Origin of the sequence: Mesorhizobium sp. M0408, from assembly GCF_040321495.1 — a bacterium.
In the GTDB taxonomy this organism is placed as follows: Bacteria; Pseudomonadota; Alphaproteobacteria; order Rhizobiales; family Rhizobiaceae; genus Mesorhizobium.
In genome coordinates this window covers 1-47,149 of record NZ_JAMYRO010000042.1, presented here as the reverse complement: position 1 = coordinate 47,149, position 47,149 = coordinate 1, and the positions used below count along the sequence as shown (strand labels likewise).

Genomic DNA, 47,149 nt, shown 5'->3' with positions numbered 1-47,149 from the left:
CGGGCGTCGATTGTTCGGTCATCGCCCTATGGCTGGGCCATGAGGCGATGGAAACGACGCTGACCTATCTTCACGCACATCTTGAGCTGAAGGAATCCGCACTTGGCAAGTTGAAGCCATACGAACTCGCAAAGGCCGAACGATTTCGGCCAAACGACCGACTTCTTGAATTCCTGAACGCCCTTTGAGCATGAGAACTATGCCGAATGTCAACGACCGGTTCTCGGTCGAAATGGCGGGCAAAGCGCTTCATACCGCCATGGATCGGAAGAGGCGCTCGGCATAGTTTGGCGGTCGGCATAAACGGCGAAGCTCAACGACGTCGATCCGCAGGCCTGGCTGGCCGACGTCCTCACCCGCGTCGCCGATACGCCGCAGAACCGGCTTCATGAACTGCTTCCGTGGAATTGGCAGCCCCGCCAGATCCTTATGGCCTCGGCCGCGTGAACACGCGCGCGGAACAGTTCCTCCGACCGCTGAAGACCTTCGTCCGTCAGGACCAAGGACTTGGCCTTGTTCGCAGGGTCTGTAATCAGCCCCTTCCGATGCAGCCGATCCGTCACATCCCAATCAAAGCTCTTCCAGGCGCATCGTTCATTGTGCAGCGTCAGCCAAAGCAGCGCCAAGACCGCATCATCGATCTTGTCCGTGTCGATCTCCATCCGCCCAGTCTAGCACAGATCACGCGTCTGCCGCGGCCCAGACCGGATGGTTACCGAAGGGGTGCGCGGCGTGCCGGTGCTCCGGCTGGTCTATCCCGAGCTGATTTACCGGCCATTCACTGCTGGTCTATGTCGCGTCCTGATGATGCCATCTCCCTGATTGGTGCTGTTTAGCACCCGCGTCGGCCTAGGGCTTCGCGCGGTCGACGATAATCCGGCCGCCGTTGACACCACTGGCATTTCGCGACCTGGCTGCGCTATCGTGCGGCATCTTCACCGGCGTTCTGACGGGCATGGCCGGCGCGTAGCTGTCGCTCGCCCAGAATGCCGGCTTGTCGTCAAGGATATGACCGCCAGCAACGCGCTGGCAGCGCTCATCGTCGCCAAGTGGAAACCGGTGCCAGCGAGGTTCGCGTGTCTGGCGTCGAAGGTCGCCATGGCCCGGAGGTGAAGCCGGCGAGGCGCTTGCGCTGACCATGCGTAATCATGCGGAGGATCGCGCCGCGCCGTGCATGCGATTGCATCTCTCGTCCCGCTGCGCTGCTGAGGCCTCTTCTGTCAGGCGGTCTAGGTTTCGCGCTTCGGGCCGAGCAGGAACACTGTCAGGGCGGCGAGGAACGTGGCAACAGCACTGTAGGCAATGGCACTGGCAATCCCAATATTGTCCACCAATAGTCCGCCGAAAATCGCGCCGGCTGCGATTGCCACTTGGAATGCTACGACCATCAGCACACCGGCGCTTTCGGCCTGCTCGGGAACTGCCCGCCGCACCATCCACGTCTGTAATCCCACCGGCACCGCGCCGAAGGCAAAGCCCCACGCTGCAACCGCAATCGCCGAGGCGAAGGCCGATGCTCCCGTCGTCAGCAGCGAAACAGCGGCTATCGCTATGAGCAGCGGTGCAAGGGCCGCGACTGCCTTGAGACTGTACTCGGCTAGAAGCCCGCCGGCCAAATTGCCGAAGAATCCGCCGATGCCAAAAGCAAGCAACACAAGCGAGATCGTCTCGACGTCAAGCGCGGGAATCTTCTCGAGGAAGGCGCGGATATAAGTGATTCCGGCGAAGTGGCCGGAAGCGACCAGCAGGACGACCACAAGCGCGACCTTGACCATCGGAATCTTAGCCACATCCAGCAGGCTGCGGAAGCTAGCCACTCCAATCGGAGGCAGTCTCGGAATGGTTATGAGTTGCACCAGCAGTGTAGCCGCGCCGCCAACTGCGGCGAGCATGAAGGCGCTTCGCCATCCCCAGATATCGCCGACATAAGCGCCGATTGGAGCTGCGCAAACGGTAGCCACGGAAACGCCGGTGAGGATGATCGACATAGCGCGCGGCAGGAGGTGGCTTGGAACGAGCCGCATCGCCAGTGCTGCCGACATCGACCAGAAGCCTCCGAGCGCTATGCCGAGCACGACGCGTGCAGTCAGGAGAACCGCCAGCGACCACGCGCCGGCCGCCAGAACGTCCGACAGGATCAGCAGCAGCGTCATCGCCCACATGACGATCCTGCGGTCCAGGCGCTTTGTGATGATGGCCACCGTCGGCGCCGAGATCGCCCCGACGATAGCGGTCGCCGTCATCGCCTGTCCAGCCGCTCCCTCGGTGATACCGAGATCATGTGCGAGCGGCGTGAGCAGGCTAACAGGCAGAAACTCTGCGGTCACCAGCCCGAAGGTGCCCAAGGAAAGCGAAATGACCGCACCCCATGCGGGACCAGACGGTGGGACGGGCTTTTCTGAGTCGTGCAGAACAGCGTCCACGACGCCTGCCGCGGATTGGGTCATGAACGAAGTCTCCACTTTGATGCAATGCAACCTGATGTTGGCTGCCTTGACCCAAATTTAAAAACACAAGCGCATTTCCCGGCGGCGTTGCACGGAGGAGGGGATGTTCATTGCTTCGCGATATTTTGTGACGGTGCGGCGCGCAACATCGATGCCGGTTTCCTTCAGCCGGGCAGCGATGTCCTCATCGGAAAGCACGTCACCGTGAGATTCTGCGGCAATCATCGCTTTGATCCGATGGCGGACAGCTTCGGCGGAGTGCGCATCGCCGCCTTGGCAGGACGCGATCGCAACGGTGAAAAAATACTTCAGTTCAAAGACTCCGCGCGGGGTAAGCATGTACTTGTTCGAGGTCACCCGGCTTACGGTCGACTCGTGCACGCCGATCGCGTCAGCGACGGTCCTGAGATTGAGAGGCCGCAGATGGGCGACGCCATGTTCAAAAAAGGCATCCTGCTGGCGCACGATTTCAGCCGCAACCTTAACAATCGTCTTGGCGCGTTGATCGAGACTGCGGATCAGCCAGTTTGCGTTTTGCAAGCATTCGTTGAGAAATGCTTGATCTTTCGAATTTTGGACGGTGTGACGCGAGACTTCGGCATAGTAGGCTTGGTTGATCAGCAGCTTGGGCAGTGTGGCCGGATCAAGTTCGATCTGCCATCCGCCTCCCGGCGAGGGCGTGACCCACACGTCGGGTATGATGGATTCCGACGCACCGGACTGGAACCGGTTTCCAGGCTTGGGATCGAGCGCCCGTATCTCATGCATCATGTCGAGAAGGTCTTCTTCATCGACGCCGCAATGCTGCTTCAGTGCCTGAAAATCGCGTCGCGCAAGCATTTCAAGATGGGCAACCAAAGCTGCCATTGCCGGGTCGAGCCGGTTTCGCTGGCGCAACTGGATCTCGAGGCATTCTCTGAGAGTTCGCGCAAAAATTCCCGGTGGATCAAATTGCTGCAAGGTTCCGAGAACCCGTTCCACATCAGCCTCACGGACATTCAGGCTCTCGGCCAGCTCCAAAAGGTTTGCCCGAAGATAGCCAGTGTCTTCCAGATCGGCGGCAAGCTGGCCAGCGATCAGCCGCTCCTGTGGTGTGAACGCAGTGAGGGCGATCTGACGAGCGACATGGTCGTGCAATGTTTCGGCGAGGGTGGCAAACTCGTCGAGGGAAGGGCCATTGCCCGGCGGGTTGTTGGTCGTGTTGCGAAGTGATTTCCATTGCCCGAGCCGTTCAGGCGACCCTGCCCCGGTCGGTCCGTCAACGGCGTTTGCGCCTGGGCCGATAGGCTGATCCGCTCCCGAAATCGAAACATCGTCAAAAGGCCCGCCATCGTTTGACGCAGATTCCAAGATTGGGTTCTTCTCGATTTCCCGCTCCACGAACTGATGCAGTTCAGTATGCGCCAGTTGCAGCAAGCGAATCGACTCAATGAGTTGAGGCGATGCGACCATGGATTGCTTCTGGCGCTGAAGCAGGCTTGCTGAGGATTGCATGGTGAGCGCGATGGTCCTGTCGAGGAGCCTCTTGGGGCGGGCAATGGCACCAGTGAGACGTTTTCTAGGTCATGCGGCGGCTTTCAGCGTTTCGAGAACGTTTTGCGGGGATGAGACGCCATAGGGGTCGGCCTCGCAGTTGTCGGAGAAACCTTCCTCCTCGAACCACTGCTCCACCACGCCATTGTTGATCAGGGCGGCGTAGCGCCAGGACCGCATCCCGAAGCCGAGATTGTCCTTGGCGACCAGCATGCCCATCTTGCGTGTGAACTCGCCTGAGCCATCCGGGATGAGCTCGACCTTCTGCAGGCCCAAGGACTTCCCCCACGCATTCATGACGAAGGCATCGTTGACGGAGACGCAGTAAATCGCGTCAATTCCCTCCTTCTCAAACTCATCATAGAGCTCTTCGAACTTGGGCAGTTGGTAGGTCGAGCAGGTCGGGGTGAAGGCGCCAGGCAGTGAGAACAGGATGACGCGCTTGCCGGCAAAGTAGTCGTCAGATGTCTTTTCTTCCCAGCGATATGGATTTGGCCCCTGGACTGACTCATCGCGAACACGCGTGAGAAAGGTGACGAAGGGAACCTTCTTTTGAACGGTCATCAACTTGCTCCTCAAGAAAAAAACTGGCGCGCTGGATTCTGGCAGAGGCTGGCGCAATACCGAGCAAAGGCTCGTATGCCGGGCACGAAATGACGCCTCGCGGCTCGCACCCTCCTTTTTCCATCCCGATGTATGGGAACGTCTTGGCTGCTGGTCTTCGCCAGCCGAACGCAATCGATCTGAGCGAGCTGGAGGCCGTTGAGCCGCTTGGGCAATCTTTCCACGGCTATGACGCCGGAAGCGGCATCGATCACTCGCGCTCGTGCCCGGGAAAAAGTGATAGCGGCCGGAAGTAGCCAATGTCGGAAGCGTGTGGAGGCCTCAAATGTGACTTCACGCAAGAGACCCGCGTCACTGAACTGGTTGAGCGTATTGTCGTTATTTGCCAGTGACCCGCCGACCTTGGCTTGGGCGACCCTTTGATAGGGCTCTTGGGCACTCACATGCTGATCAGAACCGGTAAACGGCAATTGCGCGAGCGCCATGTATTGGCGTGCCGGCATCGGACCAGCGGTGCGCAAAGCGGCTACCGAGCACGGACCTCCGGAGGAGACTATGTAGCTATGTTCAGCGGGAACGGGCACCGTCTCCTCAGGCCACGGTCTAGAGCTTCGCGTGTCGGGCATGGCGCAAATCGCTTTCCTCGTCATTTGATGGGCTCTAACCCAGGAGCAGCAAGCGGCGTGCCATTTCAAATAGAGATGCTTTTGGACCGCCCTTTTTTTTCGGAGGCCGTGTCTTCGCCAAGATCGGGCGCGCGCTATAATCGCCTCGTAACCACACTCAACAACGGCGCTGTATGGTGCGGATATTCGGCGCTTCCGCCCGGCTGGGCAAAGACGAACCGGAAGCCGAGCCGATGCACTACCTCACACCGGCGGGCACTGCAGCGATTGCGTAGCGTGTGCCGCTAGCGTGTTCTTGCGTGCGGAGGCACGGCTATCGCGAACACGCGCCTGTCGCAGCAACCATGAGCGCGCGCTCTTCGGCAAGCGCCCTGATTCCGTGAGGATCGAATTCTCCAAGCGTGTCCTATTTGCAACCCTCTTATGTTCGAAACTTGACAAGAATGTCGCGGGCCCGACCGAAAGGTCGCAAAGGCGGCCACCGGCTAGCGGGCAAGCGGTGGAATGCAAACGGAGCGGCAAATCCGGCACGCAAGTTGGCGTAAGGGTTTGGTTCGGGCCGTGTAAACCAGCCAGATAGAAGCGATAGCCTCAGGGGAATAGGCTTTGAACTGCATCTGCTCTGGCGCCTAAGGCTCTGGCGCCATTGTCCTGTGGCACGAAACTCGACAATCTCTACAGTGTTTATCATCCGGCAAAGAGCGCGTCAGATTTACTGATCTTGATACGCTGCCATTCGGCCCAGTGCGTACGTCGCTGCGAAAACGGCCAACTGCATTAACAGATGGAGAAACTTCTGCTTCGTGTTGAAGGGAACATACTCGCACGCAAAGATAGCCATCGGAAGGCTAACGTGGGAGCGTGGCGTGCAGCAGAATTGGGATGGCGCGGAACTCGCCAGATGGTGGAGCCTCAACTTTGATGAACTCGCGCTGATCGAGACAAAGCCGTTACGGACCAGGCTTGGTTTTGCTGCGCAGATCGAGATGTACCGCTGGGCGGGAAGATTTATCGATCACGCGAGTGAGATTCCAGCGGAGCCTGTTTCTTATCTGGCCGAGCAGCTTTCGGCCGCGCTGACCGATCTCGATGGCTACGATTGGGCTGGCCGGACCGGCCGCCGCCATCGGGAGGACCGACGCGTCATCCACCCTGAAGACGGCCTTCCGATCGAAGGCGTGGTTCCCGCCCGCTGGCGCGACCTGGTCTTGGAACGGGATGGCGCCGGCTGCTGGCAGATCAAGCGCATCAACTCTGTTACGGGAGCGAATTCGCTGTAAGGAAATCTGGGTGGTGGGGGCTGATCGCTATCGCAACCCAGATGAGGACCTGCCGCAGGATTTTACCGACGACGCGCCGATTACTATCGCGACCTCGGCCATACGATGGATGCGAAGGCCTTCGTATCCAGGTTCAAGGTGGAGATGGCGGCTGCGCTGCATTCGCCTGAACGCCGGACTGCCCGACAACCCGCATGTCCGGCTTCTTTGGCGCGGCCGCAACCGCATCTCGCTCTCGCCGCTGGAACCGTTACCGCCCCCGCCGAACCTCGATGCGGTGAAGGCCGAGATCGAGCGCCGCTGGCCGGGCACAGGCTTGCTGGACGTGCTCAAGGAAGCGGCACTCAGGACCGGATGTCTGGAACAAAAACCTCGGACAACCGCGTCATCCTTGATGCATCCACCTTGCAGAGCCGGCTGCTGCTTTGCCTCTATGGACTCGGCACGAATGCCGGTCTGAAACGCATCAGTGCCGGAACGGAGGGTGTGTCCAATGCGAGCTGCTCCATGTCCGCCGCCGTTTCATTCACGGCTCGTTGACCGAGGCAATTGACACGACGACGCCGGCGGGACGCATGATGATGCAGATGCTCGGCTCGCTCGCCGAATTCGAGCGTGCTATCGTGCGGGAACGCACAATGGCGGGTCTACAGGCAGCCCGCGAACGCGGGCGAAAGGGTGGACGCCGAAACTAACGCCCAATCAGTGCTCCGAAATCATCGGCATGTTAAATGAAGGCCGTCCGGCAGCTGAAATCGCTCGTCTCTTTCGCGTTCATAGGGCCACCGTCGGGCGCATCGGCGCCGAGGTCAAAATAGCCGTTCGCTGAATGTTCTTTCAGTTGGCCGTTTTCGCAGCGACGTACGCACCGGGCTATTATTGAGCTCCTTTCGAGTCCGGCTTGAGCCGTCGTAAAATCTGCCAATCTGTCTGGATTTCGCTCGACATCTGTCGGATTTGTCACGGTCGCGACACGGTAGCGCTCGGCCCGGCGCTTGCCGCACTATCATGGGAGCCCTTGAAGCATAAGCACAACATCTCTTCTGAGGCTCGATCCGCCAAATTGGCACGAGTTTTGAAAGTCCCTGAGTGCACGGCGGCGGCTGCGGCCAACCGGCACGCATGCCGCGGCTCTCGCGACCAATGGAACGAAGAGAGGAAAGCACCATGGCAGGTCTGCGTCAGATCGCCTTCTACGGGAATGGACGCACCGGCAAATCCACCACCTCCCACCGCGTAGCGTTCCATGACCTAAAGAGGATCTGGTAGATGAGAAAAGTCGTAGCCGCCAAGCTTCATGGCATTACCGTCACTGATGCGGATCTGAACTACCACGGTTCGATCACACTGGACCCGGATCACTGCGATGAGGTGGGGATCTTTCCACTGGAATTCGTTGACATCTGGAACAAGGCGTCAGGTGCGCGTATCAGCACGTATGTCATTTATGGTGAAAGGGGTTCCCGTTGCTGTGTGCTGAACGGAGCTGCCGCTCGTACCTGCCAGGTCGGAGACGAGATCATCGTTTGCTCCTCCGCGTACGTTGATAAGGAGCAGATCGCCAAGATCAAGCCGCGAATATTAACGTTCAATCGGGGCAATTCTGTCCGCGATCGCATGTTCTACGATGTCAGCGTCCGGGAGGATGGAGCGATGACGTTCGCGGTCCGCAAGGGCTCAGCGATGGGAAGGTCTTGATCCCGGTCCGAGTCCCTCGCTGATCGGCGAGATCGGCCTAGGCCGCGACATTCCAAACTCAGCAATAAGCCGCCTCGCAACTTAGTCCGAAGAGGAAACGAGCATGCTATTGGCACTCATGTATGGCGGACGGTCCGTTGAACACGACTGGTCGATTGCAATGTACAATCACTTCGCTGACGTCCTTAACAACGCTGTTGATGTGAGTATTTCGCCAGCATTTATTTATTATATCAGCCAATCCGGGGATTTGCTCAGGCTCGCCCTCAACCGGGATCGCCTTCCCAAGCATGATGAGTTTACGACTCGCGCCGAGACCTATCCGCTCACCTCGCTCGCTTATATACTAAAAAATGACAGCATTTTCGTCTTCTCACTTCTTCAGGGCCAAGACGGAGAGGACGGGCAGATCCAGGCTCTTGCCCAATTCTATGATGTCCCGGGCAGCTTTGGTGACAAGACTGCGGCCATGCTCTCCGCGGATAAGTATTTGCAGGGCTTAATCGCCAATCGACTTTGTCCCGATCTGACCTCCATTCCGACGATCCACGTCTCCCAAGGTGATCTCGACGCTGGCATAGCCGAGGCTCTGATGTACCTTGCTGGACCATGTGTTCTCAAGCCGAACACGCTCGGAGGATCCTTCCTCACCGAGTGTGTCGACAATCTGTCGGAGGAGGGCCTTCGTTCCTATTCCGAACGGATCGCTGCGTATGATGCCTCATTCTTGGTCCAGCAACGGATTGTCGGAACAGAGTACACCTGCGGCGTCTTGATTAACCGCCATGAAGTTACAGTACTTCCGGTTGCGCGGATCAATAATCCCTCGGGATTTCTGGGCTATGATCAGAAGACGCAGAAAGGCAGCTACATTGTTGAGTTCCATAAGATTGAGAACAACCTTCAGACCCGCATCTCCTCGATATCAACGAAGATTGCTCGGGAGTTCAGGCTCCACACCTTCGGGCGCCTCGATTTCATCGTCGATGACCATCAACGCGTCTATTTCTTCGAAGTCAATGTGGTCCCGGGTCTGACGGCAGGAAGCATTTTTCCGATGATGCTCGCAAAAGCGGGATTCGATCTGTGCCATGTCATTGGGCTGGCTGCCTCCAATGAGATCTACCAAAGGCATCGCGAAGAGGTTCGCAAGATCGAGACCGGCCGCATCCGTTATGGATTGCGATAACCAATGGCAGCTTCGCTACCATTTCCGCTTCCTAGGAGGTTGCAGGTCACTGCCCAGGGCCAATGCTTCATTGCCATTCACTCGACATAACGGTTGACCTCAACAATCTTGCCTGGAACTACGACGAGTTCCGGGCTCGTTGTCCTGGTGCCACCGTTGCGGCAGTCGTCAAGGCGGACGCCTATGGGGTGGGACTCAGTGCAGTTGCTCGCCGTTTGGCCTCCAACGGTTGCACAACCTTTTTCGTGGCTCATCTCCAGGAGGGGGCTCGGCTTCGCCGGCACAACTCCGCTGGCGAGATCTATGTCCTGAACGGTCTTCTTCCTGGAACCGAACCCGCCTATGAGACGCTCAACCTCAAACCAGTACTCACGTCGGAACTTCAGGTTCGGCTTTGGATCGCGTTCTGCCAACGTGAAGCCTGGACTGGAGGGGCCGCCCTTCATGTCGACACCGGGATCAATCGGCTCGGCTTCCGGGTCGAGGAACTGCCTGCCCTGAAACGTCTGATCGCAGGCCGCACGCAATATTTCGATCTGATCATGAGCCACTTTGCTTGCGCCGACGATCCCTCAGATCCTCGCAACGGGGAGCAGATCGAGACCTTCTGGCAAGTCCGAAGGGAGTTTGCAGAGCTCCGACGGGCCTCGCTCGCGAACTCGGCAGGGTGCTTCCTCGGTTCTAATGCTCACTTCGACCTGGTGCGTTCGGGTATTGGTCTCTATGGCGGTAATCCGTTTGTGACCCGCAGCAACCCCTTTCGACAAATCATTTCAGCCAATGCGAGGCTCCTCCAGGTGAAGACTCATAGACAAGGAGATTATGTAGGCTACGGACGAGCTTTCCGGCTCCAAGGGGACAGCCTGATTGGGGTCATCTCTATGGGTTATGCAGACGGATACCCGCGCTACCCAAGTCTTGGGAATCAGGATGGACTGGAGGTCTATTATAAAGGTCGGTCAGCCCACGTCATCGGTCGCGTTTCCATGGACACATCGATCATTGACCTTAGCTCGGCAGCGGATCTAAAGCCGTCGCTCGGTGATCTGGTCGAGGTCTGTGGCCCGTCGCAATCGCTAGATGAGCTCGCCAAAGCAATAGGTTCTATACCTAACGAGGTCTTGACGACGCTTGGCTCAAGATCCGTTCGATCGTATGTCGGGGATCACGTGCTTTCGGTCGCCGCATCGCTTCATCGGCCAGGCAATCGTCGTGATTGCTGACATATCTCCCAATGTCCATTTGAGCCGCAGCAGCGGCTCGTCACGGGAACGGCTGATGGATGGGGCTGATGCGCAGTAAAGTAGGTGGAGGTAGTCCATTCCTACTGCCGCATCCGAACACCTTCCGAGGACGGACCATGATGCTCTAGAGGACGTCATGCACAACTATGGACGACTGAATAGCACAAGCCGAAAAGATGCGGCGCATCAGGCGCCTGTCGCCTACCCTTTCGTCGAGAAGATCAAGGAGCGGCAGGCGACAATCTCGCGGGCAGAAAGCATCATCGCGGCTTACCTTCTCACCCATCTCCGGGAGATCCCGTTCGAGACGGCGGCCTCGATCTCCCGCAAGCTGAATGTCAGCGCTATGACGGTGGGGCGCTTCCTGCGTTCCCTCGGCTATGAAGGCCTTTCCGCCCTGAAGGAGGAGTTGAGCAGCACCGTTCATCGGATCGACTGGTTCGTGGGCGAGCGCTATGAACATATCATCTCGCCGGATCGTTCCAAGAGCGAGGAGGACGGAGCCGCACCGGACCTTTCGAGGAGTCTCGACTTGGAGCTGAAGGCAATCGTCAGCAACTACGAGTTGGCTCGCACGTCACACTTCAGTCACGTTGTCGCATTGGTCGCCAAAGCGGATCGGGTTTATGTGGCGGGCTTTCAGACCGTGCGCGGCCTAGTTATGGACTTTGCCATGCGTCTCGAATACGCGCGCCCGCATGTCCGCTTCGTGGATGGCGTTAGCGGAACCTACAGCGAACTGTTCGCGGACGAAACTGGAAAGCCACTTCTCATCGTCGTGGATGTCCGGCGCTACGCGAAGCAGGCCGTGCTCTTGGCGCAGCAGGCCTCGCAAGCGAACATTGATCTCGTGATCGTCTCGGATGCGGCTTGCTACTGGGCACAAGATCTCACGGACAATGTTTTCCGGATCGCCACTGATGCTGACATGTTCTGGGAAAGCAACGCGCCGGTGACAAGCTTTCTTAATCTTATCGTAGACGACGTCATCTGCCGTCTTGGCCCTTCGGCCAAAAAACGCATTAAGCAACTGCAGAAGGTGCGATGTCACGTTGTCTGCGTATAAACGCGTTCCGGGATTCACAGTCCCGATCCGCATGAGAGATAGGCTTGAAACTCGTGCGATGGCACCAATGAGCCTCCAGTTGTCCAACTAACATGAATTGCCTGGGAAAGTTTTGGGACCGAGCCGAGCGCAACGTCGGTAAGGCGAGATGGTCCCGCCAGTGCCGTTGCAGCGGAGGGCTCGACGTCAATACCACAGATCGAATGCAGCCGACGAAGCCAGCCAAACGCTTCAGCATCGCCGATGGTGTATATGCCGGCCAAACGGTCGAAGAGCAGAGGCGCGACAAACATCGAAGCCGCTCCCACAGCGAGGCCATCGAGTTCCGTGCGGTTGGTCAGTGCGATGTCATAGACGGAAACCGCCTTGCTAGGCCCGCTTAACATCTGCACCAGCATGCAAGGAGAGTCGGTCGGTTCAGCGAAGAAGCAATGTACCTGCGGACCGAATATCAGCTTTAGCCCATAGGTGATGCCGCCGGGTGCGCCACCAACCCCGCAAGGCAGATAAACGACTAGCGGATGCTCAGAATCCACAAGCACACCCGCGGCAGCAAGTTGATCTGCCAATTCATACGCTGCGCAGGCATAGCCACTGAACAAGTCGGCGGATTTCTCGTCATCGACAAAATATGCGCTTGGATCGCCTAGAGCTATCTCTCGCCCACGTGCGACTGCTTCGCCGTAGTCACCTGCGTGTTCCACAACGGTCGCGCCATGGTCGCGCAGCCGCTGCTTTTTCCACGCCTTGGCATCGGTGGACATGTGCACGACGGCCCTAAACCCAAGAGCCGCGCCGAACAGACCGATGCTAACTCCAAGGTTGCCGGTGCTTCCGACGACGACGGAGTGCTGCGCAAATAAATTTCGCGCTTCGGAAGACGCCAGCGGCAGGAGATCCTGACCCGGCTCGATCAAATCGTTTTGGATTGCCAGTCGTTCGGCGTGCGCGATCACCTCGTGGAAGCCGCCACGCGCCTTTATCGAGCCGGCAATCGGCAAAGCGTGATCAGCCTTGACGAACCACGGTCCTGTCGGTGCGGGCTCGATCCCCGTGATCGGAAGTAGGGGCGAGTAGACGGGTGAGTATCCGGTGTCGGAGAGCTTGAAAAGCGCCCGGATCAACCTTTCAGATCGGCGCAGCCGGTCGCGAGCCTCGGCAACTTGCCGTGTCAACTCGGGCACATCCGCCGGATAAGCCCGCGCCCCAGCATTAAGCCACAGCCACGGGCTGCGATCCTGAAGATGGCTGAGTGCAGCTGAAGGTATGGTTTCGCCCGTCATCATGCTTCCTTCTACAGGGAACCGGTAGACCAGACATCGCGCTCAGGAAGCGAATCCTGAAAACGTGTGTCTGACAATTTTGTTATAATGCTATCGTATTGTAAAGAATATTATTTACCTATCATTTGGCGCGACCGCTCGCTAAAGTACGACGGACTGGAAAATTCAACAGACGAGGATACCAATGAAAACCACTCAGCGCTTGGCATCTGATGCGTCGGCCAAGCCGCGGGCACGCGAACTAGGGCTGCCGTTTTCCGGAAAGACCGGTTTCCATAACGCCGTAACCGATGTTGCCGGCGTAGAGGTGGGCTATTCGACCGTGATCAGCGACGCGCCGCCGTCGGGCAGAGGACCAGCGCGCACCGGTATCACTGCCATCCTTCCGCGAGGCCGCAGCGGTCCTCTTCGGGCGCCTGTGTGGGCGGGATTCCACTCCCTTAACGGCAATGGCGAAATGACTGGAACACACTGGATCAAGGAGGCTGGCTATTTCACGGGACCGATCGCCATCACCAATACCCACAGCCTTGGAACCGTTCATCAGTCGATCCTGGAATGGATGATCGACAAGCCCGACACCGGCGTCGGACCCTATAAGTTCATGCTGCCCGTGGTCGGCGAGACATGCGATGCCTACCTTAACGACATGGACGCCTTTCACGTTACCGCCGCGCATGTGAAGGAGGCTCTGGATGGCGCTTCCAGCGGACCGCTGGCCGAGGGCAATGTCGGCGGCGGGACGGGAATGATCTGCTTCGAGTTCAAGGGCGGCACGGGGACGTCGTCTCGCGTGGTCGACTTGCTCGGTTCCCGCTATACCGTCGGCTGCCTCGTTCAGGCAAACTTTGGAATTCGACCGCTCCTCAGAATTCTCGGCGTTCCTGTCGGCGAACACCTCACATCGAACCGGCTTTGGGCCGGCGAGCAGGGTTCGATCATTGCGGTGGTGGCGACAGACGCGCCTCTCATGCCTACCCAGTTGGAGCGCGTCGCACGGCGGGCGGGCCTCGGCATCGGCCGCACGGGCACGCCGGCAGGAGACGGATCGGGCGACCTTTGCCTTGCCTTCTCGACAGTAAACCTGACCACCAGTGAGTCGGCCACAGCACCCGCTATCGGCGATCTCGCTTTCTTACCGAACAACAGGCTCGACCCCCTGTTTGAGGCCACGGCGCAGGCGGTGGAGGAAGCGATCATCAATGCCATGGTGGCGGCCGAATCGATGGTGGGGCGCGAGCACAGGCTTGTTGCCGCCATCGAGCACGATGCGGTTAAGGAGATTATGCGCAACTATGGACGATTGAACGCATGAGCCGCAAGCAAGCGCCCCAGCCGGAGCCGCCCTCTTTTCCCTTCGTGGAGAAGATTAAGGAACGGCAGGCGACCTTCTCGAAGGCGGAAAGCGCCATCGCCGCCTATCTCGTCACGAATATCCGCGACATACCCTTTGAAACCGCGGCTTCGATCTCGAGCAAGCTCAAACTCAGCCCTATGACCGTCGGGCGCTTCTTGCGTTCACTCGGCTATGAGAATCTCGCTGCACTTAAGGAGGAACTGGGCAGCACAATCCATCAGATTGCCTGGCTTGTCGGAGAACGATATGAGCGCATGACGTCCGCTGAGCGGTCCAGGAAAGAGGCGGATAGTGCCGCGCAGGATCGTGCCGCAAGTCTCGATTTGGAATTGAAGGCTGTCATCAGCGCCTATGAGCAGGCCGGCACAGAACGTTTCGGAGAAGTGGCAGAGATGGTCGCCAACGCCGATCGGGTCTATGTGGCTGGCTTTCAGACTGTGCGCGGCCTGGCCATGGACTTTGCCCTCCGCCTCGAATACGCCCGCCCGAATGTCGGTTTCATGGACGGCGCCAGCGGCACATACAGCGAGTTGTTCGCAGACGAAACCGGAAGGCCGCTCCTCATTGTTGTAGACGTCCGGCGCTACGCAAAGCAGGCCATGCTCTTGGCCCGGCAGGCCTCGCAGGCGAACATCAATCTTGTCATAATCACGGACTCCGTGTGCTACTGGGCGCAGGAACTCACCGACGACGTGTTCCGAATTGCCACCGACGTCGATATGTTCTGGGAAAGTAACGCGCCAATGACAACCTTCCTCGGTCTTCTTGTGGATGAGGTGATCCACCGTCTTGGCCCATCGGTCAAGAAACGCAGCGAGCGGCTGCAAAAGCTGCAGGACAATTTCGGAAGTTTTGCCGATTAGCAGTCAGAATGCGGGCGAGCGTCCCATCGCCTCGTCAAGCCGTCCGCTCACGAACGCAAGGGCATCTACTCCAGCCGTTTGGCCAAGCCCTTGATGTCAGCCAGTTGACCACTTCGCGCTTGATCATTCGCGCGTCTGATGGTGGGACGCGACCAGGCTCCGAGATCGATAGAATCCTTCTCGGTCGCAAGTCGCGAACTACTCTCAGGCGAGGCTGCAAGCGCCAGCCTAAAAACTGTCAAAGCACTTGTGGTCCAGCGGCCGCCGGCGGGGCCACGCCGAGCAGGACGTAGTTGAGAATAAGAGCGTCCGGGACTTGAGCGTACGATGATTGGACGGATGGCATCATGTCGTCAGTCGGATGCGAACCTGAGCCGCCGAGCAGATGGGGCCTTGAGCCGTGCCGGCCCACGAAGGCATCAAAGCGGCGGTCTCCAAGGTGCTCAACGCCACCTGGCAACTGTCGAGTTCATTTCGCCCGCAACGTGCTGGCGCATGCCGGCAAGAGCGGCCGCCGCGTCGTCTTGGCCTTCATCGCCACCGCCTTCGCCCAGGAGACGGCGGAAGCCGCAAACGTGCAGTGGCATGCCGTTGCCGACCAGATCCGGCCCAAGGCGCCGAAGCTCGCCGCCATCATGGACGATGCCGAACACGACGTGCTCGCCTACATGAGCTTCCCCAGGGAGCATCGGACCAAGTTGCACAGCACAAACCCGATCGAACGCCTCAATGGCGAGATCAAGCGGCGCACCGAGGTCGTCGGCATCTTCCCCAACGACGACGCCATCGTCCGACTTGTCGGCGCATTGCTCCTAGAACAGAACGATGAATGGGCTGTGCAGCGGGCGCGCTACATGACTCTTGACCATTAACCAGATGGGCGATGATCCGCTCATCAGCCTGCCGGCAGTGGCGCGCTGATCATTCCGGCCCTTGCCGGAGAGCGCGGCGACCAATGCCGTCAGCTACACCACTCCCAGAGACACGATCTGCGGTCAGGTGGCCTGCCATCATTCCAGGACAGGACAACTGATAAAGAAGGTGTCGCCGGTTTGTCTGACGACTATCCGACACTGTTCTGTCGCCTTTGTTGGTCCGCGACACCGGCCTATATCGCCGAGCTCTTGTCTGGCCTCAGGCTAATCCGCCGAAAAGCAAGCACAATTTTTTTCTTCTGCTGGGTCGCCAAATTGGCACGAGTTTTGAAGGTCCCTCGTTGCGAGCCGGGAGCCCCGACCGATTCATTTCGTGGATGACACCGCGATCGATGGAACGAAGAAAGAAAAGCAAATGCCAAATCCGCATCGGATAGCATTCTATGGGAAGGGGCGCTCGGCGAAACCGCCCCCTACCAAACAGGCTCGCCGCCTTGGTCGAACCCTTGCGCAGGAAATCTTGATGGCCGGCTGCGACTCAAAGGCCCGCCACACTCGCCTTATCCTGAACTCGAAGGCGCAGGATAACGTTCTGCATCTCGCCGCGCCGTATGCCTAGGCAGTTAGACGTTGGCCGATCTTGATAATCGAGTCGGGCTACGCCGCGGAGGACGTCGTCTACATGCCGTCTTACGTCATTCGATGCCCGTAGCGCCTGCCGGTCACCTTCCGCCCTTCCATCGCTTAGAGAGTGAAGTGCCACCATGTCCGAACAACCCTTGCCGACGCTGCCGATGTGGCGCGTCGATCACATCGAGGCCTCGCCCGAGATGTTGGCGCTAGGCGCCAACGGTCCGATCCACCGCGTGCGCTTCCCGTCCGGGCACGAAGGCTGGTGGGTGACTGGCTACGATGAAGCCAAGGCGGTGCTGTCCGACGCGGCGTTCCGGCCCTCGGGAATGCCGCCGGCGGCATTCACCCCGGATTCGGTGATTCTCGGATCGCCGGGGTGGTTGGTCTCGCACGAGGGGGGCGAGCATGCCCGGTTACGCACGATCGTGGCGCCGGCCTTCAGCAACCGCAGGGTGAAGCTGCTCGAGCAGCAGGTCGAGGCGATCGCCGCGCAGTTGTTCGAGACACTGGCGGCCCAGCCCCAGCCCGCCGACCTGCGGCGCCACCTCTCCTTTCCGCTTCCGGCCATGGTGATCAGCGCGCTGATGGGCGTGCTCTACGAGGATCACGCCTTTTTCGCCGGGCTGTCCGACGAGGTGATGACGCACCAGCATGAAAGCGGCCCGCGCAGCGCGTCGCGCCTGGCCTGGGAAGAACTGCGCGCCTACATTCGCGGCAAGATGCGGGACAAGCGCCAGGATCCGGGCGACAACCTGCTGACGGATCTGCTCGCGGCGGTCGACCAGGGCAAGGCGACCGAGGAAGAGGCGATCGGCTTGGCGGCGGGAATGCTGGTGGCGGGGCACGAGAGCACCGTCGCGCAGATCGAATTCGGCCTGCTGGCCATGTTCCGCCATCCGCAACAGCGCGAACGCCTGGTCGGCGATCCATCTCTGGTGGATAAGGCGGTGGAGGAAATCCTGCGCATGTACCCGCCGGGCGCGGGTTGGGACGGCATCATGCGCTATCCGAGCACCGACGTGACCATCGCGGGCGTGCATATTCCCGCGGAGAGCAAGGTGCTGGTCGGCCTGCCGGCAACGTCGTTCGATGCGCGCCATTTCGACGACCCGGAAATCTTCGACATCGGACGCGACGAAAACCCGCACCTGGCGTTCTCCTACGGGCCGCACTACTGCATCGGCGCGGCGCTGGCCAGGCTGGAACTCAAGGTGGTGTTCGGTTCGATCTTCCAGCGCTTTCCCGCGCTGCGCCTGGCCGTGGCGCCCGAAGAACTGAAGTTGCGCAAGGAGATCATCACTGGCGGGTTCGAGGAGTTCCCGGTGCTCTGGTGATGCGCGGACGCCGCCGAGGATCGCGATCTTCTCCGCAATTGCCGGCGCGCCTGGCGCGCGCCGGTCAGATCAGCCAGCCAACAGGTAACCAAGATGGACGTGCAAGAAACCACGGCAGCATGCCGGGACGCCTTCGCCGAACTGGCGTCGCCAGCGTGCATCCATGACCCGTATCCGTTCATGCGGTGGTTGCGCGAGCACGATCCGGTGCATCGCGCGGCGTCGGGCCTCTTTCTGTTGAGCCGCCACGCCGACATCTACTGGGCGCTCAAGGCCACGGGCGATGCTTTTCGGGGACCGGCGCCGGGCGAACTGGCGCGCTATTTCCCGCGTGCGGCGACCAGCCTGTCACTCAATCTGCTGGCGTCCACGCTAGCGATGAAGGAACCACCGACGCATACGCGTCTGCGCCGGTTGATCTCGCGCGATTTCACCATCGGCCAGATCGACAACCTGAGGCCGACCATCGCTCGCATTGTGGCAGCGCGCCTGGACGGCATGGCGCCCGCACTGGAGCGCGGGGAGGCAGTGGACCTGCATCAGGAATTCGCGCTGGCCTTGCCCATGCTGGTTTTCGGCGAACTGTTCGGCATGCCCCAGGACGACATGTTCGGGCTCGTCGCCGGCATCAGCGCCATTGTGGAAGGCCTGAGCCCGCACGCCAGCGATCCCCAGCTCGCCGCGGCGGACGCGGCCAGCGCCAGGGTGCAGGCCTACTTCGGCGACCTCATACAGCGCAAGCGCACCGATTCCCGCCACGACATCGTGTCAATGCTGGTCGGCGCACACGACGACGATGCCGACACGCTGTCGGATGCGGAGTTGATCAGCATGCTGTGGGGCATGCTGCTGGGCGGCTTCGCCACCACTGCTGCGGCAATCGACCATGCGGTCCTGGCGATGCTGGCGTATCCCGAACAGCGGCACTGGCTGCAGGGAGATGCCGTGGGGGTGAAGGCATTCGTCGAAGAAGTCCTGCGCTGCGACGCGCCCGCCATGTTCAGCTCCATTCCGCGTATCGCCCAGCGCGACATCGAACTGGGCGGCGTGGTGATCCCGAAGAACGCGGACGTGCGCGTGCTGATCGCGGCCGGCAATCGCGACCCGGACGCCTTCGCCGATCCCGACCGCTTCGATCCCGCGCGGTTCTACGGCACCAGTCCTGGCATGTCGATCGACGGGAAGATCATGCTGAGCTTCGGCCACGGCATCCACTTCTGCCTCGGTGCGCAACTGGCCCGGGTGCAGTTGGCCGAGAGCCTGCCGCGGATCCAGGCGCGCTTCCCCACGCTGGCATTGGCCGAGCAGCCGACCCGGGAGCCCTCCGCGTTCCTTAGGACGTTCCGCGCGCTGCCGGTGCGGCTGCATGCGCAGGGGGGCTGAGATGCGCGTCGTGGTCGACCAGGATCTGTGCGGAACCACCGGGCAGTGCGTGCTGACGCTGCCGGGCACCTTTCGCCAGCGCGAACCGGACGGCGTGGCCGAAGTGTGCGTGGCGACGGTCCCGCAGGCGCTGCACGCCGCCGTGCGGCTCGCGGCCAGCCAGTGCCCGGTCGCCGCCATTCGGGTCATCGAAAGCGACGCTGGCGATGGCGAGCGCGCCAGCGCCGACCCTGCGCCTTCTCCGGCGGAGGCCGAGCGGCATGCCGCGAAAGACCAACGCAATCCAGGAGGACACGATGGACGGTTTGAAGGCAAGGTGGCCGTGGTGACCGGCGCCGGCGCCGGCATCGGCAAGGCATGCGCCCTCGCCATCGCGCGCGGGGGCGGCAGAGTGGTGGTGGCCGACATTGATGGCTCGGCGGCCATCGCCTGTACCGCGCAGATCGCGGCCGAAGCAGGCCACGCGCTGCCCCTGGCCATGGATATCGCCGATGCGCAGGCGGTGGCAGCGCTGTTCGAGACGGCGGAGCGGCACTTCGGTGGGGTCGACCTGCTAGTGAACAATGCGAGCGCCATGCATCTGACCTCACGCGACCGCGCGATCCTAGACCTGGACCTGGCGGTCTGGGATCAGACCATGGCGACCAATCTGCGCGGCACGCTGCTCTGCTGCCGGCAGGCCATCCCACGGATGATCGCCCGCGGCGGTGGCGCGATCGTCAACATGTCGTCGTGCCAGGGGCTCAGCGGTGACACCGCGCAGACGTCCTACGCCGCGTCGAAGGCGGCGATGAACATGCTCTCGGCCTCGCTCGCCACCCAGTACGGTCATGCGCAGATCCGCTGCAACGCCGTTGCGCCGGGTCTCGTCATGACCGAGCGTCTCCTCGCCAAGCTGGACGAGTGCATGCAACGGCATCTGCGCCGGCACCAGCTCCTGCAGCGCGTCGGCCGCCCCGAGGACGTGGCCGCGCTCGTGGCGTTCCTGCTCTCCGACGATGCTGCGTTCATCACAGGCCAGGTCGTGTGCATCGACGGCGGCATGCTGGCGCATGTGCCGACGTACGCCGACGGTGGCAACAGCTGCGCCGCGCGGCCTGCCGGCGACACCGCCGAAGCGGCCGCGGCGGCGCGCTGCTGATGGACATGCTGCTCAACCCGCTCAACCGTCGGCACCGGCTGCGATACGACATCCCGGTCATGCCCGGCGCTTTCCCCCTGGTCGGGCATCTTCCCGCCATCGTCTGCGACCTGCCGCGCCTGCTGCGGCGCGCGGAACGGACGCTGGGCAGCCACTTCTGGCTGGATTTCGGCCCTGCCGGACACCTGATGACCTGCGTGGATCCGGATGCGTTCGCACTGCTCCGGCACAAGGACGTGTCCTCGGCGCTGATCGAAGAGATCGCGCCCGAATTGCTTGGCGGAACGTTGGTTGCCCAGGACGGCGGCGCGCACCGGCAGGCGCGCGATGCGATCAAGGCGGCGTTCCTGCCCAAGGGGCTGACCCAGGCCGGCATCGGCGACCTGTTCGCGCCCGTCATCTGGGCGCGGGTGCAGGCGTGGCGCGACCGCGGCGAGGTAACCATCCTGCGCGAAACCGGCGACCTGATGCTCAAGCTCATCTTCAGCCTCATGGGAATCCCCGCGCAGGACCTGCCGGGATGGCATCGCAAGTACCGGCAACTGCTGCAGTTGATCGTCGCGCCCCCGGTCGACCTGCCCGGACTGCCCTTGCGGCGCGGCCGCGCCGCCCGCGACTGGATCGACGCGCAGTTGCGCCAATTCGTCCGCGACGCGCGCGCGCATGCCGCGCGCACCGGGTTGATCAACGACATGGTGAGCGCCTTCGACCGCAGCGACGATGCGCTCTCCGATGACGTCCTGGTGGCCAATATCCGCTTGCTGCTGCTTGCCGGTCACGACACCACTGCCTCGACGATGGCCTGGATGGTGATCGAGCTGGCGCGGCAGCCTGTGCTGTGGGACGCCGTCGTCGAGGAGGCTCAACGCGTGGGCGCGGTGCCGACCCGGCACGCGGACCTGGCGGAGTGTCCGGTCGCCGAGGCGCTGTTCCGGGAGACGCTGCGCCTGCATCCGGCGACCACGCTCCTGCCGCGCCGCGCCCTGCAGGAATTGCAACTCGGCCAACGGCGCATTCCCGCGGGCACCCATCTGTGCATCCCGCTGCTGCATTTCTCGACCTCGGCGCTGCTGCACGAGGCGCCTGATCAGTTCCGCCTGGCGCGGTGGCTGCAACGCACGGAGCCGATCCGGCCGGTGGACATGCTGCAGTTCGGTACCGGCCCACACGTCTGCATCGGCTACCACCTGGTATGGCTGGAAATGGTGCAGTTTTGCATCGCCTTGGCGCTGACCATGCACAAGGTCGGGGTGCGGCCGCGGTTGCTGAGCGGCGTCGAAAAAGGCCGGCGCTATTACCCGACTGCACATCCGTCCATGGCAATCCGCATAGGCTTCTCATGAGCTGGCATCGTATGCCCCGTGTGGCGAGGCAGCGGCGCCGGCCACGCGCGGCATTGCTGCACTCGGCGCGCGCTCGGTGCGACGCCGGCAACACCGCGGCGGCTCGGCGCTCGCCGTGACCGTGTCAGGTACAAGGACATAAGCCACATGCAGATAGGTTCCAGGCTACACGACGACCGAACTGGCGTTCCCGGGCTCGGCGGGTTGGGCGCGCAGGCGCGCGCCGCATCCGGCAGGCTGCTGCCGGAGATCTGGATGCAGGACGGCGCAAAGCGGGTCGAACAGGCGCTGGCGCGTCTTCTCTGCGCCGAAGACGACGGTGAGACCGAGCTGATGGCGGCGATGCGGTACGCCACCTTGCATGGCGGGAAGCGCACCCGCGCCTTGCTGTGTCTGGCGGCCGGCGCACTGGCCGACACGCCAGCGCACATGCTCGACGACGTCGGCGCCGCCATCGAGATGATGCACGCCTGTACCCTGGTTCACGACGACCTGCCCGCGATGGACGACGACGTGCTTCGCCGCGGCCTTCCGACCGTGCACGTAAAGTTCGGCGAAGCCACTGCGATCCTGGTCGGCGATGCGCTGCAGGCGCACGCCTTCCTGACCCTGGCGAGCCTGGATGCGCCGGGCGACAACCGAATCGCGCTCGTGCGCGAACTGGCGCAGGCAGTGTCCGCCGAGGGTGCCGCAGGCGGGCAGGCCATGGATCTGTCGCTGGTCGGAAAGCACGCCGAGCTGGACAGGATCGTGGCGATGCACCGGAAGAAGAGCGGAGCGCTAGTGCGCGCGTCCGTTCGCATGGGCGCGCTATACTCCATCGCGGACGATGCCGCGCACGCTGCGCTGTACTGTGCGCTCGATCGCTACACCGCCTGTTTCGGCCTAGCGTTGCAGGTGGTCGACGACATTCTCGACGCGACAGCGGATACCGCGACGCTGGGCAAGACCCCCGGTAAGGACGCGGCGGCGCAGAAGCCGACCTGCGCGTCGATCATGGGGCTGCAGGCAGCGCGCCAGTTCGCGCTGGATTTGTTGCGCGACGCCGGGGAGGCCATCGTCCCGCTGGGGCCGCGTGCGGAACAGTTGGCGCAGATGCTGCAGCGGGCCAACGTGTATCTGTCCGCGCCATACGCATGAGCGCGTCCGTCCGCATGGACTCGCCCCTGTGCTGCTGCGATCGGCCGGCGGGCGGTGCATGCCTGCACTGTGTCCGAACCGGCGGCGACGTGCGCGGCGTCTGCCCGATCCTGGTTCTCGTTAGCCCTCTGCAGAAGGAACATCCCGGGTGAACGCGCTGTCCGAACAAATCCTTTCCGAATTGCGCCACCTGCTGAGCGAGATGAGCGACGGCGGCAGCGTCGGTCCGTCCGTCTACGACACGGCGCGAGCTCTGCAGTTCCACGGCAACGTCACCGGTCGGCAGGACGCATACGCGTGGCTCATCGCGCAGCAACAGGCCGATGGCGGATGGGGAAGCGCGGACTTCCCGCTGTTCCGCCATGCGCCCACGTGGGCGGCGTTGCTGGCATTGCAGTGTGCCGATCCTCTTCCCGGCGCTGCCGACGCAGTCCAGGCTGGAACCCGGTTCCTCGAGCGCCAGCCCGATCCCTACGCGCATGCGGTGCCGGAAGACGCGCCGCTCGGCGCGGAGCTGATCCTGCCGCAGTTGTGCAGCGAGGCCGCATCCTTGCTGGGCGGCGTGGCGTTTCCGCGCCACCCGGCGCTGTTGCCGTTGCGGCAAGCGTGCCTGGCCAAGCTGGGGGCGGTGGGGACGTTGCCGAGCGGCCATCCGTTGCTGCACTCCTGGGAAGCCTGGGGGAGGTCGCCGACCACCGCATGCCCGGATGATGACGGCAGCATCGGCATCAGTCCGGCGGCCACCGCCGCGTGGCGTGCGCACGCCGTGACACAGGGGAACACGCCGCAGGTCGGGCACGCCGACGCGTATCTGCACGCGGCATCGCGGGCGACGCGCAGCGGCATCGAAGGAGTCGTTCCCAACGTCTGGCCGATCAATGTGTTCGAGCCATGCTGGTCGCTGTACACCCTGCATCTGGCCGGTCTGTTCGCGCATCCCGCGCTCGCCGAGGCGGTGCAAGTGATCGTCGCGCAGCTCGACGCCCGCCTGGGCGTGCGCGGTCTGGGCCCGGCCTTGCACTTCGCGGCCGATGCGGACGATACCGCCGTTGCGATGTGCGTCCTGCGCCTTGCAGGCCGCGACCCGGCGGTCGATGCGTTGCGCCATTTCGAAATCGGCGAGCTGTTCGTCACCTTCCCCGGCGAGCGCAATGCCTCGGTGTCGACCAACATCCATGCCCTGCATGCATTGCGAATGTTGGGGAAGCCCGCCGCCGGCACCAGCGCCTACGTCGAGGCCAATCGCAACCCGCACGGTCTATGGGACAACGAAAAATGGCACGTTTCGTGGCTGTATCCCACCGCGCATGCGGTCGCTGCGCTGGCGCAAGGCAAGCCCCAGTGGCGCCACGAGCGCGCGCTGGCGGCGCTGCTGCAGGCGCAGCGCGACGACGGCGGCTGGGGCGCCGGTCGCGCGTCCACGTTCGAGGAAACCGCCTATGCGCTGTTCGCGTTGCACGTGATGGACGGGAGCGAAGAGCCGACAGGGCGCCGGCGCATCGCGCAGGCGGTGGCGCGTGCGCTGGAGTGGATGCTCGCCCGCCATGCGGCGCATGCATTGCCGCAGACGCCGCTGTGGATCGGCAAGGAACTGTATTGCCCCACCCGGGTGGTGCGCGTGGCCGAACTCGCGGGGTTGTGGCTGGCGCTTCGTTGGGGGCGGCGCGTCCTGGCCGAGGTAGCAGGGGCGGCGCCATGATCCAGACCGAACGCGCGCTGCAGCAGGTGCTGGAGTGGGGGCGTTCCCTGACCGGGTTCGCCGACGAGCATGCCGTGGAAGCGGTCAGGGGCGGCCAGTACATCCTGCAGCGCATCCACCCGAGCCTGCGCGACACCAGCGTCCGCACCGGCCGCGATCCGCAGGACGAAACGCTGATCGTGGCCTTCTATCGCGAACTGGCGCTGCTGTTCTGGCTCGACGATTGCAACGACCTTGGCCTGATCGCGCCGGAGCAGCTCGCCGCAGTGGAGCAGGCGCTGAGGCAGGGCGTGCCGTGCGCGCTCCCCGGATTCGAGGGCTGCGCTGTGCTGCGCGCTTCGCTGGCCGCGCTCGCCTACGATCGTCGCGACTATGCTCACCTTCTCGACGATACCCGGTGCTACTGCGCGGCGCTGCGCACCGGACACGCGCAGGCGGCAGGGGCGGAACGCTGGTCCTACGCCGAGTACCTGCACAACGGCATCGATTCGATAGCCTACACGAACGTGTTCTGTTGCCTGTCGTTGCTGTGGGGGCTGGACATGGCGATCTTGCGCGCGCGTCCGGCGTTTCGCCAGGTCCTGCGGCTCATCTCCGCGATAGGGCGCCTGCAGAACGATCTGCATGGACGCGACAAGGACAGGTCGGCCGGCGAGGCCGACAACGCGGCGATCCTGCTGCTGCAGCGCTATCCGGCTATGCCTGTGGTGGAGTTCCTCAACGACGAGCTGGCCGGCCATACGCGCATGCTGCACCGGGTGATGGCGGAAGAACGCTTTCCCGCGCCATGGGGACCGTTGATCGAGGCCATGGCGGCCATCCGCGCGCAGTACTACCAGACCTCGACCAGCCGCTACGGCAGCGACGCTGCGGGGGGAGGCCAGCGTGCGCCGGCCTGAACGCGCGGGAGGCGGCGGCGTGCGCGCGCTGCCGTCGGTCCGATCCAACGCGACGCCGCCGCCCGATGCGACGGATGGAGCGAGCATGAGCGACACCGCCCTGAGCCGGCGCAAGGAGGACCATCTGGACATCGTGCTGGATCGGCGAACGGCGCCGGCCACGGTCGCCGCCGGCTGGGAGTACATCCGTTTCGAACACTGCGCATTGCCCGAGTTGGACCTGACGCAGATCGACCTGCGCGCCTCTCTGCTGGGCAAGACCATGCGCGCGCCGCTGCTGATCAGCTCCATGACCGGCGGTATGCCACGTGCCGAGGCCATCAACCGGCATCTGAGCGAGGCAGCGCAAGCCTTGGGGATCGCCATGTGCGTCGGTTCGCAGCGCGTGAGCCTGCAATCCCGGAACTCCCAGGGGCTGACGCGCGCGCTGCGCCGCCTGGCCCCAGACATTCCCTTGCTGGCCAATGTCGGCGCCGCGCAACTGCGCGAGGCCGACGGCCTGGACTTGGCGCGCCGGGCGGTGGATGCGCTGGAAGCCGATGGACTCATCGTCCATCTCAATCCGCTGCAGGAAGCGGTACAGCCGGAGGGCGACCGCGACTGGCGCGGCGTCCTGGCGCAGATCGCTCGCGCCGCGCGCAGCGTGGGCGTGCCGATCGTGGCCAAGGAAGTGGGGTCGGGCCTGTCCGCCTCGGTGGCCTGTGCGCTAGTCGAGGCGGGCGTGGCGGTGATCGATGTCGCCGGCGGCGGCGGCACCAGTTGGGCCGCGGTGGAGGGCGAGCGCGCCCGCGATGCCGCCGACCGTGCAGTGGCGATGGCGTTCGCCGATTGGGGGATTCCGACCCCCGCCAGCGTGCAGGCGGTACGCCGGGCGCTGCCAGCGGTGAAGCTGATCGCGTCGGGCGGGATCCGCGACGGCGTCGACGTGGCCAAGGCCATCCGCCTGGGCGCGGACATCGCCGGGCAGGCGGCCGGCGTGCTGCGCGCGGCTACGGTATCCACCGAGGCGGTTGTCGCGCATTTCGAGATCGTCATCCGCCAGTTGGCCGTCGCCTGCTTCTGCACCGGCTCGGCTGATCTGCCGTCGTTGCGTCAGGCGCGCTTGTTGCCCTCGGCACATCTGCCCGCCGGTTGATGCCGGCATCGCCCCCACGTGGTGGCGGGCGCCTAGAACTGGAGAAGCGAAAAGGTGCATTACGACATCGTCATCATCGGTGGAGCCATCGTCGGCTCGTCGGTTGCCTATTACCTGCGCGAGGAAGGGTTTTCGGGCTCGATTGCACTTGTCGAGCGCGACCCGCAATTTTCTCATGCGGCGACCACACTGTCCTGCGCCTCCATCCGCCAGCAGTTTTCGATCCCGGAAAACATCCGTCTGTCGCAATTCACGCTGAAACTGTTCCGGCGGTTGAAGGAAGAATTCGGGGCGGACGCCGATATCGGCTTTCGCGAAGGCGGCTATCTGATCCTTGCCGGCGAAAACGGGCTGCCTATCCTGCAGGCCAACCACGAGGCGCAGATGGCCGAGGGCGCCGACATCGTGCTCGAGGATGCCGAGGCGCTTGTTCGTCGGTTTCCGTGGCTATCGGCCGAGGGTATCACTGCCGGGGCCTACGGCCGCAGCGGCGAGGGCTGGTTCGACGCGCATGCGATGCTGATGCTGTTCCGCAAGGCGCTGCGGACGAAGGATATCGACTTCATCACGGCGTCGGTGACCGGCATCGAGCGGCAAGGCGGCCGCGTCACCGGTGTGACCCTCGAAAATGGCGAGCGGCTTGAGGCCGGCATCGTCGTCAATGCTGCCGGGCCGAATGCCGGCAAGGTGGCGGCAATGGCCGGGCTGGCGCTGCCGGTGGAGCCGCGCAAGCGCAACGTCTTCGTCTTCGAGGCGCGCGAGAAATATGACGACATGCCGCTGCTGGTCGACCCGAGCGGCATCTATGTCCGGCCGGAGGGCTCGGTCTACATCACCGGCGGCGCCGAGCCGGAAGAGGGCGAAGGACCAGCCGATCCCGCCGACGTCGACCCCGACTGGCCGCTGTTCGAAGAGGTGATCTGGCCGGTGCTGGCGACCCGCATTCCAGCCTTCGAGGCGATCAAGCCGACGCGCGCCTGGGTCGGCCGTTACGCCTACAACACGCTCGACCAGAATGCGGTGATCGGCCCGCATCCCGAGGTCGGTAATTTCCTCTTCGCCAACGGGTTTTCCGGTCACGGCTTGCAGCAGGCTCCAGCGGTCGGCAAGGCGCTGGCCGAACTGATCGTGCATGGCGGCTATCGCACGGTGGATTGCTCGGCGTTCGGGTATAGCCGGATCGCCGATGGGCGGCCGTTTCGGGAATTGAATGTGATTTGAGCAGGAAGGGCGGGTGCGCCGCGACGGCCCTTTTGATGCTGGAGGGACAGAGGGGCAGGAACGCGACAGGCGGTCGATGGCCCAAAGCTGGCGAAAACAGCCGGCCAGGGCCTGCCGCGAACGGAATGATTTTGTGATGATCGCGGCGCTCGATGCGCCGCATTTCCGGACGGTCAGCGACTTCCGCAAGCGGTATTTGAAGGCGCTCGAGGCGCTGTTCGTGCAGGTTCTGAAGCTGTGTGAGACGGCAGGATTGGTCAAACTCGGCCATGTCGCGCTGGATGCAAGAAGATCAAGGCTAACGCGTCGAGACACAAGGCGAACGCATGAAGAAGCGCGAGCTGGAATTGAAAGCCGAGGTCGCTCGCATGCTGACGGCGGCCGAGGCCGCGGATGCCGAGGACGACGTGACTTTCGGCAAGGACAAGCGCGGCGACGAGATGCCGGATTGGGCCGGCGACAAGCAGAACCGGCTGGCCAAGATCCAGCAGGCGATGGCGTCGCTGGAAGCCGAGGCCAAGCTGGCGGCGCAAGAAGAGCGCGCCAGATCGAGGCCGAAAAAGAAGAGCAGCGCCAAGCCGCAGGCCGCAAGAAGCCTGGCAAACCGGCGCGGCCCCATCAGAGGAGCCCGGTGGCCATAGCAGCTGTTCTCGGAGGAACGCCGTTCGCTTGTGCGGCGCCAAGCTTGGGAGATTCTCGAATGAAGAATTGATCCCTTTGCGAGGCTGGCCGCTGCCATGACGCAGGAGCAGGTGGCTGATTTGGCGGGTATATCCCGCCCCCGCTATCGCGACATCGAAAAGGGGGCCGCAGCGGCGCGTGCGACGACGCTCATGAATATCGCTCGCGCGCTCGGTCTGGAAATGATGCTGGTTCCGCAAGTCATGGTGCCGGCTGTCGAGGCTCTATTGCGTCCGCATGATGATGACGATCGACCCGCCTTTGTTTCTCAACCTGACGATGACGATCATGGCTCCAGTCTTTCGCGCACCTAAGACGATCCCGTCGCTGGACGTGCTCTTGAACGCACTGAAGATCGGCACAATCGTTAGGACGCCGGGCGATTTCAATGCATTCAACTTCGATGAGGCTTACCGCGCGACGGGCGGCTTTCCGGTTTTCAGCCTGTCGTTCCGGGCAGCGACGGGAGGATTGCGGAAAGATCCGAAGCCTCTGGCGGGCGCCTTGCCCGCTTTCTTCGCGAACCTCCTACCCGAGGAGAAATTGGCGCGAGGGGATGGAAAAGCACCACAAAGGCAATGTGCGGCCAGGCAATGATTTCGATCTTTTAGCGGCGCTGGGCGCCGATCTGCCGGGAGCGGTACGGGCGTTGCCCAGTGACGGGGCGATAGCGGTTTCGCAGGATGCTTCAAAGGATAAGCCCAAGGCACGGTTCTCACTTGCCGGCGTGCAGATGAAGCTGTCGGTCATGAAGAACACTGGAAAAGGCGGCGGCCTAACCTTGCCGATGGACGGCGAGCAAGGCCGATACATCGCCAAGTTCCCTTCGACGGCGTTTCCAGGCGTTTCCGAAAATGAATTCGCCAACCTGGCGTTGGCTGCAGCGATCGGCATGGAGGTGCCTGAATGCGAACTGGTCGAGAAGTCCGATTTTGAGGGCGTTCCCGAAGAATTCAACACGCTGTGGGAGGGCAAGGTCCTTCTCGTCAAACGCTTCGATCGCGGCGCCGATGGCGAGAGGATACACATCGAGGATTTCGCTCAGGTCTTCGGTGTCTATCCCTCGCGCAAATATGAGGGGGCCGCTTATCACGACATAGCCTTGGCCATTGGCGTGGCCGTCTCGCCTACGGCGGCTCTCGAATTCGTCCGCCGCCTGGTGCTGACGGTCATCACCGGCAATCGCGACATGCACCTGAAGAACTGGTCTTTGATTTATCCCGGCAACGGCGACAAGCCGGTGCTTGCACCAATCTACGACGTTCTGTCGACCGTGCCATATATTCCCGCCGACGCCATGGCGCTTTCGCTTGGAGGGGAGCGCTCGTTCAAGGCGCTAGCAGCACCGCGATGGAAAGCATTCGCGAACCGTGCAAGGCTTCCGGAGCCGGCAGTCCTGAAGGCAGTGGTCGAGACCGTCGAACTCGTCAACGAACACTGGTGGCATCTGCCTGAGCGCGACGTTGTCGCGGCGAAAGTGCTCGAGCGGATCGACGCACATGTGAAGGCGATGACGCCGATACTGAACTCCTGCGCCGATAAGTGAGCCGGCCCCTTGGGTTGGTGATATGGCGGAATTATCGCCCGTGGCCCCGAATGGATGGCCGTGGATCGAAGGTATGCCAGCGTGGCGCAAGATTCCGCGCAGCGTCGATGAGGACACGCGAGACCAAGCACGTCAGCTCGCCGGAACAGAAGAGTTCGCAGCATCCCGCCAATTAACGCAAGTGGGTCGAGATGCTGTTCGCCCACCTCAACACAACGATGCGGTTCGAACAATGCGTGACTGAGGATCGCGATCCGACGCTTTGTGTCGCCATTGTCGGGTCCGCTACACGGCTTGTTCCGACGATCTTTTCTTTGGCCTCAAGCTAAATGCCTGAGAAGCAACCATAAAATTATTCTTCGGTTCGACCAGCCAAATTGGCACGAGTCTTGAAAACCCTTGGGTGCGAGGCGGCGACAGCTGCCCGACCGGCATTCATGTCGCGGCAGCCGCGATGAATGGAACGAAGGAAGGAAAGCTACATGTCAGGTCTGCGACAGATCGCCTTTTACGGCAAGGGCGGCATCGGCAAGTCCACCACCTCCCAAAATACGCTCGCCGCCCTTGTCGACCTCGGGCAGAGAATCCTCATCGTCGGCTGCGACCCCAAAGCCGACTCCACCCGCCTGATCCTGAACGCGAAGGCGCAGGATACGGTCCTGCACCTCGCGGCTCAGGAAGGTTCAGTGGAAGACCTCGAACTCCAGGATGTACTCAAGGTCGGCTACAAAGGCATCAAATGCGTGGAGTCGGGCGGCCCCGAGCCGGGTGTCGGCTGCGCCGGTCGCGGCGTGATCACCTCGATCAACTTCCTCGAGGAGAACGGCGCCTATGACGATGTCGACTATGTCTCCTACGACGTGCTCGGGGATGTAGTGTGCGGCGGTTTCGCGATGCCGATCCGCGAGAACAAGGCCCAGGAAATCTACATCGTCATGTCCGGCGAGATGATGGCGCTCTATGCCGCCAACAACATCGCCAAGGGTATTCTGAAATACGCCCATTCGGGTGGCGTGCGGCTCGGCGGCCTGATCTGCAACGAGCGCCAAACCGACCGCGAGCTCGACCTCGCCGAAGCGCTGGCTTCCAGGCTCAATTCCAAGCTCATCCACTTCGTGCCGCGCGACAACATCGTCCAGCACGCCGAGCTCAGGAAGATGTCTGTGATCCAGTATGCGCCGGACTCCAAGCAGGCCGGGGAATACAGGGCGCTGGCCGAGAAGATCCATAACAATTCGGGCCAGGGCACCATCCCCACCCCGATCACCATGGAGGAGCTCGAGGACATGCTGCTCGACTTCGGCATCATGAAGACGGATGAGCAGATGCTTGCCGAGCTTCAGGTCAAGGAAGCGGCGAAGGCAGCCGCACAGTAACGACCGCTACTGACTGGGGGCGCGGCCTGACGCGGCGCGCCTTTCAAAGACGGCGCCTCGTTGGTGAGGCGTCACCCTGAACCTTGAAAGGGGTCCCATGAGCCTGGAATACGAGAATGACGGCGCCCTCCATGCGAAGCTTATCGAGGAGGTGCTGTCGCAATATCCTGACAAGGCGGCGAAGCGCCGCAAAAAGCACCTCAGCGTCGCCAAGAGCGGCGACGAGGCTGGCGAGGAAAGCGAGGTCCTTTCCGAATGCGAGGTCAAATCGAACATCAAGTCCATCCCCGGAGTGATGACGATTCGCGGCTGCGCCTATGCCGGCTCGAAAGGCGTGGTCTGGGGTCCAGTCAAGGATATGGTCCATATCTCGCACGGCCCGGTCGGCTGCGGGCAATATTCCTGGTCGCAACGCCGCAACTACTACGTCGGCACGACCGGCATCGACACGTTCGTCACGATGCAGTTCACCTCCGATTTCCAGGAGAAAGACATTGTTTTCGGCGGCGACAAGAAGCTGGAACGGATCATCGACGAGATCGAGAAACTGTTTCCGCTGAACAAGGGCATGAGTGTGCAATCCGAATGCCCGATCGGCCTGATTGGCGACGACACCGAAGCTGTGTCCCGCAACAAGGCCAAGGAGCACGAAAAGACGATCGTGCCGGTGCGCTGCGAGGGCTTCCGCGGCGTCTCGCAATCGCTCGGCCACCACATCGCCAATGACGCGATCCGCGACTGGGTGTTCGAGAAGAAGGACGTCGAGTTCGAGGCCGGCCCGTACGATGTTAATGTGATCGGCGATTACAATATCGGCGGCGACGCCTGGGCTTCGCGCATCCTGCTCGAGGAGATGGGCCTGCGGGTGGTCGGCAACTGGTCGGGCGACGCTACGCTGGCCGAAATAGAGCGAGCGCCAAAGGCCAAGCTCAATCTCATCCACTGCTACAGGTCGATGAACTACATCTGCCGGCATATGGAGGAAAAGTATGGCATCGCCTGGATGGAGTACAATTTCTTCGGCCCCTCCCAGACTGAAGCCTCTCTGCGCAAGATAGCCAAGCATTTCGGGCCGGAAATCGAGGCCAAGGCCGAGGCGGTCATCGCCAAATACCGGCCCCTGGTCGATGCCGTCATCGCCAAGTACCGGCCGCGCCTCGAAGGCAGGACGGTGATGCTCTATGTCGGCGGGCTGCGCCCCCGTCACGTCGTCACGGCATATGAGGACCTGGGCATGGTTATCGTCGGCACTGGCTACGAATTTGGCCACAACGACGATTATCAGCGCACCGGCCATTACGTGAAGAAGGGCACGCTGATCTATGACGACGTGACTGGTTACGAGCTGGAGAAGTTCATCGAGGGGATCCGTCCTGATCTCGTTGGCTCCGGCATCAAAGAGAAGTACCCGGTCCAGAAGATGGGCATACCGTTCCGTCAAATGCATTCCTGGGATTATTCCGGCCCGTATCACGGCTACGACGGCTTCGCCATCTTCGCCCGCGACATGGATCTGGCCATCAACAACCCAGTCTGGGGCCTCTACGACGCTCCCTGGAAGAAAAAAGCCGAGCCGTCGGCGGCGATCGCTGCGGAATGAAAAACCTGGCCTCCCGGAAGCCGGGAAGGCCGATGAACGCCTGCGGCCCTTTGTCCGCGGGAGACCTGAAACGTTTCGACGTCCCTGTGCCGCCGTATGGCGCGGCCAGATGGAGAAGAGGTAACCACCCATGCCGCAGTCGGCTGAAAAAGTTCTCGACCACGCGCCCCTGTTCCGCGAGCCGGAATACAGGCAGATGCTCGCCGAGAAGAGGCTGAATTTCGAGTGTCCGCACCCGGACCAGGTCGTTACCGACCAACGCGAATTCACCAAAACGTGGGAATACCGCGAAAAGAACCTCGCTCGCGAAGCGCTTGTCGTGAACCCCGCCAAAGCCTGCCAGCCGCTCGGCGCGGTGTTCGCGGCCGCCGGTTTCGAGCGAACCATGTCCTTCGTCCACGGCAGCCAGGGCTGCGTGGCCTACTACCGCTCGCACCTGTCGCGCCATTTCAAGGAGCCTGCTTCGGCAGTTTCCTCCTCGATGACCGAGGACGCGGCAGTGTTCGGTGGCCTGAAGAATATGGTCGACGGGCTCGCCAACACGTACCAACTCTACGACCCGAAGATGATCGCCGTCTCGACCACTTGTATGGCGGAGGTCATTGGCGACGACCTGCACAGCTTTATCGAGAACGCCAAGGACGAAGGCTCGGTCCCGCGCGACTTCGACGTACCCTTCGCCCACACGCCGGCCTTCGTCGGCAGCCATGTCGACGGCTATGACGTCGCGGTCAAGGGCATTTTGGAGCATTTCTGGAAAGGCGAGGAGCGAACGGAAGCCGAGGGAACCATCAACATCATTCCGGGCTTCGACGGCTTCTGTGTCGGCAACAACCGGGAACTCAAGCGCCTGCTCGATCTGATAGGCGTGTCCTATACCTTCATCCAAGACGCCTCTGACCAGTTCGACACGCCATCGGACGGCGAATACCGCATGTATGACGGCGGCACGAAGATCGAAGACGTGAGGAAGGCACTCAACGCCCACGCGACACTTTCGCTACAGCATTACAACACCCGAAAAACACTGGAGTATTGCGAGGGGGTAGGGCAGGCGACGGCCTCGTTTCATTATCCGCTCGGAGTCCAGGCGACCGACGACTTCCTGATGGAGGTCTCCGCGATTTCCGGCAAGCAAATCCCCGAGGCAATCCGCCTGGAGCGCGGCCGACTTGTTGACGCCATGGCGGACAGCCAATCCTGGCTGCACGGTAAGAAATACGCCATCTACGGTGATCCGGACTTTGTCTACGCCATGGCCCGCTTCATCATGGAGACGGGCGGCGAGCCGACCCATTGCCTCGCCACCAACGGCACCTCGGCATGGGAAGCGGAGTTGAAGGAACTGCTTGCATCATCGCCCTTCGGCAAGGATGCTCAAGTCTGGGCGGGCAAGGACCTCTGGGCGATGCGCTCCCTGCTCTTCACCGAGCCGGTGGACCTGCTGATCGGCAACTCCTATGGCAAGTATCTGGAGCGCGACACCGGCACGCCGCTGATCCGGCTGACGTTTCCGATCTTCGACCGCCACCATCACCATCGGTTTGCGCTTATGGGCTACCAAGGCGGGTTGCGCGTCCTGACGACGATCCTCGACAAGATCTTCGACAAGCTCGATCGCGAGACGGGCGTGACGGACTATTCGTATGACCTCACCCGCTAAGCGTGGCGGCCGGCTCTTCAGTGAGGCCGTTCGTCTTCCCGAGGGACTTTGGAGACCGACGCAATGTCCTCGCTCAGAGCCAAAATCCAGGATGTCTTCAACGAGCCCGCCTGCGAGCAGAACCGCGGCAAGGATGCCAAGGCGCGCAAAAAGGGCTGTTCGAAGCCACTGACCCCCGGGGCGGCGGCCGGCGGCTGTGCCTTCGATGGCGCCAAGATCGTGCTGCAGCCGATCACCGACGTTGCGCATTTGATCCATGCGCCGCTCGCCTGCGAGGGCAATTCCTGGGACAACCGCGGTGCGGCTTCGTCCGGGCCAACGCTGTGGCGCACGAGCTTCACGACCGACCTCACCGAACTCGACGTTGTGATGGGGCAGGGCGAGCGGAAGCTCTTCAAAGCGATCCGCGAGATCCAGGAAGCGTATGGGCCGCCGGCTATCTTCGTGTATCCGACCTGCGTGACGGCGCTGATCGGCGACGACATCGAGGCCGTCTGCAAGCGCGCGGCGGAAAAGTTCGGTTTGCCGGTGGTGCCGGTCAATGCGCCGGGCTTTGTCGGCTCCAAGAATCTTGGCAACAAGCTTGCCGGCGAGGCGTTGCTCGAGCATGTCATCGGCACGGTGGAGCCCGACGATGCCGGCCCCTACGACATCAATATCCTTGGCGAATTCAACCTCTCGGGCGAATTTTGGCTGGTGAAGCCGCTGCTGGATCGGCTCGGCATCCGGGTGCGCGCCTGCATTCCGGGCGACGCGCGTTACTTCGACATTGCCTGCGCGCACCGCGCCCGGGCGGCTATGATGGTGTGCTCGACCGCGCTCATCAATCTCGCCCGCAAGATGGAACAGCGCTGGGACATCCCGTTTTTCGAGGGCTCCTTCTACGGCATCACCGACACCTCGGAAGCGCTCCGACAGATATCTCAGCTGCTCGTGAAGAAGGGTGCCGATCCGGAGATCCTCGGCCGCACCGAGGCATTGATTGCAGAGGAGGAGGCGATCGCCTGGAAGAAGCTTGCGGCCTACCGGCCGAGGCTCGAAGGCAAGCGCGTCCTGCTCAACACCGGCGGTGTGAAGTCCTGGTCGGTCGTCCATGCGCTGATGGAGGTCGGCATCGAGATGGTTGGCACCTCGGTCAAGAAGTCGACCGTCGAAGACAAGGAGCGCATCAAGCAGATCCTCAAGGACGACAACCACATGTTCGAGCAAATGACGCCGCGCGACCTTTACGCCATGCTCTCAGAACACAAGGCCGATATCATGCTGTCGGGCGGGCGCACGCAGTTCATCGCGCTGAAGGCCAAGACACCCTGGCTCGATATCAATCAGGAGCGCCAACACCCTTACGCCGGCTATGACGGCATGGTGGAACTCGTACGCCAAATCGACCTCGCCATTCATAACCCGATCTGGCGGCAGGTGCGGGAGCCGGCACCATGGGACTGCCAGCCTGCGGTGAGGGAGGAACTGCCGTGCACGAAAAGCGACACCGCGACCTTGCATGCTGTCCAGGAATTCGCCGGCACGACGGCCGACGATTTCGGCGAGAATTGAGGAAGCGATGGTCCGCATCCTTCCCCAGACCAAAGCGGCGGCGGTCAATCCGCTGAAGTCATCGCAGCCGTTGGGTGCCGCCTTGGCCTTTCTTGGCGTCGACGGCGCGATGCCGTTGTTCCACGGCAGCCAGGGGTGCACCAGCTTTGCGCTCGTGCTGTTCGTGCGGCATTTCAAGGAAGCCATCCCCTTGCAGACGACAGCGATGGACGAGGTGGCGACGATCCTCGGCGGGGCAGACCATCTGGAAGAGGCGATCCTCAATCTCAAGGCCCGCACAAAGCCAACGCTGATCGGGGTCTGCACCACGGCGCTGGTGGAAACCCGCGGCGAAGACTGCGCAGGGGATATCGCCAATATCAGGCTGAAGCGCAGGGAAGAACTCGCGGGTACGGAGGTGGTGCTAGCCAACACACCGGATTTCGACGGCGCGATCGAAGAGGGCTGGGCCAAGGCTGTCACCGCGATGATCGAAAGGATTACGCGTCCCGGCGAGCAGGCGCGCCAGTCGAAGAAGATCGTGATCCTGCCTGGCTGGAACCTCACTGTGGCTGATATCGAGCATTTGCGTGAGATAGTTGAGAGCTTTGGACTCAAGCCGGTGATTCTGCCGGACGTCTCCGGCTCGCTCGACGGTAGGGTGCCCGACCGCTGGGTCACGACCACCTATGGCGGCACCAGTGTCGAGGATATCCGTGAGCTTGGCACGGCCGGGCAATGCATCGTCATCGGTGAGCATATGCGCCGCCCGGCCGAGCTGCTGCAGAGGTTGACCGGCGTGCCTTACGTGCTGTTCCGGTCGCTGACTGGATTGAAGGACGCCGACCGGTTCGTCTCGCTCCTGTCCGCGGTTTCGGGCGCGGCGGCACCGGCTGGGGTGCGCCGTCGCCGGGCGCAGTTGCAGGACGCGTTGCTCGACGGACATTTCCACTTTGGAGGCAAGAAAATTGCGATCGCTGCTGAACCAGACCAACTCTACCAACTCGCGAGCTTCTTCATCGGCATGGGCTCCGAAATCGCGGCGGCGGTCACCACGACCGACATGTCGAAAATTTTGGAGGAAGTACCGGCGCAGTCGGTTCAAATCGGGGATCTCGGCGATTTGGAAGCTCTTGGCGCCGGCGCTGATCTTCTCGTCACCCATTCCCATGGCCGCCAGGCGGCGCAGCGCCTCGGCATTCCGCTCATGCGGGTCGGCTTCCCGATCTTCGACCGGCTCGGCAGCCAGCACAAGCTCACAATCCTCTATCAGGGGACCCGCGACCTGATCTTCGAGGTTGCCAACATCTTTGAAGCCAACCGGCACGCGCCGACGCCTGAGGCGCTTGATCCACTCCGTACGCGAGAAATGCCAGATGAGCTCCGTTCGTCGCCTCTCGCTCGTCACTGACGAGGTTCACGCACCGACGCCAGAACGCCAAGCCGGCGCATTGCGCGTGGCGATCGCCACGCAAGACATGAAGGAACTCAATGCCCATTTCGGGTCGGCCAGGCGCTTTGCTGTCTACGACGTGATGCGCGAGGAGTGGAATCTCGTGGAAGCCTTAGCCTTCGATGACGTTTCCGACGAGAGCGGGGAGCACCGAACTGAGGGCGATGACCGCATCACCCCGAAGGTGGAGGCGCTGAAGGGCTGTCATCTGCTGTTTTGTCTGGCGATCGGCGGACCTTCGGCAGCCAAGGTTGTTTCGGCAAAAATTCATCCGATCAAAGTGCCGCACCCCCAAAGCTTCCAAGAGGTGCTGTTGCGCACGCAGATGATGCTCAGGACGTGTCCTCCACCTTGGCTGCGCAAGGTGCTGGCGCAGGCAGGTGTCGCCGAACAGAAACCGTCCTTCGAGGACGAGGACTGAAATGAGGAGTGGGCGAAATGTCTGACGTCGTGGTTAGCCCTGCTGTCGCCGAAGACGAGGCGGCCCTTGCCACCCCGTTCGTCAAATGCCTCGTGCGGCTGGTCCGGGCTCATGATTCCCACGGGTCGTGGGAAGGCAAATCGGACGCCGAGCTGCTGGGCGACTTCATCATTACTAGGGAACAGCGCCGTGCGATCCCGATCATCAGCGATCCCGATCCGGATGTGCTGTGGAGGCTCGAGATGTTTTACACCGCCGTCGGGCTTGCGATCGAGGAGCGCTCCGGCCTGATGGCATCGCCGATGATGGAGATGAGCCATGAGGGCTTCGGGCGCGTGCTTCTCACGGCCGGGCGGTTGGTCGTTGTGTCGAAGACTCTGCGCGACGTGCACCGGTTCGGTTTCGAGACGTTCTGGAAACTCGCCGCGGCGGGCACGCAACTGGCCGGCGATGCGATCACAGCCATTGAAGCCTATCCCGAGGTGGCGCGAGCATGATGGAACCGGGTCTTCGAGCCCGGGGATCATGCCAAGCCTTGAGGACAGGCCATGCTCAACCCACTCAGCCAAGGCGGTCGCTGCCGATTTGGTTCTTGGGGTAGCTCTGATGAAGCCATTGGTCCTGATCTGTTCGCAAGATGCTGAGTTGTATCTGTTCCTCAGCCACATTCTGGGAGTGGACGGCTTCACGAGTGAGCCGGCAGACGGCGTGAAGGAAGCACTTGCATTGGCTGATGAACGGGAGCTCCAGGCGGTAGTGCTGGACTGCGGGCCAGCAAGCGCGACAGGCTCCACAATCTGCGCCCGGTTCAAGGGCGAGCCCCGGACCGGCGGCCTGCCCGTAATTGCGCTGATCGCGCCCGGCGCCGAGAACCAGCACCTCGATCTCTTGAAGGCAGGTATTGACGAGAGCTTTGTGCGGCCCTTCGCGCCGGCCAAGCTGCTCGACTGTCTACGGACGAAGCTGGCGCTGCCGAAGCCGGGTTCAAACGGGATCGAAAACGGCAGCTGGCTCTGCTGCGGCAGCCTTGAGATGAAGCTCGATGCCCACCGAGTTCGCGGCAATGGCCACGACATCCATCTCGGACCGATCGAATTCAACCTGCTGCGGCATTTGCTTGAGAATCCCGGCAAGGTCTTCAGCCGGGACGAGCTGATCGGCGCGGCCTGGCCGGACAATATCCATATCGGTGCACGCACCGTCGACGTCCATATCAGCCGGATCAGAAAGGCGCTGAAGACGGCCTCGCCCGGCAGCGTCATTCGTACCGTCAGGTCGGCCGGCTACTCGCTCGAGAAGCCGGACGACTGAATAGCGAACGGATGTAATGCCACTCTCGTCTCCGTCGTGCTGAGGGCAAGTCTTGCGGCTTCGAACAACTGCTGAGAGACACGTGGGGGTGCTATGATGTCGATACCGAACACTGCGACAAGGCTGGCGTCGGTGACGCGGTGCGATAGCGGGCGCTCTGCACCGACCTGACAATCATCGGCCCCGCACTTCTCAACGACACTAGTCTCGGACCTCTTGTTATCAACGGCAGCTTGTTCGATACCGAAAGCCGGTGCTTGTCGTGCCGGAGGGCGCTGAGGCGACTCTGTCGCCACGGCGCGTGCTGGTCGGCTGGGATTCGCGCGTCGAGGCGTCCCGCTCGGTTCGGGAAGCGCTGGATCTGCTAGCCGGTGCTGAGGAAGTTCGTGTCGCACTTAGTCGATCCGGAGGCGACCTGCACCGGAAACGGCGCCGAGCCGGGGGCTGACATCGCTGCTTATCTCACTCGGCACGGTGCTCGGGCGTCGGTCGACTGGCTGGCGAGCGGCGGGAAACCAGTGGCCACAGTGCTCGCGCAGCACGCAATCGACACGTCTGCCGACGTGATAGTCATGGGCGCTTATGGCAGCCGCCGGCTGCGCGAGCGGCTCTTCGGTGGCGTGACAAGATGGATAGTTGGGAAGCCGCCTTTGCCGCTGTTTTTGGCTCGCTGACTGGTTCTAAAGTTGCACCAATGCTGTTCGAAGTTCCGCAGGGTCACCTTTCCTGATGCCAAGTCGGAGAAAGGTCGCGGCAAACGCGCAATTTCGCGAAGCTCCTCGGAGCCAATTTGCAAGCGCCGTCGCCGAGAACATCCCGGACGTCTCTAGCACGCTCTCGGGGGTTCTGCTCGCCCGAGATGATCCGTAACGCGGAGCCCAACGGCCGGGCAGAGGCCCAGGCGTCCTCAATGCGCTCAAAACACCGATACTCGGTTCGGCGTCAGGTCGAGAAAGAGAGTCGTTTCAGCGCGGCAGGCCGCGTTCGGACCGTAGCCTCGTCGTATTGGCGTTATCACGATTTCCCTCACCACTGGCCGGGAGCTGAACACCGCAACGACCGTGCAGCGGCCAAGGCACCGACCTTCGAGTCGGACGGGCGGGCTCTTGCCGGCCTCGGCGCGAACGATGGCATCAATCACGTTGTCATCGCCTGGGATGGTACTGGGTCAGCGGCGAGGGCGGCCGCATCTTCAGCGTTTTCAGTCTGTCCGGCCCGGCCGGCGTGGCAACCGAGCGGTCTTTGGGGCTGTCCGACAACGCTCACATTCGCACCAGGCGGTCCCTGTAGCGCCTGAGCACAGGGAACACAGAAAATATCGGCACAAAGCAGGAACCCCGGAGAGCTCACCAGCCGCACATGCCGGCACTCATCCTGACCTTTTTCGCCACGATCATAATCGTCGAGCTGACGACGGCGGTATTGGCGAGCCGAAGCTGGACCGGCTCCGTCGTGAAAATTTCCCAGCCGGCCAGGAATTCAATCGCAAGGCGGGCGAGGGGGCACAGGCCGCGCCCGGATGGAGCAGCCCTTCGCAATCGCAAATGGTAAGATCCGCTGCCGCCTGAGGTACCGGAACGGCAAGACGCTCAAGCCAGTGGCGTGAAGCGGACGATGATGACGGGCCTGGCGGCAGCCAACGCAGTCATGATCCCATCTGCTCGGTCCCTCAGCCCGAATACATGTGGAGTCGTCCGTGGCCAGGCTTTCGTGCCGGCCCGAAGCGCCAAAGGCATGTCCAAAACCGGACAGCGGCAGGAAAACATGTCGACTTCAATACAAACGGCCAACTTGGCTTGGAGCTTTTCTAAGCCATTAATGCGCTTACTGCCCGCTGAGCGTGCTGGCACGGCCTTTGCGAAGTGTGATGCGGCAACACTGAGTGAAGGCTGGCTGCACGCAGACGCGCGTGACTCTCCTTTGCTTGAACCCGTGTGCCCCTCCCTAAGGGGGAAACAAGCTCGCGCATAAAGTCGCGCAGCCTTGGCAATAGCTTTGGAGAGCAACATGACATTGCAGATGGAGTCGCCGGCTCCTTCGATCCAAGTGGAGAACTGGCTGCGTGGCGAGCCCCTCACGAACTTCCAGCCCGGCAAAGTGTATATCGTCGAATTTTGGGCAACTTGGTGCGCACCATGTGTGACGGCGATGCCCCATCTGGTGCAGCTCCAGGAGAAATACAAGGACAGCGGGCTTGAGGTCGTCGGAGTCGCCGCCGATGAAGACGCTCCAACGGCCGTCGAGGCCCAAACTAGATTGGACGCGTGGTTGACCGAAAAGTGCTCGAACCTGAACTTTCGGATCGCGTTCGACTCCACAGGCGAAATGAACAGGCTTTGGATGGAACCCAGCTTTTCTCTTGGGATTCCGAGATCGTTCGTGGTCGACCGAGACGGCCACATCGCTTTTATCGGTCATCCGATGCACCTTGATCAGATTTTGCCGAAAATGCTTAACGGCAGCTGGCGCACCAGCGATGAAGCGAAAGCTGCTGATAAGAAGCGTATTGCCGGTGGCCAACGCGAAGCGCGCGAACGAACGCTCACCAAGCCGATATCCGCCAAACTTCGGCCGGCGATGGAGGCCGAGGATTGGATGGCGGCGCTCTCGGCGATCGAAGAGGGCATTGCCTTGTTGCCGGACAATATGGAGTTCCGGTGCATTCATGCGAATCTACTGCTTCACAAGCTGCGCGACATGCGGGCCGGCTTGCCAGTCCTGCAACAGTTGGTCGAGGACGCGATCGACAAGAAGTTCGAGGCCGTGGCTTGGATGGGCATGGTCCTGAACGAACTCTTCGATCCCAAAATGGACAACTCCCATCTCCCCCATGCTCAGCGCTTTGCGATGGGCGACAAGCTCTCGGAACAGATCCTGACACTCAATCCTCCACAAGGGGACGGCCCCCTTAAATTCCTTTGGTACGTCCCGCTCGCTCAGTATTATTACGAGAGCGGCGACAAGGATCGCGCGATCGAGTTGATCGAGGTGGCGCTGAAATCGCTGGGTGATCAGGAGGGAATGCCGGACCACATGAAACAGCACTACCTTACCCCATTGCTCCAAGCCCTGGCCAATTACACGGGTGAGAACGCCTGTTACGCGGATCTATGCGTGGTTCCGCAAAACAAGGCTCCTGAAAATTAAACCGCAGTCGCCTCATGAGCAGAGATCGCAAAGGGATGACAATTGGAACCCTGGCCAATTCGCCCATTGTCTGCGGCGAGCCCGCAGTAAGTATGTCCATTGCAGCATAGGGCGCATCGCTTGCCGCAGGTTGGAGTTCAAATCTTGTAATAACCTCCGGCCGAATGCCTGCGGACGTGATGTTCGACGCGAATTCGGCCAGTCGTGGAAGACGTCACGGTCCAGGACGTGTTCAAGGTCGGCCACAGGGACATCACTTGCGTGGAATCGGCCCGGCCGAGCCGGACGTCCGCTGCGCAAGTGGGCCCGAAGCAGGCGTCCCCGAAAACAGAGATCGTGCTTCGAGGAAGAGGACTGAAATGAGGAGTGTGCGAAATATCTGACACCGCAATCAGCCCTGCCGTCAACGAGGACGAGGGCGGCCCTTGCCACACCGTTCGTCAGATGCCTCGTGCGGCTGATCCGTGCTCAAGACTCCTACGGCTCGTGGGAAGGCAAATCAGACGCCGAACTGGCCAACTTCATCGTCACCAGAAAACAGCGCCGTGTGATGCCGGTCATCGGCGATCCCGAGCCGGACGTGCTGTGGAGGCTCGACATGTTCTACACCGCCGTCGGGCTCGCGATCGAGGAGCGCTCCGGCCTGAGGACATCGCCAATGACAAAGATGAAACCCAGGGGGGCTTCGGACGCCTGGTGTTCGCGGCCGGGCGGTTGGTCGCTCTGTCAAGACATCCACCGGTTCGGCTTCGAGACGTTCAGGAAGCTCGCGGAGGCCGGTACGAACCTGGTCGACGATGCGACTGCTGCCATCGAAGCCTATCCCGACGTGGCACGGGCGTGAAGAAACCGATTTCGAGGAAGGATCTATGTCAAAGCTAGATGAGATGGGGAAGAAAGTCCGAAAGCTTCAGCTGCGCGCGGCAATTGCCAAGACGAAATTGGGCGACCTTGTAGAGGATCTCCCGGGAAAATGGACGGAGATAGTGGAAGTTGCCGAGGAAGCGTCCGCCGTTTTTGCCGAGTTGGATGGTGCCAAGAGAGAGCTCGCTGCAATGAAGAAGTTACGATGAGGAGCACATTCACCACCCGCGACGGCTCCGGATGGATGCCGGAATATCTCACCGCTGTAGACGGCACGACCTGCATCGGCTGCGGCCGCTGTTTCAAAGTCTGCTCGCGCGAGGTCATGCATCTTTACGGCGTCGATGACGCGGGTGAAATCCTCGGCGCCTGCGACGGCGAAGACGACGATTTCGACGGCGAGCTCAATCGCATGATCATGGTCGTCGACCATGCCGGCCGCTGCATTGGCTGCGGAGCCTGCGGCCGCGTCTGCCCGAAGAACTGCCAGACCCATGTTGCGGCCGACCAGGTCGCAGCATGATCTGAGGAGACAAAACCAGGAGAACGGCGTTGCCCTTAAAAATCTTTTGTCGCGTCCTGGGGCTGGTCCTCTGCAGCAACGCTCTGATTATCTACTTCGCTTCTCATTCCATCCGCACAGTAGTCGTCACGACGCTGGCTTGTTCGTTGCTCCTTCAGTTGGCCTATTTCGCAAGCGTGCTCTTTCTGATCTGGCGGTCTAGCTGCGCTAGCAGAGCTGGCCAAATGGCTGAGCATTTCGGTCGTTGCAAGGACGTTGGATACCAGCCGCCAGATGATGATAAAATGATAATTTTGTCGAGCATCAACATCGCGACCTCGCGGGCGCGCAGGCCATATAAGATCATCAGCAACAGCATGGCGTAATCGCGTCGCCCGACGACGGTGCGGCGATCGACCTGGTCGAGCATCTTCCGGATGGAATCCCAACTGATCGATCGGGGGATGTCGGCCAACCTGTAATGCTGGGCACCTCGACTAGTTTGCTGATGTCGTGTTGGAGAAGACCTTCTCGATGCATACATTGGAGAAAACCGCTCAATGTGCTCGCAAGACCGATCATCGATCTGGGCCCGAAGTGCTGAGCCTGCGTCGTGACGAACCCCGCTACCACTAGCAACGAAAGCGTGGTCACCTCGCATCCAACACCTCTGAGATATCGCTCGAACCCGCCCAGATGGTGCCGCTAGCGTGGATGGAGCTCGGACGCAGGTCCCCGCTCTTCGCGAAGATAATCAAAAAATCCCGGCACCTGACAACCTCCATTCTGAATTAGGGGAGATGGAGGATCCGCTTGTTGATCCGCTCGTACTATGTGTCGCCGGGGACAATCATATCGTTTGATTACAGAGGCTGGGCTCCCGGGCCACATAACCGTTCAGGACACAAAACTGCGATTACGTGCCCCGGCACGTAATCGGGGATCGTCGTCTTCGTCGCGCCGTCGAAGTAAACTGAAGGCCCGTTGGTTCGCTTCGGTCCAATCCGACAGCTTCTGGCTGATAAATCTGCGCTGCGCGGATCTCTCCTGTCGAGTATCCCGAACTTGAGGACCTGGATGCGGAACGAGCGGGCCAAACTGTCGCGCAGTTCTCCGGTTGCCGAGCCTACCGGCTACATGCTGAAGCGCTGGGACAGCTTCACGTCCTTAGCGACTGCCGGATCTGCCTCACCATCAACGCCGCCGAACGCGCGCTGCGTGGTTTTGCTCTCGGCAGGACAGCTTGGTTGTTTGCAGGCTCCGATCGTGGTGCCGATCGGGCCGCCTTCATGGTGACGCTGATCAACACCTGCTTATGCCGCGCGCGGCATAAGCAGGTTTGGACTAACCCGCTCCGCGAATGCGGAGCGGGAAGGAGGGTGAGTGCCGACAGCGTGATCTGATCGCGTCGTCTGTCGCACTGGTCATGTGTCCACAACAAGCTCCGACTGCGTCAGCATGGAGTGGCTGCTTGCAGCCTATTCCATCGGACAAAGGAGCTTGTCATGACCCAACTTCGCCAGCGCATGAGCGAGGACATGGAGGTGCGCAACCTCGCGCTCAACACCCAACTCTCCTATCTTCAGCAGGTGTCGCTGTTTGCGCGTCACTTCGGCAAGTCGCCGGACTTGCTCGGGCGCGAGGATATTCGGACCTATCAGGTCTATCTGACCAACGAGAAGAAGCTGTCGCCCGGCTCAATCCACATCGCCATTGCGGCGCTGCGCTTTCTCTACAATGTGACGCTCGAGAGGGATTGGGCGCCTGAAGAGGTCCTGCCGCTTCCCAAGAAGCCGCAGAAGCTGCCGATCATCCTCAGTGCCGAGGAAGTTCAGCGGTTCCTCGGCTGCGTCCTCGACGTCAAACACCACGCCATCCTGACCACTTGCTATACCGCCGGCTTGCGCATCTCGGAAGCGGTGCAGCTGAAGCCCACGGGCATCGACAGCCAGAGAATGGTCATCCGCGTGGAGCAGGGCAAAGGCCAGAAGGACCGCTATGTGATGCTGTCGCCTAAGCTCTTGGAGATCCTGCGCAGCTACTGGAAGGTGCGGCGGCCAAAGGAGTGGCTCTTCCCCGGCGATCGTTCCGGCCAGCCGATCACCAGGGATGCGGTGGGACACGCCTGCGCGAAAGCGCGCGACCGCTCCGGATTGTCCAAGCCGGTCACGCCCCATTCGCTTCGCCACGCCTTCGCCGTCCATCTGCTGGAGGCCGGCGCCGATGTGCGCACCATTCAACTGCTGCTCGGTCACCGCAGCCTCGCGACCACCGCCCATTACCTGCGGATCGCCACCAACAAGGTCTGCGCCACGTCGAGCCCCTTCGAGCTCTTGCCGAGGCCGGCGCCCACCCCGCCGCCGCCCGCCAAGCCGCAGTACTTCTGAGCTCGCGCCGATGGCCCGCTCGGGGCCGGAAGTGGCGGACATCTTCCGCCGCTACGGAGACACTTATCGCGCACAGCATGATGCGTCGCTGTCGACCGCCCAGCGCCGCGTCATGACGGCGATCGAACTGTGCCGGACCGCCGCGCTCGGCGGGCACGTCGAAGCATGCGATCAATGCGGCCATCGGCGCATCGCCTTCAACAGCTGCCGCGACAGGCATTGCCCACGCTGCCAATCGCTGGCCCGTGCACAATGGCTGGAGGATCGTCGCGCCGAGCTCCTCGACAGTAAGCGCTCATTTCCATGCGCGTTGACGCGGCCCGTTTGACCGGGGTCGCTGTCGGCCAGTTGCATCGGATCAAGCAGCGGCGGTTTTGGCGAAGTTGAATGGCAACAGATCGGTGATGTCGGCATTGTCCGCGCGCTGCGGCAATTCCGTGAGGACGTGGCGCAAATAGGCCAAGGGCTCGATGCCGCAAGCTCGGCATGTCAGCATGAGGCTGTAGACGACGGCACTGGCCCTGGCTCCGTCCACAGTGTCGCTGAACAGCCAACTCTTTCTTCCAGTGGCAAAAATCCTGATGTCGCGCTCAAGCAGGTTGTTGTCGATCGGCATCCTGCCGTCTTCGACGCAGTTGACACTGCGGGATTTGGACGCGCCTTTCATCGGCGCATTTCTGGAGGACCTCGAGACACTGCGGTCCGCCTCAGT

At 61.8% G+C, this 47,149-nt stretch carries 41 protein-coding genes and 11 pseudogenes; 44 read left to right on the top strand and 8 right to left on the bottom strand.

The genetic code is table 11. From position 1 onward, the window contains the following. Together NKI67_RS30855 and NKI67_RS30850 are read left to right on the top strand one after the other, a co-directional pair. Positions 1 to 188 (top strand): annotated as a pseudogene (locus NKI67_RS30855) (integrase); the annotation flags it as partial. A 115-nt stretch (positions 189 to 303) separates the two neighbouring features. Then, positions 304 to 447: pseudogene (locus tag NKI67_RS30850) on the top strand (transposase domain-containing protein); the annotation flags it as partial. Here the strand turns inward: NKI67_RS30850 and NKI67_RS30845 are convergent. Further along, positions 428 to 662, bottom strand: a pseudogene (locus NKI67_RS30845) (DUF6429 family protein). The pseudogenes NKI67_RS30850 and NKI67_RS30845 sit on opposite strands and share 20 nt — an antisense overlap. Before the next feature lie 163 nt (positions 663 to 825). Here NKI67_RS30845 and NKI67_RS30840 point away from each other — a divergent pair. After that, positions 826 to 1,083, top strand: a pseudogene (locus NKI67_RS30840) (ABC transporter permease subunit); the annotation flags it as partial. Positions 1,084 to 1,229: 146 nt separating this feature from the next. Here NKI67_RS30840 and NKI67_RS30835 read toward each other — a convergent pair. The 4 genes from NKI67_RS30835 to NKI67_RS30820 form a co-directional block, all read right to left on the bottom strand. After that, the gene (locus tag NKI67_RS30835; protein ID WP_352648560.1) at positions 1,230 to 2,447 is read right to left on the bottom strand and encodes an MFS transporter; all 1,218 of its coding nucleotides are present in this window, start codon (positions 2,445 to 2,447) and stop codon (positions 1,230 to 1,232) included. Positions 2,448 to 2,504: 57 nt separating this feature from the next. After that, positions 2,505 to 3,941, bottom strand: coding sequence for an RNA polymerase factor sigma-54 (gene rpoN, locus NKI67_RS30830; protein WP_352648558.1), 1,437 nt, complete (start codon positions 3,939 to 3,941; stop codon positions 2,505 to 2,507). A 69-nt stretch (positions 3,942 to 4,010) separates the two neighbouring features. Further along, on the bottom strand, positions 4,011 to 4,544 hold the full coding sequence (locus NKI67_RS30825; protein WP_023801984.1) for a peroxiredoxin: 534 nt from the start codon (positions 4,542 to 4,544) through the stop codon (positions 4,011 to 4,013). Between the two features lie 11 nt (positions 4,545 to 4,555). After that, a complete protein-coding gene (locus tag NKI67_RS30820) occupies positions 4,556 to 5,029 on the bottom strand; it encodes a hypothetical protein (RefSeq protein WP_352648556.1) in 474 nt (157 codons plus the stop codon). A gap of 1,007 nt (positions 5,030 to 6,036) precedes the next feature. Between NKI67_RS30820 and NKI67_RS30815 the strand changes: the two genes are divergently transcribed. The 7 genes and pseudogenes from NKI67_RS30815 to NKI67_RS30785 all read left to right on the top strand — a co-directional run bounded on the left by NKI67_RS30815 (position 6,037) and on the right by NKI67_RS30785 (position 11,647). Then, the gene (locus NKI67_RS30815) at positions 6,037 to 6,450 is read left to right on the top strand and encodes a DUF4158 domain-containing protein (protein WP_352648553.1); all 414 of its coding nucleotides are present in this window, start codon (positions 6,037 to 6,039) and stop codon (positions 6,448 to 6,450) included. A gap of 10 nt (positions 6,451 to 6,460) precedes the next feature. Then, positions 6,461 to 6,910: a hypothetical protein gene (locus NKI67_RS30810; protein ID WP_352648569.1), complete on the top strand. Its 450-nt coding sequence runs from the start codon at positions 6,461 to 6,463 to the stop codon at positions 6,908 to 6,910. Between the two features lie 73 nt (positions 6,911 to 6,983). Beyond that, positions 6,984 to 7,136 (top strand): annotated as a pseudogene (locus tag NKI67_RS33945) (recombinase family protein); the annotation flags it as partial. Positions 7,137 to 7,719: 583 nt separating this feature from the next. Next, positions 7,720 to 8,148, top strand: a complete 429-nt coding sequence (panD, locus tag NKI67_RS30800) for an aspartate 1-decarboxylase (protein ID WP_352648551.1) — start codon at positions 7,720 to 7,722, stop codon at positions 8,146 to 8,148. 103 nt (positions 8,149 to 8,251) lie between these two features. Next, positions 8,252 to 9,337 (top strand): D-alanine--D-alanine ligase family protein, encoded by a 1,086-nt coding sequence (locus NKI67_RS30795; RefSeq protein WP_352648549.1) that lies wholly within the window; start codon positions 8,252 to 8,254, stop codon positions 9,335 to 9,337. Positions 9,338 to 9,399: 62 nt separating this feature from the next. After that, the gene (alr, locus tag NKI67_RS30790) at positions 9,400 to 10,560 is read left to right on the top strand and encodes an alanine racemase (RefSeq protein ID WP_352648547.1); all 1,161 of its coding nucleotides are present in this window, start codon (positions 9,400 to 9,402) and stop codon (positions 10,558 to 10,560) included. 157 nt (positions 10,561 to 10,717) lie between these two features. Beyond that, entirely contained in the window at positions 10,718 to 11,647 is a 930-nt protein-coding gene (locus NKI67_RS30785) for a MurR/RpiR family transcriptional regulator (RefSeq protein ID WP_352648545.1), read from the top strand. A gap of 14 nt (positions 11,648 to 11,661) precedes the next feature. Here NKI67_RS30785 and dsdA read toward each other — a convergent pair whose 3' ends face one another. After that, positions 11,662 to 12,933 carry a D-serine ammonia-lyase gene (gene dsdA, locus NKI67_RS30780; RefSeq protein ID WP_352648543.1) on the bottom strand — a complete coding sequence of 424 codons (1,272 nt, stop codon included), beginning with the start codon at positions 12,931 to 12,933 and terminating at the stop codon, positions 11,662 to 11,664. A gap of 181 nt (positions 12,934 to 13,114) precedes the next feature. Here dsdA and NKI67_RS30775 point away from each other — a divergent pair, with 181 nt between their 5' ends. The 31 genes and pseudogenes from NKI67_RS30775 to NKI67_RS30625 form a co-directional block, all read left to right on the top strand. Further along, positions 13,115 to 14,245, top strand: a complete 1,131-nt coding sequence (locus tag NKI67_RS30775) for a DmpA family aminopeptidase (RefSeq protein WP_352648541.1) — start codon at positions 13,115 to 13,117, stop codon at positions 14,243 to 14,245. Continuing rightward, positions 14,242 to 15,150, top strand: a complete 909-nt coding sequence (locus NKI67_RS30770) for a MurR/RpiR family transcriptional regulator (RefSeq protein WP_352648539.1) — start codon at positions 14,242 to 14,244, stop codon at positions 15,148 to 15,150. Before NKI67_RS30775 ends, NKI67_RS30770 begins: the two co-directional genes overlap by 4 nt. A 406-nt stretch (positions 15,151 to 15,556) precedes the next feature. Further along, positions 15,557 to 16,071, top strand: a pseudogene (locus NKI67_RS30765) (transposase); the annotation flags it as partial. A 369-nt stretch (positions 16,072 to 16,440) separates the two neighbouring features. Beyond that, complete coding sequence (locus tag NKI67_RS30760; protein WP_502909372.1) at positions 16,441 to 16,644, top strand: hypothetical protein; 204 nt, start codon at positions 16,441 to 16,443, stop codon at positions 16,642 to 16,644. A 145-nt stretch (positions 16,645 to 16,789) separates the two neighbouring features. After that, entirely contained in the window at positions 16,790 to 17,992 is a 1,203-nt protein-coding gene (locus NKI67_RS30755) for a cytochrome P450 (protein WP_352648537.1), read from the top strand. A 93-nt stretch (positions 17,993 to 18,085) separates the two neighbouring features. Further along, positions 18,086 to 19,375, top strand: a complete 1,290-nt coding sequence (locus NKI67_RS30750) for a cytochrome P450 (protein ID WP_352648535.1) — start codon at positions 18,086 to 18,088, stop codon at positions 19,373 to 19,375. A gap of 1 nt (position 19,376) precedes the next feature. Beyond that, positions 19,377 to 19,664 (top strand): annotated as a pseudogene (locus tag NKI67_RS30745) (ferredoxin); the annotation flags it as partial. Positions 19,665 to 19,691: 27 nt separating this feature from the next. After that, complete coding sequence (locus tag NKI67_RS30740; RefSeq protein WP_352648566.1) at positions 19,692 to 20,516, top strand: SDR family oxidoreductase; 825 nt, start codon at positions 19,692 to 19,694, stop codon at positions 20,514 to 20,516. Next, a complete protein-coding gene (locus NKI67_RS30735) occupies positions 20,516 to 21,859 on the top strand; it encodes a cytochrome P450 (RefSeq protein ID WP_352648533.1) in 1,344 nt (447 codons plus the stop codon). The genes NKI67_RS30740 and NKI67_RS30735 overlap by 1 nt, the downstream gene beginning before the upstream one ends. Positions 21,860 to 22,006: 147 nt before the next feature. Beyond that, positions 22,007 to 22,999: a polyprenyl synthetase family protein gene (locus NKI67_RS30730; protein ID WP_352648531.1), complete on the top strand. Its 993-nt coding sequence runs from the start codon at positions 22,007 to 22,009 to the stop codon at positions 22,997 to 22,999. Positions 23,000 to 23,147: 148 nt separating this feature from the next. Then, positions 23,148 to 24,698 carry a hypothetical protein gene (locus NKI67_RS30725; RefSeq protein WP_352648529.1) on the top strand — a complete coding sequence of 517 codons (1,551 nt, stop codon included), beginning with the start codon at positions 23,148 to 23,150 and terminating at the stop codon, positions 24,696 to 24,698. Next, positions 24,695 to 25,597, top strand: coding sequence for a terpene synthase family protein (locus NKI67_RS30720; RefSeq protein ID WP_352648527.1), 903 nt, complete (start codon positions 24,695 to 24,697; stop codon positions 25,595 to 25,597). The genes NKI67_RS30725 and NKI67_RS30720 overlap by 4 nt, the downstream gene beginning before the upstream one ends. An 85-nt stretch (positions 25,598 to 25,682) precedes the next feature. Next, on the top strand, positions 25,683 to 26,732 hold the full coding sequence (fni, locus tag NKI67_RS30715) for a type 2 isopentenyl-diphosphate Delta-isomerase (protein ID WP_352648525.1): 1,050 nt from the start codon (positions 25,683 to 25,685) through the stop codon (positions 26,730 to 26,732). A 54-nt stretch (positions 26,733 to 26,786) separates the two neighbouring features. Continuing rightward, the gene (locus tag NKI67_RS30710; protein ID WP_352648523.1) at positions 26,787 to 27,953 is read left to right on the top strand and encodes an NAD(P)/FAD-dependent oxidoreductase; all 1,167 of its coding nucleotides are present in this window, start codon (positions 26,787 to 26,789) and stop codon (positions 27,951 to 27,953) included. Between the two features lie 326 nt (positions 27,954 to 28,279). After that, on the top strand, positions 28,280 to 28,594 hold the full coding sequence (locus NKI67_RS30705) for a hypothetical protein (protein WP_352648521.1): 315 nt from the start codon (positions 28,280 to 28,282) through the stop codon (positions 28,592 to 28,594). 66 nt (positions 28,595 to 28,660) lie between these two features. Next, positions 28,661 to 28,948: a helix-turn-helix domain-containing protein gene (locus NKI67_RS30700; RefSeq protein ID WP_352648564.1), complete on the top strand. Its 288-nt coding sequence runs from the start codon at positions 28,661 to 28,663 to the stop codon at positions 28,946 to 28,948. After that, positions 28,923 to 30,180 (top strand): annotated as a pseudogene (locus NKI67_RS30695) (type II toxin-antitoxin system HipA family toxin). Before NKI67_RS30700 ends, NKI67_RS30695 begins: the two are co-directional and overlap by 26 nt. 482 nt (positions 30,181 to 30,662) lie before the next feature. Continuing rightward, positions 30,663 to 31,556 (top strand): nitrogenase iron protein, encoded by an 894-nt coding sequence (gene nifH, locus NKI67_RS30690; RefSeq protein ID WP_352648519.1) that lies wholly within the window; start codon positions 30,663 to 30,665, stop codon positions 31,554 to 31,556. Between the two features lie 97 nt (positions 31,557 to 31,653). After that, positions 31,654 to 33,156 carry a nitrogenase molybdenum-iron protein alpha chain gene (gene nifD / locus NKI67_RS30685; protein WP_352648517.1) on the top strand — a complete coding sequence of 501 codons (1,503 nt, stop codon included), beginning with the start codon at positions 31,654 to 31,656 and terminating at the stop codon, positions 33,154 to 33,156. A 130-nt stretch (positions 33,157 to 33,286) separates the two neighbouring features. Then, positions 33,287 to 34,819, top strand: coding sequence for a nitrogenase molybdenum-iron protein subunit beta (gene nifK, locus NKI67_RS30680; RefSeq protein ID WP_352648515.1), 1,533 nt, complete (start codon positions 33,287 to 33,289; stop codon positions 34,817 to 34,819). Positions 34,820 to 34,882: 63 nt separating this feature from the next. Then, on the top strand, positions 34,883 to 36,373 hold the full coding sequence (nifE, locus tag NKI67_RS30675; protein ID WP_352648513.1) for a nitrogenase iron-molybdenum cofactor biosynthesis protein NifE: 1,491 nt from the start codon (positions 34,883 to 34,885) through the stop codon (positions 36,371 to 36,373). 7 nt (positions 36,374 to 36,380) lie between these two features. Next, a complete protein-coding gene (nifN, locus tag NKI67_RS30670; protein ID WP_352648511.1) occupies positions 36,381 to 37,763 on the top strand; it encodes a nitrogenase iron-molybdenum cofactor biosynthesis protein NifN in 1,383 nt (460 codons plus the stop codon). After that, positions 37,729 to 38,226, top strand: a complete 498-nt coding sequence (gene nifX, locus NKI67_RS30665; protein ID WP_352648508.1) for a nitrogen fixation protein NifX — start codon at positions 37,729 to 37,731, stop codon at positions 38,224 to 38,226. The genes nifN and nifX overlap by 35 nt, the downstream gene beginning before the upstream one ends. A 17-nt stretch (positions 38,227 to 38,243) precedes the next feature. After that, entirely contained in the window at positions 38,244 to 38,723 is a 480-nt protein-coding gene (locus NKI67_RS30660; protein ID WP_352648506.1) for a NifX-associated nitrogen fixation protein, read from the top strand. Between the two features lie 109 nt (positions 38,724 to 38,832). Continuing rightward, positions 38,833 to 39,537 (top strand): response regulator transcription factor, encoded by a 705-nt coding sequence (locus tag NKI67_RS30655; protein ID WP_502909371.1) that lies wholly within the window; start codon positions 38,833 to 38,835, stop codon positions 39,535 to 39,537. 371 nt (positions 39,538 to 39,908) lie between these two features. Beyond that, on the top strand, positions 39,909 to 40,211 hold the full coding sequence (locus NKI67_RS30650; RefSeq protein WP_352648501.1) for a universal stress protein: 303 nt from the start codon (positions 39,909 to 39,911) through the stop codon (positions 40,209 to 40,211). A gap of 1,333 nt (positions 40,212 to 41,544) precedes the next feature. Continuing rightward, on the top strand, positions 41,545 to 42,684 hold the full coding sequence (locus NKI67_RS30645; protein WP_352648499.1) for a redoxin family protein: 1,140 nt from the start codon (positions 41,545 to 41,547) through the stop codon (positions 42,682 to 42,684). Between the two features lie 451 nt (positions 42,685 to 43,135). Further along, the gene (locus NKI67_RS30640) at positions 43,136 to 43,528 is read left to right on the top strand and encodes a DUF269 domain-containing protein (RefSeq protein ID WP_352648497.1); all 393 of its coding nucleotides are present in this window, start codon (positions 43,136 to 43,138) and stop codon (positions 43,526 to 43,528) included. 25 nt (positions 43,529 to 43,553) lie between these two features. Then, positions 43,554 to 43,757, top strand: a complete 204-nt coding sequence (locus NKI67_RS30635; protein WP_352648495.1) for a CCE_0567 family metalloprotein — start codon at positions 43,554 to 43,556, stop codon at positions 43,755 to 43,757. Further along, positions 43,754 to 44,071, top strand: coding sequence for a ferredoxin III, nif-specific (fdxB, locus tag NKI67_RS30630; protein WP_352648492.1), 318 nt, complete (start codon positions 43,754 to 43,756; stop codon positions 44,069 to 44,071). Before NKI67_RS30635 ends, fdxB begins: the two co-directional genes overlap by 4 nt. A 29-nt stretch (positions 44,072 to 44,100) precedes the next feature. Next, positions 44,101 to 44,211 (top strand): annotated as a pseudogene (locus tag NKI67_RS30625) (exopolysaccharide production repressor protein); the annotation flags it as partial. 23 nt (positions 44,212 to 44,234) lie between these two features. On the opposite strand, the gene NKI67_RS30620 reads toward NKI67_RS30625, so the two are convergent. Beyond that, positions 44,235 to 44,525 carry a site-specific integrase gene (locus NKI67_RS30620; protein ID WP_352648567.1) on the bottom strand — a complete coding sequence of 97 codons (291 nt, stop codon included), beginning with the start codon at positions 44,523 to 44,525 and terminating at the stop codon, positions 44,235 to 44,237. 581 nt (positions 44,526 to 45,106) lie between these two features. Between NKI67_RS30620 and NKI67_RS30615 the strand changes: the two are divergent. From NKI67_RS30615 to NKI67_RS30605, 3 genes and pseudogenes are all read left to right on the top strand, one after another. Beyond that, positions 45,107 to 45,393, top strand: a pseudogene (locus NKI67_RS30615) (IS66 family transposase); the annotation flags it as partial. A gap of 162 nt (positions 45,394 to 45,555) precedes the next feature. Next, positions 45,556 to 46,437, top strand: a complete 882-nt coding sequence (locus tag NKI67_RS30610; protein ID WP_352648490.1) for a tyrosine-type recombinase/integrase — start codon at positions 45,556 to 45,558, stop codon at positions 46,435 to 46,437. A gap of 10 nt (positions 46,438 to 46,447) precedes the next feature. Then, positions 46,448 to 46,720 (top strand): annotated as a pseudogene (locus NKI67_RS30605) (transposase zinc-binding domain-containing protein); the annotation flags it as partial. A 75-nt stretch (positions 46,721 to 46,795) separates the two neighbouring features. Here NKI67_RS30605 and NKI67_RS30600 read toward each other — a convergent pair. Further along, positions 46,796 to 47,149, bottom strand: a 354-nt coding sequence (locus tag NKI67_RS30600; protein WP_352648487.1) for a transposase domain-containing protein, incomplete at its 5' end; no start/stop codon positions are given.

Bases quoted from the DNA above. Each gene is read 5' to 3' on its own strand.
- NKI67_RS30835 (WP_352648560.1), bottom strand. From the start codon at position 2,447: ATGACCCAATCCGCGGCAGGCGTCGTGGACGCTGTTCTGCACGACTCA.
- rpoN (WP_352648558.1), bottom strand. From the start codon at position 3,941: ATGCAATCCTCAGCAAGCCTGCTTCAGCGCCAGAAGCAATCCATGGTC.
- NKI67_RS30825 (WP_023801984.1), bottom strand. From the start codon at position 4,544: ATGACCGTTCAAAAGAAGGTTCCCTTCGTCACCTTTCTCACGCGTGTT.
- NKI67_RS30820 (WP_352648556.1), bottom strand. From the start codon at position 5,029: ATGGCGCTCGCGCAATTGCCGTTTACCGGTTCTGATCAGCATGTGAGT.
- panD (WP_352648551.1), top strand. From the start codon at position 7,720: ATGAGAAAAGTCGTAGCCGCCAAGCTTCATGGCATTACCGTCACTGAT.
- NKI67_RS30795 (WP_352648549.1), top strand. From the start codon at position 8,252: ATGCTATTGGCACTCATGTATGGCGGACGGTCCGTTGAACACGACTGG.
- alr (WP_352648547.1), top strand. From the start codon at position 9,400: ATGCTTCATTGCCATTCACTCGACATAACGGTTGACCTCAACAATCTT.
- NKI67_RS30785 (WP_352648545.1), top strand. From the start codon at position 10,718: ATGCACAACTATGGACGACTGAATAGCACAAGCCGAAAAGATGCGGCG.
- dsdA (WP_352648543.1), bottom strand. From the start codon at position 12,933: ATGATGACGGGCGAAACCATACCTTCAGCTGCACTCAGCCATCTTCAG.
- NKI67_RS30775 (WP_352648541.1), top strand. From the start codon at position 13,115: ATGAAAACCACTCAGCGCTTGGCATCTGATGCGTCGGCCAAGCCGCGG.
- NKI67_RS30770 (WP_352648539.1), top strand. From the start codon at position 14,242: ATGAGCCGCAAGCAAGCGCCCCAGCCGGAGCCGCCCTCTTTTCCCTTC.
- NKI67_RS30760 (WP_502909372.1), top strand. From the start codon at position 16,441: ATGCCAAATCCGCATCGGATAGCATTCTATGGGAAGGGGCGCTCGGCG.
- NKI67_RS30755 (WP_352648537.1), top strand. From the start codon at position 16,790: ATGTCCGAACAACCCTTGCCGACGCTGCCGATGTGGCGCGTCGATCAC.
- NKI67_RS30750 (WP_352648535.1), top strand. From the start codon at position 18,086: ATGGACGTGCAAGAAACCACGGCAGCATGCCGGGACGCCTTCGCCGAA.
- NKI67_RS30735 (WP_352648533.1), top strand. From the start codon at position 20,516: ATGGACATGCTGCTCAACCCGCTCAACCGTCGGCACCGGCTGCGATAC.
- NKI67_RS30730 (WP_352648531.1), top strand. From the start codon at position 22,007: ATGCAGATAGGTTCCAGGCTACACGACGACCGAACTGGCGTTCCCGGG.
- NKI67_RS30720 (WP_352648527.1), top strand. From the start codon at position 24,695: ATGATCCAGACCGAACGCGCGCTGCAGCAGGTGCTGGAGTGGGGGCGT.
- fni (WP_352648525.1), top strand. From the start codon at position 25,683: ATGAGCGACACCGCCCTGAGCCGGCGCAAGGAGGACCATCTGGACATC.
- NKI67_RS30705 (WP_352648521.1), top strand. From the start codon at position 28,280: ATGAAGAAGCGCGAGCTGGAATTGAAAGCCGAGGTCGCTCGCATGCTG.
- nifH (WP_352648519.1), top strand. From the start codon at position 30,663: ATGTCAGGTCTGCGACAGATCGCCTTTTACGGCAAGGGCGGCATCGGC.
- nifD (WP_352648517.1), top strand. From the start codon at position 31,654: ATGAGCCTGGAATACGAGAATGACGGCGCCCTCCATGCGAAGCTTATC.
- nifK (WP_352648515.1), top strand. From the start codon at position 33,287: ATGCCGCAGTCGGCTGAAAAAGTTCTCGACCACGCGCCCCTGTTCCGC.
- nifE (WP_352648513.1), top strand. From the start codon at position 34,883: ATGTCCTCGCTCAGAGCCAAAATCCAGGATGTCTTCAACGAGCCCGCC.
- nifN (WP_352648511.1), top strand. From the start codon at position 36,381: ATGGTCCGCATCCTTCCCCAGACCAAAGCGGCGGCGGTCAATCCGCTG.
- nifX (WP_352648508.1), top strand. From the start codon at position 37,729: ATGAGCTCCGTTCGTCGCCTCTCGCTCGTCACTGACGAGGTTCACGCA.
- NKI67_RS30660 (WP_352648506.1), top strand. From the start codon at position 38,244: ATGTCTGACGTCGTGGTTAGCCCTGCTGTCGCCGAAGACGAGGCGGCC.
- NKI67_RS30655 (WP_502909371.1), top strand. From the start codon at position 38,833: ATGAAGCCATTGGTCCTGATCTGTTCGCAAGATGCTGAGTTGTATCTG.
- NKI67_RS30645 (WP_352648499.1), top strand. From the start codon at position 41,545: ATGACATTGCAGATGGAGTCGCCGGCTCCTTCGATCCAAGTGGAGAAC.
- NKI67_RS30635 (WP_352648495.1), top strand. From the start codon at position 43,554: ATGTCAAAGCTAGATGAGATGGGGAAGAAAGTCCGAAAGCTTCAGCTG.
- fdxB (WP_352648492.1), top strand. From the start codon at position 43,754: ATGAGGAGCACATTCACCACCCGCGACGGCTCCGGATGGATGCCGGAA.
- NKI67_RS30610 (WP_352648490.1), top strand. From the start codon at position 45,556: ATGACCCAACTTCGCCAGCGCATGAGCGAGGACATGGAGGTGCGCAAC.